General features: G+C 56.9%; 47 protein-coding genes and 7 pseudogenes. 27 read left to right on the top strand and 27 right to left on the bottom strand.

Features of this window, described 5'->3' with window-relative positions; genetic code table 11:
• Nucleotides 1–976, top strand: a 976-nt coding sequence (locus tag AS026_RS16435; RefSeq protein ID WP_062370598.1) for an RHE_PE00001 family protein, incomplete at its 5' end; no start/stop codon positions are given.
• Nucleotides 977–1,078: 102 nt separating this feature from the next.
• A complete protein-coding gene (locus tag AS026_RS16440) occupies nt 1,079–1,672 on the top strand; it encodes a sce7726 family protein (RefSeq protein ID WP_028746971.1) in 594 nt (197 codons plus the stop codon).
• On the opposite strand, the gene AS026_RS16445 is transcribed toward AS026_RS16440, so the two are convergent.
• From AS026_RS16445 to AS026_RS44575, 3 genes are all read right to left on the bottom strand, one after another.
• Nucleotides 1,626–2,708: a beta family protein gene (locus AS026_RS16445; protein WP_028746970.1), complete on the bottom strand. Its 1,083-nt coding sequence runs from the start codon at nt 2,706–2,708 to the stop codon at nt 1,626–1,628. The two genes, AS026_RS16440 and AS026_RS16445, sit on opposite strands and share 47 nt — an antisense overlap.
• Nucleotides 2,705–3,808 carry a helix-turn-helix domain-containing protein gene (locus AS026_RS16450; RefSeq protein ID WP_245307529.1) on the bottom strand — a complete coding sequence of 368 codons (1,104 nt, stop codon included), beginning with the start codon at nt 3,806–3,808 and terminating at the stop codon, nt 2,705–2,707. The genes AS026_RS16445 and AS026_RS16450 overlap by 4 nt, the downstream gene beginning before the upstream one ends.
• Nucleotides 3,809–3,953: 145 nt before the next feature.
• A complete protein-coding gene (locus tag AS026_RS44575) occupies nt 3,954–4,259 on the bottom strand; it encodes a DUF6932 family protein (protein WP_412770327.1) in 306 nt (101 codons plus the stop codon).
• A gap of 406 nt (nt 4,260–4,665) precedes the next feature.
• On the opposite strand from AS026_RS44575, the gene AS026_RS40055 reads away from it, so the two are divergent.
• From AS026_RS40055 to AS026_RS16470, 4 genes are all read left to right on the top strand, one after another.
• The gene (locus AS026_RS40055) at nt 4,666–5,058 is read left to right on the top strand and encodes a hypothetical protein (RefSeq protein ID WP_202902586.1); all 393 of its coding nucleotides are present in this window, start codon (nt 4,666–4,668) and stop codon (nt 5,056–5,058) included.
• A 126-nt stretch (nt 5,059–5,184) separates the two neighbouring features.
• Nucleotides 5,185–6,252, top strand: a complete 1,068-nt coding sequence (locus AS026_RS16460; RefSeq protein ID WP_202902585.1) for an SIR2 family protein — start codon at nt 5,185–5,187, stop codon at nt 6,250–6,252.
• The gene (locus AS026_RS16465) at nt 6,249–8,273 is read left to right on the top strand and encodes an ATP-binding protein (protein WP_028746967.1); all 2,025 of its coding nucleotides are present in this window, start codon (nt 6,249–6,251) and stop codon (nt 8,271–8,273) included. Before AS026_RS16460 ends, AS026_RS16465 begins: the two co-directional genes overlap by 4 nt.
• The gene (locus tag AS026_RS16470; RefSeq protein WP_028746966.1) at nt 8,273–9,166 is read left to right on the top strand and encodes a 3'-5' exonuclease; all 894 of its coding nucleotides are present in this window, start codon (nt 8,273–8,275) and stop codon (nt 9,164–9,166) included. The genes AS026_RS16465 and AS026_RS16470 overlap by 1 nt, the downstream gene beginning before the upstream one ends.
• Nucleotides 9,167–9,243: 77 nt before the next feature.
• Here AS026_RS16470 and AS026_RS16475 read toward each other — a convergent pair whose 3' ends face one another.
• Nucleotides 9,244–10,680 (bottom strand): DUF6035 family protein, encoded by a 1,437-nt coding sequence (locus tag AS026_RS16475; protein WP_028746965.1) that lies wholly within the window; start codon nt 10,678–10,680, stop codon nt 9,244–9,246.
• 91 nt (nt 10,681–10,771) lie between these two features.
• A complete protein-coding gene (locus AS026_RS16480; protein WP_028746964.1) occupies nt 10,772–11,698 on the bottom strand; it encodes a hypothetical protein in 927 nt (308 codons plus the stop codon).
• A gap of 327 nt (nt 11,699–12,025) precedes the next feature.
• Here AS026_RS16480 and AS026_RS16485 point away from each other — a divergent pair, with 327 nt between their 5' ends.
• The 3 genes from AS026_RS16485 to AS026_RS16500 all read left to right on the top strand — a co-directional run bounded on the left by AS026_RS16485 (nt 12,026) and on the right by AS026_RS16500 (nt 15,746).
• On the top strand, nt 12,026–13,027 hold the full coding sequence (locus tag AS026_RS16485) for a hypothetical protein (RefSeq protein WP_028746963.1): 1,002 nt from the start codon (nt 12,026–12,028) through the stop codon (nt 13,025–13,027).
• Nucleotides 12,984–13,565, top strand: coding sequence for a Shedu immune nuclease family protein (locus AS026_RS16490; protein ID WP_028746962.1), 582 nt, complete (start codon nt 12,984–12,986; stop codon nt 13,563–13,565). The genes AS026_RS16485 and AS026_RS16490 overlap by 44 nt, the downstream gene beginning before the upstream one ends.
• A 345-nt stretch (nt 13,566–13,910) precedes the next feature.
• Nucleotides 13,911–15,746, top strand: a complete 1,836-nt coding sequence (locus AS026_RS16500) for a PAS domain S-box protein (protein ID WP_131815327.1) — start codon at nt 13,911–13,913, stop codon at nt 15,744–15,746.
• Here the strand turns inward: AS026_RS16500 and AS026_RS44580 are convergent.
• Nucleotides 15,685–16,245, bottom strand: coding sequence for a GGDEF domain-containing protein (locus AS026_RS44580; RefSeq protein ID WP_081687917.1), 561 nt, complete (start codon nt 16,243–16,245; stop codon nt 15,685–15,687). The two genes, AS026_RS16500 and AS026_RS44580, sit on opposite strands and share 62 nt — an antisense overlap.
• A gap of 256 nt (nt 16,246–16,501) precedes the next feature.
• On the opposite strand from AS026_RS44580, the gene AS026_RS16510 reads away from it, so the two are divergent.
• Complete coding sequence (locus tag AS026_RS16510; RefSeq protein WP_202902584.1) at nt 16,502–17,047, top strand: HAD family hydrolase; 546 nt, start codon at nt 16,502–16,504, stop codon at nt 17,045–17,047.
• A gap of 162 nt (nt 17,048–17,209) precedes the next feature.
• Here the strand turns inward: AS026_RS16510 and AS026_RS16515 are convergent, their stop codons facing one another.
• Entirely contained in the window at nt 17,210–18,019 is an 810-nt protein-coding gene (locus tag AS026_RS16515; protein WP_205634472.1) for a GntR family transcriptional regulator, read from the bottom strand.
• The gene (locus AS026_RS16520) at nt 17,973–18,719 is read right to left on the bottom strand and encodes an ABC transporter permease (protein WP_028746958.1); all 747 of its coding nucleotides are present in this window, start codon (nt 18,717–18,719) and stop codon (nt 17,973–17,975) included. The genes AS026_RS16515 and AS026_RS16520 overlap by 47 nt, the downstream gene beginning before the upstream one ends.
• A gap of 109 nt (nt 18,720–18,828) precedes the next feature.
• Here AS026_RS16520 and AS026_RS16525 point away from each other — a divergent pair.
• The 7 genes and pseudogenes from AS026_RS16525 to AS026_RS16555 all read left to right on the top strand — a co-directional run bounded on the left by AS026_RS16525 (nt 18,829) and on the right by AS026_RS16555 (nt 24,867).
• A pseudogene (locus AS026_RS16525) lies at nt 18,829–19,580 on the top strand (IS6 family transposase).
• 30 nt (nt 19,581–19,610) lie between these two features.
• Nucleotides 19,611–20,084, top strand: a complete 474-nt coding sequence (locus AS026_RS16530) for an ATP-binding cassette domain-containing protein (protein ID WP_412770325.1) — start codon at nt 19,611–19,613, stop codon at nt 20,082–20,084.
• Nucleotides 20,081–20,788 (top strand): ABC transporter ATP-binding protein, encoded by a 708-nt coding sequence (locus AS026_RS16535; protein ID WP_028746956.1) that lies wholly within the window; start codon nt 20,081–20,083, stop codon nt 20,786–20,788. The genes AS026_RS16530 and AS026_RS16535 overlap by 4 nt, the downstream gene beginning before the upstream one ends.
• A gap of 9 nt (nt 20,789–20,797) precedes the next feature.
• Nucleotides 20,798–21,670: a branched-chain amino acid ABC transporter permease gene (locus AS026_RS16540; RefSeq protein WP_028746955.1), complete on the top strand. Its 873-nt coding sequence runs from the start codon at nt 20,798–20,800 to the stop codon at nt 21,668–21,670.
• Nucleotides 21,671–21,677: 7 nt separating this feature from the next.
• Nucleotides 21,678–22,640: a branched-chain amino acid ABC transporter permease gene (locus AS026_RS16545; RefSeq protein WP_028746954.1), complete on the top strand. Its 963-nt coding sequence runs from the start codon at nt 21,678–21,680 to the stop codon at nt 22,638–22,640.
• Between the two features lie 49 nt (nt 22,641–22,689).
• Nucleotides 22,690–23,889 carry an ABC transporter substrate-binding protein gene (locus tag AS026_RS16550; protein ID WP_081687914.1) on the top strand — a complete coding sequence of 400 codons (1,200 nt, stop codon included), beginning with the start codon at nt 22,690–22,692 and terminating at the stop codon, nt 23,887–23,889.
• A 222-nt stretch (nt 23,890–24,111) separates the two neighbouring features.
• Nucleotides 24,112–24,867 (top strand): SDR family NAD(P)-dependent oxidoreductase, encoded by a 756-nt coding sequence (locus AS026_RS16555; RefSeq protein ID WP_028746952.1) that lies wholly within the window; start codon nt 24,112–24,114, stop codon nt 24,865–24,867.
• Nucleotides 24,868–25,060: 193 nt separating this feature from the next.
• Here the strand turns inward: AS026_RS16555 and AS026_RS44220 are convergent, their stop codons facing one another.
• Nucleotides 25,061–25,864 carry an Lrp/AsnC family transcriptional regulator gene (locus AS026_RS44220; protein WP_328285767.1) on the bottom strand — a complete coding sequence of 268 codons (804 nt, stop codon included), beginning with the start codon at nt 25,862–25,864 and terminating at the stop codon, nt 25,061–25,063.
• Between AS026_RS44220 and AS026_RS16565 the strand changes: the two genes are divergently transcribed.
• From AS026_RS16565 to AS026_RS16580, 4 genes are all read left to right on the top strand, one after another.
• Nucleotides 25,839–27,329: a pyridoxal-phosphate dependent enzyme gene (locus AS026_RS16565; protein ID WP_235777070.1), complete on the top strand. Its 1,491-nt coding sequence runs from the start codon at nt 25,839–25,841 to the stop codon at nt 27,327–27,329. The two genes, AS026_RS44220 and AS026_RS16565, sit on opposite strands and share 26 nt — an antisense overlap.
• 291 nt (nt 27,330–27,620) lie before the next feature.
• Entirely contained in the window at nt 27,621–28,835 is a 1,215-nt protein-coding gene (locus AS026_RS16570; protein WP_028746949.1) for a diaminopropionate ammonia-lyase, read from the top strand.
• Nucleotides 28,835–29,998, top strand: a complete 1,164-nt coding sequence (locus tag AS026_RS16575) for a M20 aminoacylase family protein (RefSeq protein WP_028746948.1) — start codon at nt 28,835–28,837, stop codon at nt 29,996–29,998. Before AS026_RS16570 ends, AS026_RS16575 begins: the two co-directional genes overlap by 1 nt.
• A gap of 288 nt (nt 29,999–30,286) precedes the next feature.
• A complete protein-coding gene (locus tag AS026_RS16580) occupies nt 30,287–30,577 on the top strand; it encodes a hypothetical protein (RefSeq protein WP_028746947.1) in 291 nt (96 codons plus the stop codon).
• A 136-nt stretch (nt 30,578–30,713) separates the two neighbouring features.
• On the opposite strand, the pseudogene AS026_RS43440 reads toward AS026_RS16580, so the two are convergent.
• A pseudogene (locus AS026_RS43440) lies at nt 30,714–30,957 on the bottom strand (helix-turn-helix domain-containing protein).
• A gap of 328 nt (nt 30,958–31,285) precedes the next feature.
• On the bottom strand, nt 31,286–31,507 hold the full coding sequence (locus AS026_RS40070; RefSeq protein ID WP_081593644.1) for a helix-turn-helix domain-containing protein: 222 nt from the start codon (nt 31,505–31,507) through the stop codon (nt 31,286–31,288).
• Between the two features lie 96 nt (nt 31,508–31,603).
• Here AS026_RS40070 and AS026_RS16590 point away from each other — a divergent pair, with 96 nt between their 5' ends.
• Nucleotides 31,604–32,515 carry a LysR family transcriptional regulator gene (locus AS026_RS16590; RefSeq protein ID WP_062370602.1) on the top strand — a complete coding sequence of 304 codons (912 nt, stop codon included), beginning with the start codon at nt 31,604–31,606 and terminating at the stop codon, nt 32,513–32,515.
• Between the two features lie 242 nt (nt 32,516–32,757).
• Here the strand turns inward: AS026_RS16590 and AS026_RS16595 are convergent, their stop codons facing one another.
• Complete coding sequence (locus AS026_RS16595; RefSeq protein WP_028746944.1) at nt 32,758–34,212, bottom strand: ATP-binding protein; 1,455 nt, start codon at nt 34,210–34,212, stop codon at nt 32,758–32,760.
• 482 nt (nt 34,213–34,694) lie between these two features.
• On the opposite strand from AS026_RS16595, the pseudogene AS026_RS44585 reads away from it, so the two are divergent.
• Both AS026_RS44585 and AS026_RS16600 read left to right on the top strand, forming a co-directional pair.
• A pseudogene (locus AS026_RS44585) lies at nt 34,695–34,804 on the top strand (LysR family transcriptional regulator); the annotation flags it as partial.
• Between the two features lie 271 nt (nt 34,805–35,075).
• The gene (locus tag AS026_RS16600) at nt 35,076–35,987 is read left to right on the top strand and encodes an ArdC family protein (protein ID WP_007539539.1); all 912 of its coding nucleotides are present in this window, start codon (nt 35,076–35,078) and stop codon (nt 35,985–35,987) included.
• Between the two features lie 52 nt (nt 35,988–36,039).
• On the opposite strand, the pseudogene AS026_RS40075 reads toward AS026_RS16600, so the two are convergent.
• The 4 genes and pseudogenes from AS026_RS40075 to AS026_RS16615 all read right to left on the bottom strand — a co-directional run.
• Nucleotides 36,040–36,290 (bottom strand): annotated as a pseudogene (locus AS026_RS40075) (WGR domain-containing protein).
• A 115-nt stretch (nt 36,291–36,405) separates the two neighbouring features.
• Nucleotides 36,406–36,729, bottom strand: a pseudogene (locus tag AS026_RS44225) (type IV secretory system conjugative DNA transfer family protein); the annotation flags it as partial.
• 23 nt (nt 36,730–36,752) lie between these two features.
• The gene (locus AS026_RS44230; RefSeq protein WP_007539535.1) at nt 36,753–37,052 is read right to left on the bottom strand and encodes a hypothetical protein; all 300 of its coding nucleotides are present in this window, start codon (nt 37,050–37,052) and stop codon (nt 36,753–36,755) included.
• 143 nt (nt 37,053–37,195) lie between these two features.
• Nucleotides 37,196–37,438: pseudogene (locus tag AS026_RS16615) on the bottom strand (mobilization protein); the annotation flags it as partial.
• A gap of 267 nt (nt 37,439–37,705) precedes the next feature.
• Between AS026_RS16615 and AS026_RS44590 the strand changes: the two are divergent.
• The 3 genes from AS026_RS44590 (at nt 37,706) to AS026_RS16630 (ending at nt 39,679) form a co-directional block, all read left to right on the top strand.
• Nucleotides 37,706–38,284, top strand: coding sequence for a MobA/MobL family protein (locus AS026_RS44590; protein WP_007539531.1), 579 nt, complete (start codon nt 37,706–37,708; stop codon nt 38,282–38,284).
• 208 nt (nt 38,285–38,492) lie between these two features.
• On the top strand, nt 38,493–38,777 hold the full coding sequence (locus AS026_RS16625) for a hypothetical protein (RefSeq protein WP_007539529.1): 285 nt from the start codon (nt 38,493–38,495) through the stop codon (nt 38,775–38,777).
• The gene (locus AS026_RS16630) at nt 38,774–39,679 is read left to right on the top strand and encodes a TIR domain-containing protein (protein ID WP_007539527.1); all 906 of its coding nucleotides are present in this window, start codon (nt 38,774–38,776) and stop codon (nt 39,677–39,679) included. Before AS026_RS16625 ends, AS026_RS16630 begins: the two co-directional genes overlap by 4 nt.
• Nucleotides 39,680–39,785: 106 nt before the next feature.
• Here AS026_RS16630 and AS026_RS16635 read toward each other — a convergent pair whose 3' ends face one another.
• The 11 genes and pseudogenes from AS026_RS16635 to AS026_RS16685 form a co-directional block, all read right to left on the bottom strand.
• Nucleotides 39,786–41,033 carry a type II toxin-antitoxin system HipA family toxin gene (locus AS026_RS16635; RefSeq protein WP_007539525.1) on the bottom strand — a complete coding sequence of 416 codons (1,248 nt, stop codon included), beginning with the start codon at nt 41,031–41,033 and terminating at the stop codon, nt 39,786–39,788.
• Nucleotides 41,026–41,361 (bottom strand): helix-turn-helix domain-containing protein, encoded by a 336-nt coding sequence (locus AS026_RS16640; RefSeq protein WP_007539523.1) that lies wholly within the window; start codon nt 41,359–41,361, stop codon nt 41,026–41,028. Before AS026_RS16640 ends, AS026_RS16635 begins: the two co-directional genes overlap by 8 nt.
• 319 nt (nt 41,362–41,680) lie before the next feature.
• Nucleotides 41,681–43,237, bottom strand: coding sequence for an E2 ligase fold family C protein (locus tag AS026_RS16645; RefSeq protein WP_028746943.1), 1,557 nt, complete (start codon nt 43,235–43,237; stop codon nt 41,681–41,683).
• Nucleotides 43,238–43,239: 2 nt separating this feature from the next.
• Nucleotides 43,240–43,680 carry a Mov34/MPN/PAD-1 family protein gene (locus AS026_RS16650; RefSeq protein ID WP_235777069.1) on the bottom strand — a complete coding sequence of 147 codons (441 nt, stop codon included), beginning with the start codon at nt 43,678–43,680 and terminating at the stop codon, nt 43,240–43,242.
• Nucleotides 43,681–43,724: 44 nt separating this feature from the next.
• The gene (locus tag AS026_RS16655) at nt 43,725–44,342 is read right to left on the bottom strand and encodes a putative metal-binding protein (RefSeq protein ID WP_007539518.1); all 618 of its coding nucleotides are present in this window, start codon (nt 44,340–44,342) and stop codon (nt 43,725–43,727) included.
• On the bottom strand, nt 44,335–44,631 hold the full coding sequence (locus tag AS026_RS16660) for a DUF2604 domain-containing protein (protein WP_007539516.1): 297 nt from the start codon (nt 44,629–44,631) through the stop codon (nt 44,335–44,337). Before AS026_RS16660 ends, AS026_RS16655 begins: the two co-directional genes overlap by 8 nt.
• A gap of 797 nt (nt 44,632–45,428) precedes the next feature.
• Complete coding sequence (locus tag AS026_RS16665) at nt 45,429–46,034, bottom strand: hypothetical protein (RefSeq protein WP_007539514.1); 606 nt, start codon at nt 46,032–46,034, stop codon at nt 45,429–45,431.
• Nucleotides 46,035–46,063: 29 nt separating this feature from the next.
• Nucleotides 46,064–46,579, bottom strand: coding sequence for an LBP/BPI/CETP family protein (locus AS026_RS16670; protein ID WP_062369541.1), 516 nt, complete (start codon nt 46,577–46,579; stop codon nt 46,064–46,066).
• An 81-nt stretch (nt 46,580–46,660) separates the two neighbouring features.
• Nucleotides 46,661–47,692, bottom strand: a complete 1,032-nt coding sequence (locus tag AS026_RS16675; protein ID WP_245307409.1) for a heparin lyase I family protein — start codon at nt 47,690–47,692, stop codon at nt 46,661–46,663.
• A gap of 18 nt (nt 47,693–47,710) precedes the next feature.
• Nucleotides 47,711–48,808 carry an endonuclease/exonuclease/phosphatase family protein gene (locus tag AS026_RS16680; protein ID WP_062369543.1) on the bottom strand — a complete coding sequence of 366 codons (1,098 nt, stop codon included), beginning with the start codon at nt 48,806–48,808 and terminating at the stop codon, nt 47,711–47,713.
• 81 nt (nt 48,809–48,889) lie between these two features.
• Nucleotides 48,890–49,129 (bottom strand): annotated as a pseudogene (locus AS026_RS16685) (hypothetical protein); the annotation flags it as partial.

The following is a 49,129-nucleotide window of genomic DNA, read 5'->3' on the forward strand; positions in this document are numbered from 1 at the left end:
CTCGTTGTGGATCGACGGCGAACTCGTCCACCTGGAAGATCTCGTCCTGCACGACGACACGCGCGATATTCGCACACCAACCCATGAGCTGACAATCGCCCGCGACGTGCTGCGCACGCGCCGGCGAATCGCCACCCAACAGTCCGGCTGGGCTTTTTCCACCGACGGTCTTCGGACGCTGCGGCAGACGTCGGAGATCATGCCGGCCGACGTTGACGCGGCGGAGGCGACCGGCGCCAAGCAGCCTGTCGGTGTCGAGCCGATAGGGGACGGGGGCGGTGCTGGCGGTGGCGAAGGCCTTCCCGGTGTCGACTATGCCGCCATCGATGCGGTGCTCGCCCGGTCGGAGGCGGCGATCGAGAACGCAATACGGCCCGGCCGTGCCAGCGCACAAGAGAAAGATCCGATGATCTACGATCTCGACTGGGATGAGGATGCGCGGCTGGAGGAATGGCGCAGCGTCGTGCGGCAGGCGCAAGACTTGCCGGCGGTGCTGCAGGCGATCGTCGCCCTCGATGCCTGGAACGAATTGTCTGTGCTGCAGCATGCGCCTTGGCTCGGCCGACTGCTGGCTGCCTCGATCCTGCGCCAGGCCGGCGTCACCACCGGAGCCCACCTGGCGGCGATCAATCTCGGCCTGAAAACCATTGCCGTCGATCGGCGCAGACATCGTCATAGCGAAACCCGGTTGGTCGCCATTGCCCACGGGCTGATCGCGGCCGCCGAGATCGGCCTGAAGGAGCAGGACCGGCTTTCACTGGCCCGAACACTCATGGAGCGAAAACTCGATGGGCGGCGGACGTCTTCAAAATTGCCGGAGCTGGTCGAGCTGGTAATAGCGAAGCCATTGGTGTCGGCCGGCATGGTGGCGAAGACGCTGGATGTCACGCCGCAGGCGGCGCGGCGGATCGTGTCGGAGCTCGGCCTCAGGGAGATGACGGGGAGGGGGAGGTTTCGGGCATGGGGTGTTATTTGATCGCTGGATCGAACGTGATCGCTGCGATTACCAGATAACTGACGAGAATTACGGCTTGGCCGCGGTCGTGAAATCGGCCAATAACTATGGTTAGGGGATGCAATGATGCTAGCTACGAACGACCAGGAAATCAGAGCCGCGCTTCATAAGAAGAAGCTCCGCTCATACCGGAAGACCGACGATGTCATCATCGTCGACGAGCTTGGTCTGTCGCACGCGAAGGTCAGGATCGACGTGGCAGTAATTTCGGCAGAGGTCCATGGTTTCGAGATCAAAAGCAGTCTTGATACGCTGGATCGACTACCGGCGCAGCTTGAGTATTACTCGAAGGGTCTGAGCAGGCTCACTCTGGTTTGCGCGGCCAGGCATCTCTCAAAGGCGGAGATGATTGTTCCGGCTTGGTGCGGGCTCATCAGTGCCGAAAAAGGGCAGAGAGGTGGCATCTCTTTCGAAACGGTGCGGCGCGCCCGGGCCAACCCGTCCGTCGATCCGATCCAGGTTGCGCACTTGCTCTGGCATTCAGAGGCTGCCGAGCTTCTTGCGGGCTTCGGAGCGTCGCCGCGGGAGCTTAAGCGAAACAGGCTGCAGCTCTACATCGATCTGGCCGCCCAAATGCCGATCGCGGACCTGATTGCAGCAATTCGCAACTTTATGGTCCAGCGCTCGGCGTGGCGAGATCAGTCAGCACATGCATAATATGATGGCTGATGCCGTTTTCCTTCCAGCGCGTCAGATTTGAAGGCTTGGCTTGGTTCTTCGCACACAGATCGATGTACTCGTCGCCGGCCGAAAAATGAGGCCCGCAAAATTGCCCCGATTTGACAATGCTGTCGCAATGCGTATGCATCTGTCCTGGGTCCGCTCGAAATGCCCCACCCTTGCGAACATTCCATGTGTCGCCCGCTGTGTAGACAAGCTTGCCCGCCGGCTTGAGCATCCGCATATCCTGTGCGGTGAACTCTGGGTGAACGATCGTGTAATCTCCGAAATTCGGAACGCGTCCGGTTCCGGCAAGTTTGGTACGCAGCGTCTTGTAGAAGACCCATTCGTGCCGCGGCAGGTGTCCTCCAGGTTTGTTGATCGCCAATATCTGAGGAAAGCCAGTACCGATCATCACCAAAGAGCGATAGCTTGAAAGAGCCGAGACATTCTCCATTGCAACTATCAGTCCATCAGCAAAGTCTGCATAGGGCTGGAAATTGGGTGCGCCGAGATCAATGATGAGGTCTATCTGCTCTCGAGTGAGGCCAATCAACGAGATCAGTGCCATCAATCGCGCATCGAAGTTGGGCTTCATGACGTGCTCAAGGCGGGCTCTAATCCCGGCCCCGAGCTTGTCGACTGCCGCAATGCCGGCCACAATAGAATTCACGGTTGACTGCGCGTCCAATGAGGTGATTGGCACAGCCCTGGACCCGAAACTGCGGATTTCTTCGAAGACGAAGGACATTGGCGTTCGTCCATCTGCCATGCTCGCGGTGGCGATATTCGCGTGCACGTCAATCCAAGCTGGCCTCTTCCCCCATTTTTGCTGGTAACGCTTCGGAAAAGTCTGGACCTGTTCCTGGACCGTCTTTTTCGGTTGGCCCTCCTCGAAATCATATTCCGGTTCTGGAATAAATATGAACGGAACGACGGACTGCTTCGCCGCGTCACTCAGACGGGACAGCGCCTGGTATTCACCTAGGCGCCATCTTAACGACGGTACATACGTAGTAGGCGTTAGCTTCATTCCATCATTCCCTCAAACTGGGTCCGAACAGTGCCCGACCCGACGAGATTGCTGAAAAGGCGATAGTCGTTTCGTTCCTTCCTGATCCGGCCGGCAATGATACTTGCACTGATTCCGAGCTTCTCTGCGTCGATGAGGACCGCTTCTTCCGTCAGCGCAAATCGAGATAGGCACTTCCGCCAAGTATCTTGCGGAATGAGATGGTCTAAGGAGAACTTGTCTGCGTCCTCCTCATACTGGTCACCTTGATGACCATCCTCTTCATCGAAGAAGTCGAACCGAAGAGAATTATAAAGATGCAGAAAGACGTGCCCCAGTTCGTGGAATAGGACGAACCAGAAGTTATCAAGGCGATCGAACCGAAGAGTGAGTGCGACAACGGGATTTCCGAACGGAGCGACCATTGCCGCGCCATCGAGGTATGTCCCAGGAAGATGACTTTGAACAACCATGCCAATGCCGTTTCGACCGAGGAGATCCCTGGCCTTGCGTGGGCCGTTACTATCTTTTGTGAGCGCAACGAGCTGGTCCAGCCAACGGTCATCCAAGCTAAATTCACCGATCAAGCCCGCTTCGAAATCCTGCTGTCCCTTCTGAAGGACGCGCGCTTGCCACGCCAGGAGAGCGTGCTCGTTCGGTGCGTTGCCGCTGTGCATCTTCTTGCGATGGAGAGCTGTCGCGAACTGAGGCCCAGCTACCTGATGAAACCAGGTGCGAGCGGACACTGCCAGGTCATTGCCTTTGATCCAACCGCGTTTGGCCATCTCCCGAAGCGGGAATTTGTTCCATTCAACGGAACCAGCGTCAGACCAGGCATAAATCGCCCCCTCCGAGCGCTCTTCGGCGGCTCCGTAGGACGCCGAGACTCGAACGCCCAAAATGTTTGCGACTTCCATAAGGCGTCCGAGGCTGGCGCTCATGTAGTTGGTAGCTTCGTACCGCTGCACTTGCTGTGCTTTAAGACCCAAACCCTCAGCGAGATCTGTTTGGGACAGACCTCGTGCGATACGGGCCTGAATCAGCACGCGCGGCAGTTCCTCGAAGGCGAACTCCTCCGTGAAACCCGTAGCTCCAGATTTGAGGAAATCGTACTCAGCCATCTCTCGCTGGATATCTGCGATTTGGCTTTGAAGCGCATTGGACTCGATCTCCTTCAGCCAATCGAGCTTGGCACCGCCAGCCTGGATGGCCAGAGCCGCGTTTCGCAAATTGGTGAGCTGTTCTTTCGATACAGCATACTGACGATCACTGAATATCATGAGCTAGCCTCCGAAGGACCATCGCATCCGTCATGATCGAAATCTCAAGAATGCCCTTTTTTCCACCCGTGTGCTTTTCCACTTGGAAGAAATCCAAGAACGTTCTTCCTGACCCGCTTTCTACGATGCTCGACGGAAAGAACTCCCCGCCGAAGCGCGCCTTTTGTCGGGCTCTACCGTCGCTAAAATCCTTAAACACGGGATCGAGAAGCGTGCCGACAACGCCGGCCGGATCCCAGCATGCATCGTAGTCACCCGGGATGGGTTTCGCTGTGACGAAGCTACCGTCCAGCTAGATCTTCGAACATCCAGCCTTCACCAAGACGGCAGCACCCTCGAGGAGCCCACCAAGGAGGGTACGGCGCCGCTCGTTGTACCCATATACACCAGCGATCTCTTCGAGGGTCGCGACGTGGGTGCCGGGTGGCAGCACGTCCCATGGTGAACCAGGTATGGTGATAAAAGCTGGAATCATACTTACAACAATAATGTTGTAAGCGCTTAAGAGCAAGCGCTAAATTATCCAGCCGCCACAACGTGTGACTCTGCGCCAGCGCAACCGTGTGACGTGGAGCATCGTCCAAACCAAGTTTCCGGATGTCCAATCAGTATCGCGCCGCACTGTTCAAATAGTGCCTTCGGGCAAGCCAATTTCCGAATTTTCAATATACTTTAGCAAACGAATCGTTGGGGAAGTTATGAGGGTCTATTGCAGGGGAATTGCTCGCATCAGGCACGCGACAACTGGCGAGATCTATGAAGTCGAAAGTGATGAGCTGGATTGGGATGCCGTGGGCGGTGATGAGCGCCAAATGGGGTCAGAGCTTCACTATGAAGCGGTAGTGGGGCATCCCTTTTTGGGGGAACTGAACTGGTCGGTATGGGAATACCCAATAGGCATTGAAAACCATCGCGAGACGAATGTGGGACGACATCAGGTCGTTGAGGATTTCGATTACGGCCTGGAACATGACGAGCTTGAACGGGACGATTGGGAGGGGAGTTTGAATAATCCGGGGGAGGCCGAAGCGCCGAAACAGACATTTCGGTTTATTCGTGGCGGGGATGCTGATGGCCGCGAATACGATTAGGGTGAGGGAGCCGATATCGTTCGCAAGGCTCTGGCGGAGTCGCTGAACGCGAAAAATGTTGCATTCCTGCTCGGGGCAGGGTGTTCATCGCTGCGCGTAGACAATGCCGAGGTCGGTATTCCGACCATGGCTCCGCTTGCTGCGGAATTCACGAAGGTGCATGAGCATGATGTCGCAGGGCTGCCGACCAACGCCGAGCGCAAGGTGCTTCTGGAGCAACTCGGAATCGATATCAGCGCACAGGAATACGCGCGCAATCTCGAACGCCTGATGGAACTGCTTCACAGCCTACGCTTTTCGCTAGGGCGAAGCTCGCTTGAGGCATCAAAAAAGCAACTGATCGTTGTCGAGTCGATCATCAAGGAGGTTCAAGCATTTCTTTGGGCCAAATGCACCAAAGGGGCTTTTGCCAAAGGCGATCGTGCCGTCCTGAACCTGTATGAGACCTTCTACCGCAAGCTCGTTCTGCGTGACCGCTCGCTGCCCCGGCCCTGGGTGTTCACGACCAATTACGATCTTTTCAATGAGACGGCGATGGACAGGCTTGGCCTGCCATATGCAAACGGGTTTTCCGGCGTAGTGGAGCGGCGTTTCAATCCCGCAACATTCCGGTATGCCTTGGCCGAACAACTCGACCTGACCAGCCGCAAATGGTCGGCGGTCGATGGATTTGTCTATCTCTGCAAGATTCACGGCTCGATTAGTTGGACAGAGGACGATCATGGCCTCTTCCCGATCAGGGAGGCCGCAGCTTCGGAGGAGCCCGGCAAGGTGATGATTTATCCCACGCCGGCCAAACAGAATGCCAGTCTTGGGTCGCCATATGCCGACCTTTTCCGGGAATTCCAGTCACGCGTCGTTCGCGAGCAGAGCGTTCTGCTCACGATGGGATATGCGTTCGGCGACGAACACATCAACAACATCATCTATCAGGCCCTGACGATTCCGACATTCAGGCTGGTGATCTTTGTCGATCCCAATCTTGGGGGTGATATCGCCAAGCTGAGAGCGCTCAACGATCCGCGGATCTGGATCATCGGCGGCGAAGGTGCGGAAGCTGGGCGCAAGGCGCATTATTTCGACACCATTATCGAACAGTTCCTGCCCCAGAGGCCGAGCGAGCGTATTGACGATGCAGTCCGCAAGGTTCTGGAGGCCATGGCGCCTTCTCCGAAGAAGGAGGAGCAAGAATGAGCCGCGACGACCGAAAGCGGGCGATAGGAAAGGTTGTTTCCGTCGCGGCCGACAAATTCGTCGTCGAGATGCATGCCGGCACCGACAACTTCACGGTCGTAGGTTTCGATGATGTCCACTACGTGGCTCGTCTCGGTTCATTTTTGATGATTCCAGTGCAGACGGAATATGTCGTCGCGGAGGTCGTCGGGCTCCGAGAGCGCGATGTCGGCAGTTCGGATAGACGCGATGGCGATATGGACAAGGCGTCATCGGCCAAGTTTCTGGATGTCGTGCCTGTGGGGATGCTTCCTCAAAAGCCGGGAGAGAAATTTCGGTTCGGTGTGTCCATATTCCCGTCGCTCTATTCCGATGCGCTCTATGCCTTGGATGCCGAACTCGACCGCGTGTTTGAAACGGACATTCCAAGCGAGCCTGCGCCTAAAAGGGGAGAGCACCCACCGATCCCGCCGGAGGCAACCAGGTTCCGCGCCTTGGCGATCGGTCGGTCCGTCATTTTCGAGGGTTACGATGTCAAAGTCCGTATCGATGACTTCTTCGGAGGGCATACGGCCGTTCTCGGAAATACCGGCAGCGGGAAGTCTTGCACGGTTGCCTCCGTATTGCAGTCGTTGTTCGATAAGCCCGACGAGCATCACGCGCGTGGCGCGACGTTCGTGGTGTTCGACGTCAATGGAGAGTATGCCCGGGCGCTGACCCCTTTGGCGAATGGTAACGGGGTGGGTGTCTCCCACGTCGTTCTCGATGGAACGGCTGCCCAAGGCCGTTTCCGGTTGCCCCACTGGTTTCTTGAACAGTCGGAATGGGAGCTGCTCCTGCAAGCAAGCGAGCGCACCCAGGTGCCGATTCTGCGTATGGCGCTCGGTCTTTCGACGCTGTTTTCCGGAGGGAATGCACAGGAACTCAACGGCATCAAGAACCATATCCTGGCAACGTGCCTCAGTCAGATCCTACGCGACGATTCCGGAAGCCCCTCGAAGCACGACCGCATGGTAGGCCTGCTTCAGCGCTTCAATACTCCACAAATCAGTAATCCAAGGATCGCGCAGTTCATCAGGATCAACTTTGGCCAGATGGCGAACCCTGAAGGACTGACAAACTATCTCCTTGGAGGGGCACAGGGAGGAGGCTTCATTATCGATGGGCTGAAGATGCCTACCTATGAGTGCCTTCCCTTCGAGTTCTCTGCTCTTGGCGAGGCGCTGGACCTCGCAATCCTATACGAAGAGGCGCACGGCAACCGGCAGATACGCGACTACTGCTCTCAAATGATTACCCGGTTCAAATCGCTGGAAGAACGGGCCGAATATGCTTTCCTGCGCCATGAATTGCAGGGCGGTGGCGTTGATCCCTCCGTGGGCGTTTTTCTGTCGCAGCTTCTGGGGCTAGTGCAGAATGGGGCGAGCTGGCTGAAGCAAAATCAGGTCATCATCATCGACATGAACGCCGTGGAAGATGAGGTGGTCGAACTTGTGGCTTCTGTTCTGGCGCGCATGTCCTTTCGTCTTCTCCGTCAGGCGGATCCGCGCAACCGTTTTCCAGTGCACCTGCTACTTGAAGAGGCGCATCGCTACATTGCTTCCACACCCTCGCGCTACGCGGTCGACGCAAGCCGGGTCTTTGAGCGCATCGCGAAGGAGGGGCGAAAGTACGGCCTTTTCCTCCTGGTTGCATCGCAGCGACCGAGCGAACTATCGAAAACAGTTCTTTCGCAGTGCTCAAATTTCGTGATCCATAGAATCCAGAACCCGGACGATCTCTCCCATATCCGGCAGATGACGCCGTTTATCTCGGACGCCGTCTTAAAGCGTCTTCCTTCTCTACCAAAGCAGCATGCTTTAGTTTTCGGGACCTCGGTCAACCTTCCAACGACGTTCAAGGTCCGTGATGCTGATCCACTTCCCGCTAGCGACGACGCGAAAATTCGCGACCTCTGGTTCCACGAACAGGGACGGGTCGCGCAGATTCGTATTGTAGCGGCGCCTGCACAAAACCCCGGCGCAGGAGGCATATTCGATTGATGATCGATGTCTCGACTCTGGAGGAACTAGCCAGTGGACTTGAAGCCAGTCCAGACTATAGGATTCTTAGGCGTCTTCGGCCGCGGCCGCGGATCGAGGGCTTTGACGATGCGGAGACCCGCATGGGTCTTTTGGTCGATGTCGAGACCACGGGCCTCGATCCTGAACAGGAGGAGATCATCGAGCTGGCGATGGTGCCGTTCCGCTATACGCTGAATGGTGAAGTGGTCGAAGTTTTGGAACCTTTCGACCGTCTCCGTAAACCGGTAAAACCGATATCTCCTGAAATCACTGCTTTGACCGGAATTACCGACGCGATGGTTTCTGGCCAGTCGATCGATCCCGCGGAGATCACAGCGTCTGCTGCGCCGGCGCATGTGGTCATAGCGCACAATGCGGCGTTCGATCGGCGGTTTCTGGAGCGCTTCAACCCTGTGTTTTCAACCAAGCCGTGGGCGTGTTCGATGTCGGAAATTGATTGGGCGTTCGAAGGGTTCGAGGGCACGAAACTCTCTTATCTCGCGATGGCTCTTGGCTTCTTCTACGATCGGCATCGGGCCGCGAATGATTGTTTGGCAGCAATAGAAATTCTCGCGCGAGAGTTACCACGAGCGGGTGTAACGGCATTGGCGAAACTGCTTGAGCATGCGCGTCTGCCGACCTGGCGGATCTGGGCCGAAAATTCGCCGTTCGAATTCAAGGACGTCTTGAAGGCGAGGGGGTATCGCTGGAATGGCGACGAAAATGGAAAGCCACGATCCTGGCATGTCGATATCGCGGATGCTGAAAAGGATGCTGAAGTCTCTTACCTTCTACGCGAGATATATCGACATGATGCCGACGTTCGAACTGTTCGCATCACCGCATACGATCGGTTCTCGACGAGAGTGTGACGGTCCTATGCTGACAATTCGGACGGGGATTCATGGCTTATCCCGCCGTTCGGAACCCGAAAAAACACCAACGTGAACTACAAGGCAATTTTCAGGACAAGGGCCGCCAATTTTTCTTTCAGTCCGGGAATGAGGAAGCCGGCAAGATCAATGCTGTTCGGCTCTGGCGCGAAGTCAGGCTCCCCGGCCCGCAATGACCTGCCGATACCCTCAGCGCGACGCTTCCATTTGCCGGTATGGTCCTGAGTTTCGATAGTCTTCTGGCGTGCGAAGTGCCGGATGGCGTGGCCAAACGCCGCCACGTGTTCGGGATATCCATCTGCGATTCTGTGGGCAACCTGCACAAGGTGTTGGAAGCTCCATCCGACAGGCCGGCCCTCCCTGGCACTTGCGAGCCCATTCATGAGGGCAACGAAGCTGCTGCTATCGTCGGGCAACGCCGGTAGGGCGATCTCACGCGCAAAAAAAGCCTGGCGCAATGACGCCCAGGCACGAACCCCTTCCTCATCCAACTGTGTATGGGGGAGCCGCGTGACCCAGAACGAAAAAAGGTCGTTTCGCACCTTGTCGGTCGCCGCGGCTTCGCGTTTGTGCAATTCCTGCTCGATTGCTGCTCGGATGGCGGCGGCCTGACCTTCATAGTCGAAATGCCAGCAGCGCTGCATGTCGAGTTCACACGCTAACGAACCGAAGGGTACGACAGACGCTTCCCAACGGTCGACCAGTTGATCGCCATCCCTGACAGGTCGTCGGAAATGGCAACGCACGTGGAATTTTCGCTGGAGCTCGGAAATCGAAGCCGTTTCATCGTCAACCACGAGAATATTCGAGTTGTTGGAGAAAAGGAGATCGTCGGTCGTCAAGCGCCGATATTCGGGATCAAAGCCCCCCATTACCCAGGCCAACAAGGCGCCTTCCTCTCTGTAGAAGGAACGGCGCCCCGCAACGACATCGAGAAATGTCGTCGAGAGCTGCACTTCGAAAGCGATGCGCCCGGATGGCCCTGTGGCTTGGACATCTGGCTGCCTACGGCTTCGAGGATCCTGCGAGGATCGCCATTGGCGCTCGGCTAGGATGCCGGAATATGACGGATCGGCCTCCAAACTGCGCACAATCATGCGCTTGATGCGTTTGTGTGGCTCGCTTTCACCGATGCCGTCATATTTGCGGGCAAGGATTTCTTCGCGTGAGAGCGGGCTGCGGGTCTCTGCTGGGCACGACCCATCTTCAGTCATATGTCGAAAGAAAAACCGCTTATGCTGGTTCGAAACCAGATAGGAGAGCACCGAGCATAACGAGCAGCGGAAACGGGGATTCTTTGCCAGGCGTTCACGCACATTTACGCGCTCAGCGATGAGCTCTTCATAGCGTTGCCCCCCGATCCATGCTCTTGCATCGAGAAACTCGCCGGTGTCAAAGTCCAACAATTCGCTAATGGCAGGGTCATCGACGGCCAGAGCGGTGGCGAGCGGATCGAATGTGACGTTGCTCCCAGGCCCTCGGTCAATGGTCAAACAGTTGCCTCCCGATCGTCTGCTCGGCCGGTTGCGAAATGGTCGAGGATGAGTTGGCGCTAAACATGCGATGGATTCAGCTGCCGCTTAATCATGGTGCCTCGACCACCGGCGCAGGAGCTAGGATGTCGCTGGCTTCCCAGCCTTCTCCCTCCGGCGTCGCAACGAACTCCCGATCCCAGATCCCCCAGCGCGCTGGCAGCGGGACTTGCGCTAGCGGATTGTGGACGTAAGTCAGCGGGCGGACGCGACGAGAGAGATTACCGAGACTGACGCGGGACCAGATCACACCCGAAATATCGGCAAAGCGCTGATCGAGGAACGCGGTACGAGGAATCGGGTTGCGTTCGCGCTCAATGAGCGGCGCCGGGTGAAACCCCTCGTCGACAACCTCTCCGGTCCCGCGATCGATGGTTATGAACGCGTCTCCGATCGGGAAAAGGGTGGTCATGATTAGGGGAAGGGGCTGTTCGGAGACATAGACGCCGAAGCGGCTCGCGCTGATCGCGATGATCCGGGTGTCCTGAGGCGCGATCACGCCCTGTTCGATGTAATGGGCGAACTTCTGGGTCTTGGTCCAGAAGGCCCCAGACGTCCGCAACTGTGCTTGACGGATCGGTGCAGCAAAGAGGCCTCCGCCCTGGTTCATGGGGATTGGTCGCCCAATCTGATCTGGCCCGGGGGCACCTTCGTCGGGAGCGATCGCTTCGATCCAGATGCGCTGGCCGTTTTCGATAACGCAGAGATCAGGTTGACCGCCGTCGCGTTGTCGCTCGGATACCGGCAGCAATCGACGGCCTGCCTCAAGCATTGTGCAGCCGAGATACATTTCCCAAAATCGGCCATCTACATCGCGAGCGAACCCCTGGCGAAAATCAGGATCGGCATAGGGCTCGTAGGTTGCCCACATGGTTTCGATCAGCTCATGAAGTTGCCGTTCGATCGGCGACTCCGCTATTTTCAGGTTCTCGAAACCACGATCGAGATTAGAACCTTCAATTTCGAACAGTCGGGGCATCTATAATCTATTCTGTGTGCAGGTTGCTTGGTTGTGCTCCGCATGAGGCCGCAAGCAATAGCGGCAAAGAGCCGGGTCACTTCCGACACCGCAATTTATGCATAAGCCTTATTGTACCGAATTTGCAATGGCGGACATTCCGGGCCTTCAGAGGGAAAGAAACGAGCCGATTATAAGCGCGGTCCTTAACTACGAAGTAAAAGTCCTCTGTGCTAATCCGCTTTCGAACGATCCGCGACAGCTAACCCAACGAAAGGCTGCGATGCAGGTCAGGACAGGCCCATAGGCGACAATCGCTGGCGCGATCGCCTGCGATAGGAGATCATAATGCCCCTCAATCCTTACCGAACCGGTTTTGTTGCAAGCGCGGAAGAGGGTGCTCGGCTTCTTTTTCGAGCGCCTGGAAAGGAATCGTGGCGTCTGGACTACAGCCCTGCCCCCAGAGCAACCGATGTCGCTGAAAAATTGAACCCTGCCTTTTACAATCAGCAGCGCTACACGATCATCGAGTGCCAGAGAGAGCTCGACGTAGCGAGGACCTTTCCTTTGAATGTGGCTGCTTCCAGCCCCGGATTCATGCAGGGAAAATATGACACACTGCGCTCGATTACGCTGGAGGGCTTCAAACTCGCAGATTGCCAAAACGTTGAAGATGTTCTTGAAGCCCTCCAGGCTTTGCCAAGCGGTTTCGTAAAAGACCCTTATTTCGGACTGGGGATCAATTTTGACATCCGCTATATAATCGAAAGCATTGAAAGAATGGACGGCGTGTCCGATCTGCGCGTTCGTAAGGGACGCCGAACGGGATTGCCCAAGGTCGAAATGGGTACCTACGCAATCTCAGCGGCATCGTTTGATGAGATTAGGAAACGCTTACGCCGCATACACGCCAAAGCGCTAGATGTTGCCGCTGACGAGAAGTTTGTTCTAACCAACAACGAACTCCTTCACGCCGTGGACCCTCAGACTTTCCCGGTTGTCAAGCGACGCTACAGGAAGGACGCCCTGTCAGAGGCATTAGGAGACGGTCTGACGAAGACGGCAGGCCTCACTGCGGGAGACCGTAAGACCGCGGCCCGGACAACCTCAGCGGTCGCCAAAACCATGAGCCAACGAGAGCCGACGACCTTGTTGGCTCTAAGCAGGACGATCGAGACCGTTACGCTCGAAGAATTAATTGTGAAGATGAAAGCCATGCTTTCGAAGCGGGTAAGCGAAAGTGGCTGGCAGGTTTTTTTTCAAGGACAATCCCTTTGTCCTGAAGATGGCGTTCGGTTATCCGGTCATGCTTATTGGGGATCAGTTTTCGGTAGGGGGGCGGCAATTTAGCGGGAAGGGCGACAAGATTTCGGATTTTGCCGTGAAGGCGGCCGCGAGCGGCAATTTGGCCCTTGTCGAAATCAAAACCCCACATACAGATCTTTTAGAAGCAAAACCATACAGGGGCGGGTTGTTTGGCCCGGACCGTGAAATCACGGGCGCAGTCAATCAGATACTGGACCAACGATTTCAACTGCAGCGCAGCCTTCCTATTATGAAGGATGCGTCGGGAATCTATGACGTCGAATCCTACGCGATCCAAGGACTGATCATTGCAGGAATGATTCCGACGGGAAGGGACAATCTAAAGTCTTTCGAGCTATTCCGAAACGGTCTCAAGTCCGTCTCCATTGTTACCTATGACGAAATGCTAGCGAAGCTAGAATTCCTCTACGAGGTTTTTCGCGGCGACTCTGAGCAGGAGGTTCAGTCGGGGGCGGCAGCTACAACTGATGCCAATGGTCCCGAAGACGAAATCGATCTGGAGCTGGAGACTGATCTGGAGGCTGATATCGACCCGGAAGCGGACAACGAGAGCAGGTTTTAGGCTATCCACAAAAGCGGTGTCGAACCAAAAAGTCATCTTCGCATTGGAAGCACTTTCCTAATTTTAGGGTCTGACACCGTGCAAACCCGCAGTGGCGGGGATTGCCGTCCGCTCCGGCCATGCACAATTAGACGCGATGTCGAATGACTGGAATTATATATCATCCTCACGCAGATGAGATTTCCAAGTCACTGGTCGTAGGTTCAAACCCGTTCAAGGCGATAATCATTTGGGCCGCCGCCGGCCCAAGCGGATATGCGTTGAACAGACGAGCGAGCACCGGATTCTGTGCTACGTTGCAGCTTATCGACTTCGTGAGCAACGTCCTGCAAGAGGAGCTTGGTTGTGGCTGATGCACGAGAACTGGAGCGCCTCCTCGCGGATGCCAGGGCCGAGATGGTTGGCTTACGAGAGAGCGAGGCCAAGTTTCGTGCGGCGTTCGAAACAATGATCGAAGCCTGCTGCATCTTCGACATGATCTACGACGAGTCTGGCAGGCCCGTAGATTGGAGAATCCTGGAGGCGAATGCCGGATACGAGCAGCAGAGCGGATTGAAGGATGTCGCAGGCAAGTTGGCGAGTGAATTCATGCCCGGGACGAAGCCCTACTGGATTGAAATGTTTGGCCGGGTGGCCGAAACCGGAGTGGCCGAGCAGATCGAAAGGTGGCACCAGCCGACGGGACGATGGGTTCATAGCTCGACGGCCCGCGTCGGCGGTCCTGAAAGCAGGCGCCTGGTCAGCGTCTTTTATGACATTACCGAACGCAAACGCGCCGAAATCGCCCTGCGGGAAAGCGAAAGCAGGTTTCAGCAGTTTGCCAACGCATCCTCATCCGGTCTTTGGATCAGAGACGCGGAAACGTTGGCAATGGAGTACGTCAGCCCAGCTACGGCGGCGATCTATGGCATCGAACGGGAAGCGCTCCTTGGCGATATCAAACGCTGGGCCGCGATGATACTTCCCGAGGATCGGGAGGCAGCCGGGCATCATATGGAGCGTGCCTGTCAGGGAGATTCAGCTATTCACGAGTTCCGTATCCGGCGAAACGACGGTTCTTTCCGCTGGATCAAGGACACGGATTTCCCGCTCTTCGATGAGAAAGGCAAAGTGCAGCGTGTTGGCGGCATCGCAGAAGATGTCACCGAGACAAAGATGGCCGTCGAGCACCAGGGCGTTCTGCTACATGAATTGCAGCATAGAGTGCGCAACATCATGGCGATGATCCGCTCCACGGCCGTCAGGTCTGCTGATGGCGCAACTAATGTGGAAGACTACAAGACTTCCCTTGCTGGTCGCCTTCTTGCCCTGGCTCGCGTCCAGACCCTTCTGACGCGCCAGGCCAATGCGGGTGGATCGCTGCGCGACATTCTCGAAAGCGAGATCGGCACACAAGCCCACTCCGAAAATCAGTACGAATTGACTGGCCCCGAGATAATGCTGTCGCCCAAGGCCGTGGAGGTTCTCACTTTGGCCTTCCACGAGTTATCGACCAATGCTTTGAAATACGGCGCCCTCTCAGTCAGCAGTGGCAAGGTAACTGTTACCTGGAGCCGTTTTCAAAGGCGGGAGAAACCCTGGCTCGCCATCGACTGGATCGAAGAAGGCGGACCACCGCGTCCGCCGCCGACGCGCCGTGGTTTCGGTTCGGAACTCATCGAAGCCAAGATCCCCTACGAGCTGAGGGGGACAGGAAAGACAACGATCGAGCCAGATGGAGCCAGATGTCATATTGAGCTTCGTCTTCGCGAAGCTGAAAGCATTCTCGAAACCGACGCGCCCGTACCCACACGGCTCTATGGAGGGACTATCGACATGACCGGGGCACCTGATCTGAGCGGCAAGACGATCCTTGTGATGGAGGACGACTACTACGTCGCGTCGGATACGGCCGCCGCTTTGCGTGGCGCCGGAGCCGTTGTTCTCGGACCGTCTCCTACAGTTGAAGATGCAATTCATGTGCTAGAAAATGATACCCCGTCCTCGGCGGTGCTCGATCTGAACCTCAGTGGCGGCGGTCCAAAATTTGCCATCGCTCACCGATTGCTCGAACGCGGCATACCGTTCGTCTTTTTCACAGGATACGACCCGGACGTCATCCCTGATGAGTTTGCGCATATCACGCGTCTACAAAAACCGATTGCGCTGCGCGATGTCGTAGAGGCTGTAAGCCGGCTTTAGAACCGGAAGATGGATGACCGCTTAAGTGCTTTCCAGCCAGAACATCGTGCGTGGCAGCGGGTTGATGGTTCACTTCCCGTCGAGGCGACTGCCTGAGGTACTTCGAAAGCACACGCCCCTGGCCCTTCTCCTGACGGGTTGCGCGGAATTGCTCCGCAAGCGAGAACCCTACAACGAAACTCACCAGTTCCTTCAAAGTAGGGACTCGATGATGTACCCGAGCGAAGGCCAAGCCTTGAGCGGCTGTCGTGCGGTTTCTTCCTGCAGACTTGGACGTATAGAGCGCCGCATCGGCCAGGTCGATGATCGCGGACGGGTCGTGCGGCTCGTCGAGCGTTCCAACGCCCACGCTAACGGTCACTTTGCCGAACTCGCTGGCAGCGCGAACTAGACTCCTGCAGCCAAGCTGCCGCCTCAACCGTTCGCCGACGGCGACCGCACCGGGCTCATCGGTATCCGGAAGGATGATCGCGAACTCTTCGCCCCCGTACCGGGCGATTACGTCGCCGGGTCTGGTACGGAGGGCCTTGAGCTATACCTAGCTCCGAATCTGGCGCTTCTCATGCTTGATGATATTGAGGTAATTCGCCGCGCGTTCTTGGGCTCAAAATGAAATATCGCCGCTTTCTCTGTGACCTCGATGACACCTTGCTCGATTTCAAAGCCTCGGAGCGGTTATCGTTTGGGCGCGCATTGTCCAGCTTGGGGATGGACGGGGAAGATGAGCAGTTGTTTGCTGCCTACAGAGGGAAAATATGCTGCTCTGGTCGGAGTTCGAAAAGGGAAGGGTCCAAAAGGAAACCCTGAAAGTCGAGCGGTTTCGACGCGTTTTCGTGCAGCACGATATCGACGCCGATCCTGAAACGGCAAGCGCACGCCATCTGCAGTTTTTACCGGAAACTGTCGTACTGGTGGAGGGCGCGGCCGAACTCTGCGAGATGTTAGCAGGGATAGGGGAGGTTGGGATCATCACTAACGGGATTGAGACGGTTCAAGCGAAGCGCATCGAAAATTCATGCCTTGCCCCGTGGCTCAGCTTCGTGGCGACATCAGAGACATGCGGCTTTGCCAAACCGGACATCCGGTTCTTTGGGTACGCGGCACGCAGATTCCGGACTTTTAACAAAGACGAAGCAATCATAGTGGGTGACCGGCTGGATGCGGACATTCTTGGGGCAAACCAGTTCGGCATCGAGAGCTGCTGGTTTAACCCGCTGCGCGCGAAAAACTATAGCGCGGCGGTGCCGACGATTGAGGTGGCGCGGCTAAGCGAAATTGCGGGGCGGCTTCTTGGCAGGTAGCATCCTACCCAGAGTCCTGGTCGAGAACACCGGAGTGTTCCATCGGGTAGTACAGAGGCGCAGCGGCATAACCTAGATCATGACGACTGCGCCATCATTCAATTAGGTCCACAGCAGTAACCGACGCAATGATGAAGATAGACCGGCATGGTCTGACCCCAGCTACTGGTAAACGTCCATCGTCCTCGTCAGGCGCGCAATGAAATCGACCATATCGTCTCCGAGGAGGTTCAGATGCTCTGTCGCGGCCGTCGCTGCAGCTGAAGGATCCTTGGCTTTAATTGCATCAATGATTTTTCCGTGCTCGCCGATCGTGGCTGCCATTCGACCTGGAAGATAGGTCACGTGCCTGCGATACATCGACACGCGGCGACGCAGCATCCTGGTCTGGTCGGCGATAAACTCGGTATGCGAAGCATCATAGAGAAGTTCATGGAACTCGCCATTGATCTCGTAGAAGCGATCGGGATTGTTGGAGCCCAGTTCCTCTTCGAGACGTCCCTGGATCTCCAGGAGCTGTGCGATTTCATCTGGAGTTGCGCGCCTTGCCGCGTATTTGGCACACATGCCCTCCAGATTAGCCATCGTTTCGAACATCTCCATCAACTTTGGTATGGAAATGGCCGCCACTGACACGCCTTGCCTGGGACGCATCTCAAGCATCCCCGTGGCGATAAGTGCTTTGATGGCTTCGCGCATTGGCGTGCGCGAAACCTGAAACTGCTCGACCAGCGCCCCCTCGTCGATGCGGGCGCCCGGGGGAAGCCGACCGGTGATTATCATCTCCTCAAGTGCTTCGCGCAGTTCGTCTGATCGGCTCACTTTTTGCCGGCTCTCGCTCTCGCTATTGCCTTTTGACGATCGAACACTTTCTTTTGCAACCATCGGCCTGATTTCCGCCTGCTCGATTAGAGTCTCGAGTAGCTTAATCCCACCAAATGAACCTCCTAAGCAAGCCCGCCAGAATGCCATACAGAATAAGACTTGCCACGGAGGACAGTACGACTGCAGACCAGACTGTGATGGAATCGATTTGTGAGGTTGCTCGATAGATCGTTTGGCCGACACCGGAGTAGGCTCCGAGCATCTCCGTCACGATGACGACGACCGTGCTTCGGGCGAAGCCGACTTTTAGTCCCGTCGCGACTGACGGGAGTGAAGCCGGGAGCCGAAGGCGGACCAGAACCGATAGAGACTTTGCCCCGAAACTCCGATAGAGGTCGATGTGAGCGGGCAGCGGACTGTTTAGACCTGCCAGGGTGTTGATGAGCACCGGGAAGCTCACGGTCAGCGCCGCAATCGCAATCTTGGAGCTGAAGCCCACTCCGAACCAGATGAGGGCCAGGGGCACGAACGCGACGGTCGGCACCATGTTGATCATCACTGCCAGCGGCATGATCGCGCGCTGGAGCGGCGGAGCCAGGACAAATGCGATAGCGAGTGCTATCCCGATTGCCGAGCCGATTGCGAAGCCGGCCAGCGTTTCTCCGATCGTGATGACGAGATCGTTGAGCAGTGCAGAAGCCTGCGAACCCATGAACCCTGCTATATTTAGCGGAGATGGGAGAATGAACGGCTGAATACCGAATGTAACGACCACCAATTGCCACGCGACCAGCGCGGCGAGAAGCATGGCCGCGGCGGGAAAAAGGGAAGCAGCTTTCCGCATCATTCGCTCCTCCACCAGATAAATCTTTTCTCACACAGAGCGATTAGGCCGTAAAATGCGCCACCGACCAGGCCAGTGGTGACGATCAACACCCATGTTCGCAGGACGGGTGATGTCACGTTATCGGTGGCTTAATGGTCGGCGGTTAATTGGGCGAGGATGAGCTCGACGAGGATTAGTTACAAGAACCACCGATTTCCGCCGCAGATCATCGCGCATGCGGTCTGGCTGTATTTCCGGTTTCCTTTGAGTCTGCGGCTTGTCGAGGAAATGCTTTTGGAGCGCGGCATTGTCGTATCTTACGAAACGATCCGGCGATGGGGCCGCAAATTCGGTGCGGCTTACGCGAAGCAGTTGCGCAGAAAGAAGCCGTCTCGGAAGGATATCTGGCATTTGGACGAGGCGGTGATTTCCATTGGCGGCCGGAAACATTGGCTTTGGCGCGCCGTCGATCAGGACGGCTACGTTCTCGACGAGATCGTCCAGGGCCGCCGCGATACCAAGGCAGCCAAGCGATTGCTGGTCAGACTGCTGAAGAGGCAAGGCCTGACGCCGAAGCGCATCGTCACCGACAAACTTCGCTCATACGGAGCAGCAAGACGGAATGTGATGCCGGGCGTCGAACACCGATCGCACAAGGGTCTGAACAATCGTGCTGAAAATTCCCATCTGCCGCTGCGAAAACGAGAACGGGTGATGCAGGGCTTTCGTTCGGTTGGCGGCTTACAACGTTTTATCGCGGTCTTTTCAGCGGTCAGAAATCTTTTCGTCCCGTCTCACCAGAAACGTTCCGCCCTCGCCACTCACATTCATCGCATCCGCGCAGTAGCGCAGTGGAAAGCCGTAACCGGCGTAACTGCCTAAGTTCACTGGCAGACGCCTCGTTTGGCTTCGGTGAAACAAAGTGACATCACCGGCGAAACACTTCTCAACAACTGGTTCAGGCCATCGGCCGTCAGGGAGAGCGAAGTCGCGACAAGAAAACTGGCTTGGGAGACGCTCGAGTTTTTGGAACTGACAGAGGTGGCGCATCAAAAGGCGGGACGACTTTCCGGGGGTCAGAAGAAGCTGCTCGAGCTTGGACGCACGATGATGACACGCGCTGAGCTGGTCCTGCTCGACGAGCCAGCCGCGGGCGTTAACCGCACGCTTCTTCGGAAGCTCGAAGAGAAGATAACATATCTCAACCGAGAGAGAGGATACACCTTCATCTTGGTAGAGCATGACATGGAGATGATTAACAAGCTGTGCCACCCGGTTATCTGCATGGTGGACGGCCGAGTCCTAATCGAGGGCACCTTCGATGAGGTGTGTGCGGACGAGCGCGTACTTCAGGCCTATCTCGGGGAAACGAGGCTGCCAGCATGATGGATGTTCTTGCGATCAGCGGGCTCCACGCTGGCTACACGGATGTAAACATACTTCATGACCTCAATCTTTGCGTTCGGGACAAAGAGATAGTCACGATTATAGGCCCAAATGGCGCTGGGAAATCCACTGCTATGAAAGCGGTTTTCGGGCTTCTCCGCATAGGCAGCGGTTCGATTGTAGTTTCGGGTTGCAATGTCACCGGCTGGCCTTCGAGCAAAATAGTCAAATCAGGCGTCTGCTATGTCCCGCAGGTCAATAACGTGTTTGGCGACATGACCGTACACGAAAACTTCGAGATGGGAGGATTCCTGAGATCGGGCGACCTGTCGGAGGCATTCGAAAACGTTTACCAGCTTTTTCCCGATCTGCGCGACAAGCGTAAAAAGCTAGCAGGCAGCCTGTCTGGAGGGCAGCGCCAGATGGTCGCAATGGGCCGGGCCCTTATGCTCTCTCCCAAGCTACTTCTCCTCGATGAACCGACTGCTGGACTGTCTCCGAAGTACATGGAGCAGATCTTCACGATTTGCCGCGATGTGCGCGATTCCGGAGTCGCTATCCTACTGGTGGAACAACACGCGAAGCAGGCCTTGGAGTTTTCCGATCGCGGCTACGTGTTGGCGCAGGGGCGAAACCGCTTCACCGGAACTGGAAGCGATCTCTTGAATGATCCGGACATCGCAAGAATGTTCCTTGGAGCATAGGATTCCCCCATGAACGCTCTTGAAATTATCAATTATCACCTTATCCCCGGCCTGGTCATTGGAACTACCTACGCTCTCGGAGCAATAGGGGTTACCTTGGTCTTTGCTATCATGCGACATGGTCACATTGCGCACGGCGATATGTCCGCACTCGGGGCATTTATCGCGCTTTTAGTGGTGACGTCGCTTGGCATCTCTCCGTACGCCGCCCTCCCACTGGCCATGGTTTTCGGAGGTCTGGTTGCGGTGGGAATCGATCAGGTATTTTACGGTCCGCTCCGCGCACAGCCAAAGCTTATCTCTACCATGGCATCGTTCGGCGTCGCGCTTATAATCAGGTCGCTGATACAGATGTACTGGGGCGTCCAGACGCAGGTCTACAACCACGGCATTTCCCGACCGACGAACTGGCTTGGGATGCGGTTGAAGCCTCAGGAGATCATGACGTTTGTCATAACCATCGGAATCATTGTTGCTCTGCAGCTCTTTCTCAACCGTTCCAAGTGGGGAAAGGCGATGCGGGCCATGTCTGACAATCCAGATCTTGCGGGAGCATGTGGCGTCGACATACGCAAGGTCACTGTCCTGACATGGTTGCTGGTTGGCGCACTTTGCGCAGCGTCCGGCTTCTTTCTCGGGATCAACACCGAGCTTAAGTCCACCATGGGATGGAATATTCTCCTCCCAGTTTTTGCCGCAGCAATTCTCGGCGGCGTCGGAAGAATAGAGGGTGCAGCTGTTGGCGGCTTGATCGTCGGTCTGGCCGAAGAATTCTCGGTGCTGTTTCTACCCGCGGAATACAAAGCTGTCTGCTCGTTCGCAATCCTCCTGATTGTTCTTCTGTTGCGTCCGACCGGAATTTTTAACGGAAAAGTATTGTGAGGACATCATGGATTTCCTGAGCTTCTTGAACTATCCAGTCTACCTCCTGCTTTTTCTCTGTATCTATGGCTGCCTCTCCATCGCACTGAACATACAGTGGGGCTACGCAGGGTTATTCAATGCGGGCATCGCGGGTTTCTTTGCGATAGGCGCTTACACTTCAGCGATCCTCACTTCTCCAGCATCCGCTGATCACGTTGGTGGTTTTGAGATGCCAACCGCAGTGGGCATCGTCGCAGCGATGGCGCTCTCAGCAGCGGTGGCCTGGCCTGTCGGCAAGGTCTGCCTTCGGTTTCGTTCCGATTATCTGGCGATAGTGACGATCGGATTCGCCGAGACGATAAGAATTGCGGCTAAGTCTGAGGAATGGCTGACAAACGCGGCTCGGGGCATCAGCAATATTCCGCGACCGTTCGGGGACTATGGCTACAGTTTGTCACAGTTTCTGTACCTTCTGTTCCTCGCCGTCGTTCTACTCGTTGTCTACCTCCTGGTGGAGCGGCTTGCGATCTCTCCTTGGGGACGGATGATGCGTGCAATACGCGACAACGAGATTGCCGCGAGAGCAATGGGGAAGAATATCGAAAGGAGACGGATGGAGGCGTTCGTCCTCGGATCGGCTCTCATGGCACTCGCCGGCGCGCTCTACGTCCACTACGTGCGAACGATAACGCCAGAAGCGATCGACCCGACAATCATAACCTTCTTGGTTTGGATCATGGTGATCTTGGGAGGTTCGGGAAACAGCCGTGGTGTCCTCCTTGGTGCTTTGATCGTTTGGATCATCTGGTCGTCCTCGGAACTCCTCACAGACCAGCTTCCGGACGCTCTTGCGGTGAAGGCAAAATATGCACGCATGCTCTTGGTCGGGTTGCTTTTCCTACTAGTCCTTCGCTTCCGGCCATCGGGCCTGCTACCCGAGCCAGATTTTGGAACTCAAGGAGAACGACAGTCCAAGCAAAAAAGATAGGTATGGAAGTGAAGAAAAGCTCAGTTGAAACACAACAAGGGGAATGAGAATGAAAGACTATCTCACACTGGCCACTCTAGCGGTTACTATGTCGCTTGGTGCGGCAAATGCAAATGCTGACGATATTAATATCGGTCTCGTGGGTGGCATCACCGGGGGTGCAGCGGCCTTTGCTCCCGAGATGCTCAATGCTCAAAGGTTTGCGTTGAAACAGATCAACGACCAGGGGGGCATCCTGGACGGAAAAAAGATCGTTGGTATCGTTGCTGACGACGGATGCACTCCACAGCAAGGGGTGGACGCCGCGACCAAGCTGGTCAACGTCTCTCATATCCAAGGCATGGTGGGACCGTTCTGTTCGGGCGCTCTTCTAGCTGTTGCGAACTCCGTGACGATTCCAGCTGGTCTAACGGTCATCAGCTCGGGAGCCACCTCGCCAGAACTCACTAAGCTGAAGGATAACGACACGGTTTTCAGAACTGTGCCATCTGATCTTCTGCAGGGAGCGGCCGTAGCTCATGCGTTGCTTGAAAAGGGCATCAAGCAAGCGGCGGTATCGTACGTCAACGTCGATTACGGACGAGGCCTGGCGGATGCATTCAAACGGTCTTACGAAGCTGATGGCGGCAAGATCACCGGTTACGCCGCCCACGAGGAAAACAAGCCTTCGTACAGATCGGACATTGCGGAGCTAGCCAAGGGGGGAGCTGAAACGCTTGTCATCTTTGACTACGGTGACTCGTCAGGGCTCACGGTGCTGCGCGAGGCGATTGAGGATGGTTCTTTCAAATCCTATTACGGAGCTGAAAGCATGCGCTCTGCAACCATTCTCAAAACGATCGGGGCGGAGAACCTCGAAGGTTTCACTGCTATCGTGCCGATTGGCGAAAAGTCCGAATCGCTTGACGTGTTTCGCAAGTCATTCAAGGAGTTCGGAGGTGATCCGACGGCCGTCCTGACCGATGCCTCCTACGACGCGGCGTTCCTTATGGCCCTCGCGATCGAAAAGGCCAAAGGTGACAAGGAAAAAATTCCCGAGAGCCTTCGTGCAGTCGCGAGCGGACCCGGCGAGCCGATTCGACCGGGAGAGTGGAAAAAGGCAAAGGAGCTCATCGATGCGGGTAAGCCGATCGACTACAAGGGCGCTGCAGGGGACTTGAACTTCGACGCAGGTGGCGACGTCAGCGGTCTTTTCGGCACATTCCAGGCCGAAGAAGATGGTTGGAAGCAGGTCGGCGAAATCCGCTAAATTGCTTGGCCCGGGCCGGAACGGCTCGGGCGACCTTCTACAGTAGATCAGTAACGTCTGTTCTCTCAGCGGAAGCAAGTGACCACCCGAGGGTTAAGGTCACGCCCTCGACGCGGCCTATAGCTAGATCATCAACGTTTATTGTCGAGAGGTTGGTGTGAATACTAGCGAGAGCGCAGCTCTATTTGAATGAACAGCTACTCAACAGCGGATTTGGACACGATGAAACTTGATGGGCGACGCTTTATCATAACTGGGGCAGCCTCTGGAATAGGGGAGGCGGTTGCGCGCCTCTTCCACTCGGAGGGAGCCAAGGTTGGCATCTTGGACTTGGATCGGAAGCGCGCGCAGAGTGTGGCCGAGGAAATCGGCACGGGAGCGGCGTTTGCGCAGACCGATGTTAGCGACGTAGCCTCCGTGGAGGCCGCGGTTGCCGAAATATCCAAAGCGCTCGGCGGTATTGATGGCGTCGTAAATTGCGCCGGCATTGATCTTGTTCGAAAGTTCGAGCACACAGATGTTGGTGATTGGCATAAGCTCTATTCGGTAAATGTCTTCGGGCCGGTATCGGTATGCCGATCAGCATTGCCTTACATCAGAAAGTCCGGGAACGGTGGAACCGTAGTGAATGTCGCATCCGCCGCTGGACTGCGCCCTCTCGAAGAGCGCTCGATCTACTGCTCGTCGAAGGCAGCCCTGATTATGTTTACTAAGGTACTGGCGGTTGACCTAGCTTCGGACGGCATTCGTGCCAACGCCTTTTGTCCTGGCATTACCGACACGCCCATGCTTCGTCGCTCGTATGAAGACGCGCCCAATCCTCAGGCTGAACTGGATCGAATTCTTGAACGGTATCTCATAAAGCGTATCGCGACGGCTCGCGACATGGCCAATGCGATCCTTTTCCTAAGCTGCGCCGAGTCGTCACATATGACCGGATCGACGTTGAACGCGGACGGCGGTCGCGTATTCTACTGACCCGCAAGACGACCGGCTCAGTCACAACTTTAAGACAGCTAGCGCTACGCCATCCTCAAATTCGAACACTCGCGGTCACACTCACCATCTGGGCGGGCATGGGCTGCCAGCTGTTCCTCTGAGGAGAGGTTCTCCTTTTTGATATACGCAAGCGGCTTTCATTCGTCAGACAGGCTCGGGCGGCTCGTGGATTTTAGAACGGCACATCCAACGAGGCCTTGACGCTGTTCATGACAACGAATGTCTGAAATCGTTTAACGTTATTGTTTTCGAAGAACAGCCTCTTAGTGAGACGTTCGTATTCCATCATGTTCTCGGTAATAAGCACGAGAATGAAATCCATCTCCCCCGTAACATAGTAGCACTGTTGCACCTCCGGAGCCGCAGTAAAGTTCTGCTTTGCATCCTCAATGAGGTCGATAGATTCACTGTGAACCTGGACATGGGCAATGATTGTAATCGGCCGACCGACCTTCACAGGATCAACCACAGCAACGTTTCGAACTATAATTCCGGCATCCTGCATCCGCTTGATGCGACGTTGCACAGCGGGCGCCGACAAGCCGACGCTCTCGCCAATCGTGCGTTGCGGCGTAGAGTTATCCCGCTGGAGGATACGAAGAATGGCCAAGTCAAAACTATCAAGCTCGACCGGTGAATGAAACTTAGCCAATGATGCCTCGCCATGAAACAAAAGTGCATATCTAGCCGCGGAATACAGCGCCGCTTTCACCGAAAATGCAATATCTCTTCTCTGAAAGAGGTTTGAAAACAGCGACGGCAGAGGAGCTCCGACGCCTTCGGTCGTAAGGGCCAGGTGTGGTGAACAGCGGACCGTTTGGGGAGGCAAACGTAAGGGCACCAAAGGCCTTTGCTGTTCGTGAACAGGATCCCGGACGAAGATGAGCTGCCCACGGCAGGGCATCCAAAGAACTCGTGAGAAAAGGTTCTCGGAGCAAAGGAAATCTATGATGGAAACCAGTTTGTTTGACAGCATTGAGGTAATCGACCGGAAGGCGCGCAGCTCGGCAGTGACGCGCGCCAGATCACGCGGCATTCGCCTGCCGACATTCTCTCAGCTCGCGGGTCAAAGCCCGATGCCGGAGGACATTGCTGCGTCTCTCAAAAACGTGTCTAGCGATGTAGCGCAACCTGAAAACTTATGGCGCGTAAACTGGTTCAACGCTCCGGATAGAAAGAGCAGAGGTGCATTACCCGACTACGTCGTGCTTCCCAAGACGTTTACACGAACAGAGGCGCCCGTCGTTGTCCTGTTGGGCTCTCACTTTCCGATGATCGCTGCCCACAAAGTCCTCCCCGCTTATGCGTGCCTCGTAACAAAACTGGTGTCGGGGCGCTTCGATCCGCTTCATCATCGCGCGATCTGGCCCTCGACTGGAAACTATTGCCGAGGCGGTGTCGCGATATCGCGGATACTCGGCTGTGACGGCATTGCGGTGCTCCCGGAAGGCATGAGCAAGGAGCGATACCAATGGCTGGCGCACTGGGTCGCTGACCCCTCGCATATTATTCGCACGATCGGGACGGAGAGTAACGTCAAGGAGATTTATGACAAGTGCCATGAGCTGGCCATGCGGCCTGAGAACGTGATCCTGAACCAATTCTCCTCGTTCCCTAACTACTTTGCCCACTATCTTTGCACGGGCTCCGCCTGTGCTGCCGTCTTCAGTGATCTGCAGAAGGCTCCCACTACTAGGCTAGCTGCATTTGTGTCGGCGACAGGTTCCGCAGGAACGATAGCCGCGGGAGACTTTCTTAAGGACAACTTCGGCGCGAAGATAGCAGCTGTGGAGGCTCTCGAGTGCCCAACGCTTCTGGAAAACGGATATGGAGAACATAACATTCAGGGAATCGGCGACAAGCATGTGCCACTGATCCATAACGTGATGAATACGGATTTTGTGATCGGCGTCTCGGATCGTAGCTGCGAAAGAATGAACGTTCTAAGCAGGGGGCCAGAAAATCGTAGCTGGCTAGCCAGACAGCTTGGTCTTGAAATTGGAGATTTGAATTTCTTAGACTACATCGGTATTTCCGGCTTCGCGAACATAATCGCTTCGATAAAGCTGGCAAGGCAAATGAACTATGGTCCGGGGGATGTCGTGATGACCGTCGCGACGGACGGCGCTGCTCTCTATTACAGTGAGGCGGAAAGAACCCTATCTGTCAATCACTCCCGTGGTCTCTCAGATGCCGATCGGTCATCATTTCTAGAAGAATGTCTGCGTGAGGAGTTGGCAGACAGCGTATTGCAGACAGAGGCGCGTGATCGCAGGCGGATGTTCAACCTGGGATACTATACCTGGGTCGAACAGCAAGCCATATCTCCCGAGGACTTCGACGCGCGCAAGTCTCAATCATTCTGGAAGCAGGCCGCGGGGCTATGGGCTGAGTGGGACGAACTGATCATTGATTTCAATAGGGAAACTGTCGGGCGATAATGATCGACTCAATGGCTTCCTTCTAAATTCACAACGGTGCTGCAGCCGCTCAGTAGATCGCGCGGCAGTAATCTTAGGATCAAGCGCTTTGTAGTGAGGCATTTGGTGCGAAAGGCCGGACGTGTCCTTCTGCATGCGGAGTACGCGTATGAGATGTGCGTCGCCGTATGTGCGATGGCTTATACTCGTTTCGTAGCGCTTGGGCGAGGCAGCTCAAACCTGTTGCTCAAAGTTTCAGCGCGAAGTCTTTCGATTATACCATCATCGTTCAAACAAAAGGTGAAGCAAAGCATGCTCATAGTGAATAACAACGCAGATCATGGAACGGCCCTGGATCCAGCTGATGCAGAAATGCTGAGTAACGATTCTGCAGAAATCGTCGAGCGCTTTCTAGAGTTCCGCGAGGGGCACAAGGCCACTCCGCTAGTGTTGTTGTCTGATCTGTCACAGAAGCTGAACGTCGAGAGTATCTTCGTAAAGGACGAAGGCCAGCGTCTCGGCCTGGGCAGCTTCAAGGCGCTGGGCGGGTCGTATGCAGTTACCCGGCTAGTGCTTGAGGAGGCCTCCCGGGCTCTGGGGCGAATTGTTGATGTGTCGGAGCTTCACGCACCCGAAGTAAAGGCGGTTGCGCACGAGCTGACCTTCGCGTGCGCCACGGACGGCAATCACGGTCGTTCTGTCGCCCAAGGTGCACAGCTTGTGGGAGCTGCGTGCGCGATTTTCGTGCACACTGGAGTCAGTGCACGGCGCGTTGCGGCGATTGCTAAATTCGGGGCAAAAATAATCAGGGTCGATGGCAACTACGATGATTCAGTAGCAGAGGCAACACGAGTCTCTTTAGAAAAAGGTTGGCAGATTGTATCGGATACTTCTTGGCCGGGTTACGAGCGTATCCCTAGGTTTGTGATGCAAGGTTACACCGCTCTACTCGCTGAGGCGGTGCGCCAGATGCCCGAGAAACCGACCCATGTCTTTGTACAGTCAGGAGTGGGTGGTATTGCTGCAGCGGCTGCAGGATATTTCGCTCTTTTGTATGGTGACGATCGCCCATTCTTCACCGTGGTAGATCCCTCCCGCGCCGCGTGTATTGTGGAGAGTGCGCGCGCAGGCATGGCAGTGAAGATTAGGCACGGAGAGCCGACCGTGATGGCAATGCTAGAATGCTACGAACCTTCGATGGTGGCATGGCGTATCCTATCGAGGAGCGCCGATGCTTTTATGACTGTAGAGGAGGACGAGGCGATCGGAGCCATGCGCCTACTTGCCAATCCCGTGAAAGCTGACCCGGCGATCGTATCCGGCGAAAGCGGTGGCGTCGGGCTGGCCGCTCTGGTCAAAGTGTGCGGTAAGTCAGATTATCGGTCCAAGCTCAAGCTTGGAGCGGGCAGTCGCGTGCTTCTTATTAACACGGAGGGCTCTACAGACCCCGTTCTTTATGAGGAGCTCGTGGGTGCCACTCCAGAACAAGTTGCAGCCCGTTCGATCGAGATTGGGGAGAAGCCGTAATGCCTGATTTTGAGGAACTAGAAAAGGAGATGACGGAATGGCGGCACGACCTCCACCAGCATCCGGAATTTGGGTTTGAAGAAAAGCGCACTTCGAGGTTTGTCGCCGCCAAGCTCCGCGAGTTCGGTCTCGAGGTCGTGGAGGGGCTTGGCGGAACGGGTGTGGTCGGCACTCTCAGGCGAGGGACAGGGAACCGTTCGATCGCGTTGCGGGCCGACATGGACGCGCTTCGAATTACTGAGCAAAGCGATCTTTCATATAGGTCATCAAATCCGGGCGTCATGCATGCTTGCGGCCATGATGGGCACACATCGATGCTGCTCGGAGCGGCCAAGCATCTCGCCGCGGAAGGCGGCTTCAACGGGACGGTTCAATTCGTATTCCAGCCAGCCGAGGAATGGGGCAGGGGTGCGCTGTCGATGCTTGAAGACGGCCTGATCGACCGTTTCCCCTTCGAGGAGATTTACGGCATCCACAATATGCCCGGCGTACCTGTCGGTGTCCTTATGACGAAGCCCGGCGCGATGATGTCTGCCGAAGACAACTTCGAGATCATCCTGACTGGCGTCGGCGGCCACGCCGCCCGGCCGCACTGGGGCAACGAAGTTCTCGTGGCCGCCTGCGCCGTTGTCACCAATCTGCAGACAATCGTGGCGCGAAGGGTGAGCCCGACGGATGTCGCCGTGGTTTCCGTCACCGAACTGATCACGGACGGTACCCGGAACGCGCTTCCAGGTCTGGCTCGGATCCTAGGAGACGCCCGGAGCTTCAAGCCGGAGGTCAGCGAGAACATCGAGAAGCAGATGCGGATCATCGCCGAGGCGACCGCTGCAGCCTACAATGTCTCGGCGGAGATAAAATACTCGCGCGAGTTCGTGCCTCTGATCAACGATGAGGAGCTCGCCAAAGAAGTGTTCGAGGCAGGTCGCACCTTCCTACCCGAAGACAATGTCCAGACCATCACGGAGCCCTTTACGGGGTCTGAGGACTTTGCCCACTACCTTGGCAGGGTTCCCGGTTGCTTCCTCAACCTTGGCAACGGCGAGGACTCAGCTCCGCTTCACAACCCGCGCTACGACTTTAATGACGCTGGCCTCATCTATGGCGTCAAAACCCACGCCGCCATCGTGCGACGTCGTCTCCCGGAGGCAGGCTCCTCCTGAGGAGAAGCTCCCCGACTGCAAAGCCTCAAAGTCAAGAATGGCGCGCCCTATCTTCAGCGAGCGACTATCGCGAGTCTCCGAAAAAGAGAATGACATAAGGCTGCCGGCCCCTGGCACTGGATGCCGACAGCGGCGAGATCATCGCGCATGCCATGACGGGTCAGGATAGTGGCGATGCCTCGCAGGTGGAGCCGCTCCTCGCCAGATCCTCGCCCCCATCGGCTAGCTCACGGCCGATGGCGCCATGACGGTAACCCGACTTCGCCGTCGTCACCAGGCACAGCTCCGATGCTGCCGTTGTCATTCCGCCGCGCGCCAACGCGTTCGACCAGCCGGATCCCGAGCCAGCCAGCCGGCGCGATCGGCATATCGCGGGGATCGACACGGCCGGCGGATGAAGTGGCGAGCCGCGACTGGCTACGGCAAGCGTTCTCTCGTCGAGCCGCGATCCGTCGTTACAAATCGATCATCGGACGTGCGAGCGCGATCCTTCGGGCGCAAGAGGCCGAGGTCGCCACCGGCTACGCCGTCGATTTGTTTGGAGAGGCGATATTTCCCGCGCTCCAGATGGTTGTCTGAAAGCCGTGATTGCTTCCGACTACCTGGATGTCCGTAACTCGGTTCCATAAAACAGCGTTATGTACCAACTCGTTGATTGCGTTCGAGCGCCGGCCTACCTGTTGCGGGTTGCTGGTTCAGATCCTTTCAAGGCGACCTAGCTATCTGCTCCTTCGCGCTCGCCGCTGATTTCGCGGTCGTTCAGACGAATTCCGGGGCCACCTGAGCCAGTATATTCGCCGTTAATGAAAACTATTCCCGCTTCCAACACTGTTCGGATGGCGCTGACCGTTCTTGCCTTCAGTTCGTCGCCTCGCTCAAAACGCACCAGGGGTGTTCGTGGATACGGACGCTGCTTCTGCCAGCTCTTTGACACTCATGCCAAGTGCAGTGCGCGCCATCTTGCATTGGATCGGCAACAAAATCGCTATCCTATGTTGAAATCGCCTTGACGTTGCGATTTATGTTCAATCAGTGCAATCACGTGCAAGAGTGATTCTTTAGAAAATTATACCTAGTTCCGACAGGCGGCGCGAGGCAACTGCGCATGCGTCAAATCGGAACGAGCTCGGACTCGTACTCCATGGAACTGTGCCAGCCCTCGTATTTCAAAACCGTGGCCGAGGAGTTGCACTTCGACGGGCCGCGGCGAGGATGCAGATTGCCCAGCCGCGCTCAGCAATCATGTCAGGACGCTGGAGCGGGAACCTGCTCAAGCCACGCGAAGTATCAGGCGTGCTCGTCATCTGGTGCTATGAGGTCGACATGACTAACACCCAGAGCTTGAGCCAATTCGTAGAGCGTTATCACAGTTGGATTTCGTCGCCCGCGCTCAAGGCCACTCAAATATTGCTGACTGTAGCCAGAGCGCGCCTCGACGTCTTCCTGCGTGAGGCCTTTCTCGCGGCGCAGACGAGCAAAATTACGGCCAACCAGTTTGCGCATATCCATGCCCGGAAGATCGCCGTTTACATCTTTTAAGTTTATCAACTATAGTATGTAACTCGGTAGTGCCTCTCAGCGGCTTACGCGAGGAGAACAGTCTTCATGGAACTCCGCCAACTCTCCTATTTCAAAGCAGTGGCCGAGGAACTGCACTTCGGCCGGGCGGCAGCGCGGGTGCGGATTGCCCAGCCGGCGCTCAGCAATCATGTCATGGCCCTGGAAAGGGAGCTTGGCTGTGCGCTGTTCATCCGCTCGACCAGACGGGTGGAACTGACCAGGGCAGGGGAAACCTTCTACGATCGCTGCGTGCGCATCCTCAGCGAGGTCGATCTGACCACCGAACTGACGCGGGCGGCCGGCGGCAGCCGCATGCGCCAGATCAAGATCGGCACCGTCTATCCGGCCACCATCGGCATGCTGCCGACCTTCCTTGCGAAGATCGCCCGCAAGTTCCCGGACGTGAAGATCCATATCGCCGCCGGCAACACCGGCGAGATCATCCGCAACCTGGAAAGCGGCCAGATCAATCTCGGCTTCATCCGCCCGGTGGAAAACATCGGCGCCTTGCGCTTCTTCTCGATTGCCTCCGAGCGCTACTATCTGGCGGTTGGCCATGGCAATCCGCTGGCCGAGCGCGACGAGATCACCATCGACGACCTCAGCGATCAGAAGCTCATCGCCTTTTCCAGGCAGAACCTGTCGTTTTCCGAGCGCTACTTCCAGGAGAAGTTCGAGGCCTACGACCTGGTAAAGAACATCGCCTACAGCTGCGACGACACCTGGTCCTTGGTGTCGCTCGTCTCGGCCGGGCTTGGCATCGGCTTTGTCCCGGAATGGACGCGCGAGCTTCCGAACCGCGCCTTCGAACTGAAGAAGGTCAGAGGCATCGACTTTCGGATCGGGCTTGGGGTCGCCTGGAACCGGGAAGATCCGACCGCCGCACGCGACGACATCGTCGATATTGCCCGTTCGCTGGCACGGCCGGGGCGGGGCGCTCTGAACAAGGTTGGGTAGCGACGCGACGGAAGGTGGCTCACCACGGATCGACGCGGAGCAAAGCGGGTTGGCAAAACGAGCGCTGCAAAGTCCGCCCCTGCCGCGACAGCTGCTCCTGTTTCGGCTGCCGACGAAATGGCAGAGCTGTTTCGGCTGGAGGAAGAAAACCAGATGCTGTGCAAGTCGCTTGCAGAAACGCTTCGCCAGAGATTTAGGCAACCAATGTGAATTCGAATCCCGTCTTGGCTAGGGCCTCTGCCTCATACGGCCCAGTAGGGAACGTATCTTGCGTTTCTCCTGCCCTGATCCGGGTCCGCCGGCGCGATACGGCCGAGTTTGATCGATTCCGCGATAATGGTGGATACTGCCTGATACTCTTCCGCCGGAAGCGAGAACCGTTCTCTTAGGGTCGCATTACTCATGTAGTCATGGGTTAGCCAGCGCAGAACGCAGTGGAAGAAACACGCTCTCATCTTCTCTGCCTTCGACATCTGACTGAAGCTTTTGGGTGCGAACAGCACGACACGCATTGAGTTCTCGGACGAGATGAAATCCGGAGCGGGAAGATGCTCCGCTTCAATCTCGATCAGCGTCTTGTCGAGCCCGCCACCGCGCTCCTCGCAAAGGCCGAATGAACGCATCGTGGCTGCCAGCTTTTCGTTTCGGGAGCGGCGTTCGTCGAGCATCCGGTCGGTATTGATCAAAGAGTTACCCGGGTTACTGATCTCAACCCGGTTATCATAGATCTCGACCACAGGGCCCACCCCGGTTGCCATGAAATCCTGGTGGATGAGTGCGTTGGCAATCACTTCCCGAATGGCTGTTTCCGGGAAGTGCGGAACCATGCGTCGCACTCCCTCGATGTAGCGTTCGTCTTTGGGCAGGCGTTCCATCAGGAATTTCATCATGCCGGTGAAGCCGACCGCGTAGCCCTTTTTGCCTTCCTGTTCGAAGTCGGACCGAGATTTGTCACGGCCGACATATTTGACGATGCGAACGGCTTTCCCGGCGATGGACGGAAAAGCCGTGACATCGCGGGCCAGCATGATCGCGCCGAGGTTGGTAATGTCGAACCGGCCTTCAAGATTATCCAGAACAAACCCTCGATCCGCCATTTTGCGGATCACCTCTTCTTGGCTCTTCGGCCTTGGCTCGCCGGTCAAATCGAACATAGGATCTGGATCGAGCAAGGCGAAGACGTCTTCCGTGCTCGCGTTGGATGTAGCAACAGCTGTTTCGAAGCGGCGTCTTCCGGTGGCTATCCAGAGTGCCCGCTCGTGCTCGGGAAATTCGGCGAGCTTTTTCTTGTTTTCGCCGATCCGGACGAATTCCGTACCGCTGAACTTTACCGGCCGTTCATAGGACGGTTCGATGGCAATCACGGAATATGCAAGACCGTCGCACGAGAAATCCAGAACCTCGACGAGGACACGCGGCTCGATCATCCGGCTCAGCCAATTGGTGAAATCCTCGTTCCCTTGCTTTAGCTGTTGCAATCGGAGCTCGGTCCCCACGCGTTTTTTCGTGTGGTCCTCCACTCCGAAGACAAGGAAAGCACGATCCCTGCTAGCCAGCATGGCTGAATTCGCGAGGGCGGAAACATATTCACCAATCTCGCGCGGGTCCTTGTTGTTGACCTTGAATTCCAGCCAGGCACTTTCGTTCGGCTCTTGAAGTAACCGATTGAGCAATGCGCATGGATCATGGATTGGCATTTTCGCGTCCTCATTTTATCCCCCTTATATCAGATTCGACCCTGTCGTAATGATCTTTCGAGGAAATCTGCAAGAATTTTTCCAGCAAAAACAATGCGATGATAACAAGATTCGGGCGAAAGTTTTTATCCTGGTTTTGAACCAGTGGGAGAGGAGCAGGGCGACTGATGACGCAGGCGCGTTTTATCCCCCTTTAGTCGGGATCGCCATTGTTTAGGCATTAAGTACCGAAATAAATCAAACAAAAACGATATGATGCAGACTGCTATTAGGTTTGAATAATATCGTCGTTATGTCGGAACCGCGGTGATGATGACGCGATGAGCGCCGTCATGTGTCCGATTGTGACCGAGAGACGCGGGTAACGTGATGGCTTCACAACTCGACATGTTTGCACCGTCCCCGGCAGAGCACGAAGCGCCTGTTGTAAGACTCCTCGGAGACGAAGCGGCGTGATTACAATCTCTTAGCGAAGAGGTGCGGGGATCGACTTTCGGATCGGGCTTGGGGCGCGTGAAACCGGGAAGATCCGACCGCCTCGCGCGACGACATCGTCGATATCGCCCGGTCGCTGGCACGGCCGGGGCGGTGAGGGCGGCCGTGCTCGACTGACCTCGTGATTGCTCGGCCGCCCGCCCGCCGATCCTTGATTGGTCTGCCTGCCGTTGACCATCCCATCTGCCGGCCGCGCTCCGCGTCCTGCCCCGGCTTTTGGTCCTGCCGGGCTCGCGCTGGCCCGCAACGGCGTTGCCGTCCTCCACTGTCGTTCCGGCCCTGTCGGGTGCGGGCCAGCGCTGAAAAGCCCGGCATGCGGACCGCCGTAGCAGGTCGCGATGGTCGCGACCTCAAACGGAGGGTCAAACATGACGAGGCAGCCAACCAAGCAACGATCCGATCTCTACAGCCGCATCACCGACAAGATCGTCGCCGAACTCGAACAGGGTGTCAGACCCTGGATGCAGCCCTGGAACACGGCCTATGCCAGCGACCGGATCACCCGGCCGCTGCGCCACAATGGCGAGCCCTATTCTGGCATCAACGTTCTCATCCTCTGGTCGGAGGCGATCGCCCGTGGCTTTACCTCGGCCACCTGGATGACCTTCCGTCAGGCTCGCGAATTCGGGGCGGCGGTGCGCAAGGGCGAGACCGGCACCACCGTCGTCTTTGCCAGCTCGTTCCTGCGGGCCGAAACCAGCGACACCGGCGAGGCGGTTACGCACGACATCCCGTTTCTGAAAGCCTACACGGTGTTCAACTGCGACCAGATCGACGGGCTAGGCGAGCGCTGCCGGCCCGTTGTGCCGGCTCCAGATCCGATCGTCCGCATTGGCCATGCCGACCGCTTCTTTGCCAATACCGGCGCCCTGATCCGGCACGGCGGCTCGTCGGCCTACTACGCACCGGCCCGCGATCACATCCAGATGCCGGCCTTCGAAGCCTTCCGCGACGCACAATCATACGCTGCAATCATGAGCCATGAATTGACCCACTGGACGGCGGCCGCGCATCGTCTCGATCGTGACCTCAGCCGCTACGCCAAGGACAACAGCGCACGCGCCCGCGAGGAACTGATCGCCGAACTCGGCAGCTGCTTCCTCTGCGCCGATCTCGGCATCGTGCCCGAACTCGAACCACGGCCTGACCATGCGAGCTATCTCGCCGCCTGGCTCAAGCTGCTCTCAAGCGACACGCGGGCGATCTTTACCGCCGCCAGCCACGCGCAGCGCGCTGTCAGCTACCTGCACCATCTGCAGCCCGAAGGGGAGACGGCGTGAGCCGTCTTTTCCCCTCAACGGAGCCGCTCGCAAGGCCGGCACCGGGTCAGTCTCAGGCTCTAAGGTTCGGTCGATAGCCGCGGGAACGCTTCTGAGCAAGCGGTCTCGGAAAAGGACGGCAGCCTCTTTCTCGCTGTTGAAGAGGTGCACTCTCTGTTGGCCGAGTCTTCCGATCCGTCCCCAATTGCGGGTAAGCGACACGTCACCAAACAGGGTCGACTCGATCGACAACTGATAGAAACGAGCCATGTTTCTCTTGAAGTCGGTGCGCTCAATGCGGAGATGGTAGCGTTGTGCGATCATAAGGGAACAATCGCAAAGTCGTGTCCGAGGCGTCCAACGACTTTTCTGAATCAATCGAGCGTAACTGATTCATGTTGGTTATGGCGATCACCGAGTGAACAATGAAGCAAACTCCGACGAACAGAAGTTCATCGGACGCGGGCAGATTGCGAACCCCGTCCGGAGTCAAAAGAGGACGTTCGACATGCTGCTCGGCAAAGGACGAGCCGGACGTTTCCGGGTCCATAGCGCGTGCCGCTGATTTGAAGATTACGGTCACCTGACCGAGGAGGTCGGAGACGAGACGGGCGCTCCCATGATCGTTGACGCCAACCTGGAGCACGCCAGCATTCGACAGAAATGGAGCAGCGCGATGTCCGCGGGTCGCGCACCGTTGATGGACATCTTGACGAATGGTCCAGAGCTGCACGCCATAGCCCGCCATCAATCCAACACCCTTGCCGCTTCGCGTCTGCGCCATCGTTAGAGGTGCGCCGCCTCGTCAGATCTAAGCAGCTGTTGTGTGCGCAGATCACGACCAATGAGCAGGCCACGCCGTGAGCGAACGAGTGGTGCGATTTCACGTTTGTCGGCGAAGCGGGCGGATCCGTGGCTGTCGTCGCTCGCCGATCCGAAGTGCAGGATCAGAGGGGCCGACAACATCCTGATGAGCAGGATGATCGCAAAGGCGGAGAACACCCAATTGCCGATCATCGAGATGAGATCGCCTTTCTCGGATCCGAAGCTCTCGCCGACATACTGAATAACGATGGCGGCGCCCATCACCGTGATCGCATAAGTTGCCTATAGCAGATCGCTTTGCTGTCCGAAGAGGAATGGTGAGAAGTGCGACAGCTGCCAATAGTGGATCGCGGGCTGCCATGCGCATCATATCGTGGCGGCGTACTTGATTTCCCGAGGACGGATCATGACGCTATGTTGTCATCCTTTGGCGACTGCTCTTGGCCGTGTGGCTTTAGAAGATCATCGAACAATTCCCGGTCGCCCTCCCGAATGAGGAACTTCGGTAACTCGCGTTGAAGCCATTCGAGAAAGGGTCGTGACGATGATGCATGGTCGCCATTCTCGAGCCGATGCAGCACCAGTGCTCCAATCAGCACCTTGCGGCGCGTATCGATTGCGCGCTCCTGCTTACTGAGACGCATCTCCGCTTTTGTTTTCGCCCGAGTCTACGGCCAACTGGCCCGCCAGCTCGCAGGTTGCACGGCAACGAAGGTCGCCTAGCGGGTGCTCTCCGGCAACTCGCATATGTGTGGGTAGAAGCACGCGATCGAAAACCTAGAAATAGAACGCGGACGTTGCCGCATAGTCCCACCGGGGCCGAAGAGCCGAAGGCGATGAGGGCACAAGGGCGCACTTACGAGTTGCTGCGCAACTCGGCGTGCGGGAGCCCAGATCCGCGGGAAGGGTAGGAATTGGCGATCTATCACTTCAGCATGAAGCCGATCGCTCGCAGTGGCGGGCGCAGTGCCGTAGCCTCGGCCGCCTACCGGGCGGCTGAACGCCTCACAAACCAGCGGGATGGGCTGACCAATGACTTCACCAACAAGCAGGGTGTCGAGCATACCGAAATCGTGCTGCCGACCGGAATGCCTGCGGAGTGGGCAAAGAAGCGGTCCGACCTGTGGAATTTGGATATCGCTTCTAGCAACCTCTCTTGGTTCTCCTACAGGGACTATAGCGTTCCCCGAAACGAACCCATCATCGCGCCCAATGAAACCGTCCGAAATTCGGTCTTGAAAGCGCGGCTGAAAGAGCAAATCCGCCAGGCAAGCTGCGTGATCGTGCCCGCCGGTATGTACGTGAACGATCGTTTCTGGATACAAACGGAGATCGACTTGGCGCTCAACGCGTTCATGTACCCCAAGCCGATCATTGGCATCAGGAGGCGCAGCCAGCAAAGAACACCGGTCGAGCTCGAGCGCCAAGCAAACGTGATGGTCAACTGGAACAGCAACAGCCTGGCCACCGCGATATACGAGGTCTGCCGATAGGCCAAAAAGGGGCGGTCTGCGCTACTCCCCGATGTTGCCTTCCCCCAAAAAAGGAGGCGACCTCTTCTTGTCGGGCTTGTGGACCTTTAGCGCCAAGGTTCGCGCCTTGCCCCCAGGTTAATTGTATTACTAGCGAGCCCGAAGGCTTTCGGCCGCCACCAGTCGAATCCGCACTCAGATGCAGTGCTTGATGATATGGAACGAAACAATGTTCAAAATCACCGGACTTGACAAACTCAAGAAGAAGACCGGCCAGCTTTCGAGTTTCTCGCAAGCGATTGATGGCGAGATAGCGAACGTCTCGTTCGATCCCACGGATCCTGCGAGCATTGAGGCGGCCATCCAAGAAGCGCATGACGCTATTGATCATAAAGCCATTCCCTACGAGCAAAATGATTGGATCACTTCCCTCGTGAAACAGTTGAAAGAGAGCGTTCGCGATCAAATCCTGGAGCGAGCCGCAGTGGCACGGCTTGAGAGGAGCGCGGAATGACCGTCGCGTCCGCTTTGAACGATGTGAACAATGCCATTCTCGATCTTCAGCAGGCTGACTATAACACCTATGACCGCCCCTTGAGGAAGCTGTCGAAAGCGCTTCAGAGCGATGAACTGAAGGACCTTAACGATGCGCTGAAACGCGCCGTAGACTTTGAAGCCTTCATCAACGGCTCGGAGCAAGGCAGTTCGATGATGGGCAGTGCAAGCTTGTCGTGGCCCGACGGTAAGGCACAAGAACTCGGTCTTACGATCACATTGATCGAGAAGGGCGCGGAAAATCCAGATTGGTTCATGAATTTTGGCCACGAATGGTTTCACGATGGAAACAAGCTGATCGCGGGGATCCGCAAAATGACCAAGTCCGTCCTCATTCCATTCGGGCGTGATTACAAGGCTTACGTTCTGGAGCACCTACCAGCGCCTGTCACTGAAATGCGCCCGGCGGACAAGTCCAAGGTTTTCATCGTGCATGGCCACGACGAAGGACCTCGCGAGACGCTCGCTCGCTTTATCGAGCAGCTCGGCCTAGAAGCCGTCATTCTGCATGAAAAGGCGAGCGGCGGAATGACCATCCCTGAAAAACTCGCGAAGTACGGGAACGTTGGGTTTGCCGTGGTTCTCCTGACGCCAGATGACTTCGGCAGGTCAAAGAAGGACACGCAGGAGAGATTACGCGCCAGGCAAAACGTCATCCTTGAACTCGGCTATTTCGTGGGAAGGCTGGGTCGGGACAAGGTCTGCGGTCTGTTGAAAGGCGACATCGAGATCCCCAGCGACTACGTAGGCACGGTTTATGTTTCGTGGGACGAAGTTGGAGCTTGGAAGCTTTCGCTGGCCAAGGAGCTAGACGCCGCTGGGTATGACATCGATTTCAACAAACTCATCAAAGGCGGTTAGTTTAACGACCGCCACAAAAGCTTTCTTGCCGGCACCGAGGTCAGAAATCTCCTTTATCCGACAAGAGATGGTGCGAGACGTCATCCGCGGATCAACGTTGTGGCCTTCACAACGTCAAAGCCCGCTTGAGATCGTCATGCTCGAACGCGCTGGCCATGCGATTGATCTCGGCCGTCCGGGCGCCAACCGCTTTGGCGATATCGCGCCAGGTCGCCGTCACCGTCGCCACCTCTTTGATGACCGTGCGCGCCTGCGCCAAGGTGAGCGCAAAAAACTCCGAAGCCGCCTCCAACAGATCGAGCGAACAGGTGCCTTCGTCGAGGTCTATGTTGGTTGTCAGCACGCGCGGCTTGACATCGGTCGGGACTGGATTGAGGTCGTAAACCGGTGACAACGACCATCCAGCTTTTCCGAGCCACAGGAAGCCGTGATTGCGGAGGTGGTCATCGACGTTGGAGATCAACACGTTGAAGACGACACGCCGATAGAGGGAGTGTGCGTCCGTCTTTCCCTGTGCTCCATATTGCGCGAGTGCATCGACGATCTCCGGATAACTGCCGCGCTCGCCGTCTCTGGCGCCCATCATCGCCATCGCCGACAGGAACGGGATGCGGGTTTCGCCCTCGCGATCGAAACGCCGTGACAACATGACTGCTTTACCGGCGACTTCGATGAGTTCGTGCTGTGGGGTAGTGATGCCGGCTTGGCCAGCTAATCTCAGCGCCACCTCCTCCCAGGTCTCCATGCTGTAATCGTCAGTTTCCTTCGGGAACTTGGCGATGGCGAGGTGTCCATGATGGTCGATAACCGACGCCTTTGGTCGAGCCCCACCAAGAGAGGAGCCGGGCGCGAAAATGAGCTGGAGGTCTTCGTCAGTCTCCTCATCGCGGAAAATACGCTCCGTGATCTGGAGGAGCCTGCCGAGCTCGATCAGGGCGGGCACGCCGGCGCGGATCGGTGCCTGGAACATCTCCTCGCCGACCCAGCGGAAGCGGAGCGCCCCAAGCCGCGTTTCGTCCGCAACACCGAGCAGGAAATCGCTCTCCGCAAGGGTCCGCACAGCACGGTCCTCGCGGTCGGCAAGGCGACGTTCTGCACGCCGCATGAGGCGGCGGCCCCAGGTGTCAGGTGCGGAGTCGCCGATCGAACCGAAGGTGGCAAGCCCGGCCGGCGGGGCAAAGGCGCCCCGGGTTAGGGCAAGGGCTGGCTCGAGTGAAAAACGATCGGGATCCTCGAGCCATTGACTGCCGTACTCGAAGAGGATCGTCTCCGTGCCTCGGACGCGATTGCTCCTTGCCAGTCCGATCGGGCGCGTGCGGCCGTTCAGATCGATATGTACCTCAAAATCAGCCATTACGTGATGATCCGGCGGGCCGCTTGAGATGCGCACGCTTTGGCAATTCGGCGATGGCCAGTGCTTGCCCGACCCTGTCGTTGCTTATGTCGGCGATTTGGCTCAGCCCGTCGAGCAATCCGAGCGCCTGAAGAACGCCAGCATAGATGCCAATGCTGACGTTGGTGTCGCCGGCTTCGATTTTCTGCAAGGTCGAGCGGGACGTGAAGGCGCGTTCGGCTACGACCGCCATCGGTAGCCGACGGCGCCGACGAGCATCGTGAATATCCGAGCCGAGCTTGCGCAAGGCTCGCCGCACAGCGGCAGGAGGGTTGTGTGGTGTAGGCATTTGAGACCTTCGCACTACATAATGGAAGGATATGTAGCACGAAGATTACAAAAATCCATAGTGAGACGAGATCTTGTTTATCAGACGTCCCCGATTTCCGCGATCATCGCCGCCGCACGCCAGTTCGCCGCGATGCGTAACAGGTTGACTCTGTGGCAAAGCGCGTCGCGATCATTCAGATTCGCTCCCTACGCTTTTCTTATGCATGTCGTTGCCACAAAACCGCTGCACACTTTTGCGCGACATACTTTAGGCTTTGAGAGTGAAGGTCGACGCTGGCCGACACACCGTCCGCGGCAACGGAAATGTCCACCTTTGTCTAGCCACTGGATATGTTGCTTAGCGGTTCAAGGCTGTTGCCGTATTTGCGCCTATAAGCCGAGATGAAATCCCCGTCGCAACAGACACAGCGGCCGCTCGAGTCTTTGGCTTTCGGGTCATGCAAGTGAGATCCGAGGGGGCGCAGTAGATTTATGCGAGTGCTTGTCGTTGGACTCATCGGGAAACCGGCACTGTGTTTGAACAGCTCCGCGGCAAGCATGATCCCGGCGAGCGCTGACTGAAAGGCCATGGGAACCACGGTTCGAACCTGACGACTTCCATTGCTGAGCTGGAATACGAGACCGCCGCAGATCGCCTGTTGATAAAAAGACCGCAGCGGCTGGCCAACAAACGGGGCCAGCGATTCAAAAGGCACAGCCATCGCCGTAGCTACCCGAACAACGAAGTCGGTTGGCACTCCGGCATTAGTCTGTAGGAGCGTCTTCACCTCCTCGTGTGCTTCCGATATTCCGAATTCCTCGGCAATCAGATGGTGCTCGTCCTTGGATTTTCCGGATGGCATGTACATGCAACAAAGGCATGCCTTGCCATCGTCGAAACCATGCCGCGAGATGCCGAGATCATATTCCTGCGTCCAGGCATTCGCGATCCAACGGGGCAGAGCACCTTGGACAGCAAGACGGTCGGCGGCTGTGTCAAGCGCCACACCCACTCGGTCGAAAACCCAGTTGCCCCGGCGCGCAATATATTCTGCCCACTTCAGCGGGTGCGCCTCGACCTTGAGAGCGGTCGATCGGAGGGTGGTGGTTGCAAGCTCCGTCTTGGAGATACCGATCTCCGCTTGGCCGGCCAATACGTAGCGCTGCAGGTTTGAGAGTTCGACCGCTTCATGGTCAATGACGTGCAAGCGACCCGCGAGGCCGGATTGTCTCGCCAGGGCCCAAAGCGAGCCATGGCCAATGGCGCCCAACCCGACGAGGTGCGCTTCACCAAGGTCGACAGAAAGATCAAGCGGGCCATCGCCGGCTTTGGTCTTGTTGTAGCTGTATAACGAGAGTTCGATATTCTCGTCGAGCTCGGCGCCGGTCAGCTGAGCGGCGAAGATGGTTCGAAAGACGTTGGCGGCGCCGAAGCAGCTCGCGGCGCCAGCTCCATAAGGCAGCAAGCTCGAGCCAGAGCCCACCGGGTCGTGACGCGATAGTTTTGCCGTCCAACCGTCCGACCCCATGAAAAAGGTGGTGCATTGCAGCGATGGGCGCGTCGTGCCTGCAACCAAGCAGACCGTGGCGGACTTGCCGGAACGCCGGATGCCAACTTTTGGATTGATCGACTTTGCCAGACGCTCCAGCGCTTTGGCTTGGGAGTTCGCCGAACTGTCCAAGGGAACTATTGCCAGAACCGGATACAGTCTGGCGAGCAACCTCACCGCAAGGTCCAGCGTCGCCTGGCCTTCGGCACACGAAGCGGCCTGCTCGTCGAAGGCGATGGCCACGACCTGCTTTTCAAGAGCCGCTTTGAAGTCGGCCAGATGAAAATCGGCCAGCACCTGAGATGCCGCCGTCGCGGCGCGATCGATGAAATTAGCAAGGGCCATCGTTAACTCGTTATCGAAATCATGCGCGTCAGTACCGCCGACGGCAGCTCGTTCCAGTTCGCCTTCGCGTCGAGTCGATAGGCGGCAACGCGAGCAAGGTCGAAAGGCTCGCGCGCAAAATTCGGCACGACCAGCGACAGACACCCAACCGTGGTAGCGACTGCGTAGGCATCATCGGTCGTCGAGTGATAGGCGCGGCCCGGATGACTGTGGATCTGCGCCAGAAGCGTCAGACCCCGTTTGTAGAGCCAGACATTGAGGCGGTGCAGTTCTTCGGCAGGGACCATCACACAGACGCCATCGCTTGTTCGGATGTGGCGCTGCGCCGGGATTACTGTCTCCGACACGACAAAATGCTGGTCTTGCCGGACGCCGACCCAGAGCGCCATCCCTTCATGGCCCTGCTGTCCAACCGACCGCAGATGCGCCTGTACAGTAGACACACAGTCTCGAGAGAGGGCGACGGTTCTGACGTCCGCTAACCCGGTCATTCTGGAATTGCCTGAGGCGACACCAACATTCCCACGACTATCGGCTGGAGTTGAATCTGCAACTGGTCTATCGGTTTGATTCCGTACTTGATGATTTTGTCCAGGATGAAGGCCAAACAGCCTTCGCCAGAACCCCGATGAAGAAGCCATGGGTCACCTGAGTGCGCTGGATTATCGTGGTATTCCCGGACTCCCGCCATGCACAGGAATGGGGGGTCCTGGAGACTGTTCGCTTGAATAAAGTCCGTCAACTGTACCGCGTTTTGCTGAATGAGATTTGCAATCATTTCCGGCGGGGTTCCGGGCAGTGGCGGACGCCTCAGCATATTCAGTTGAAGATCCTTCCGGGCAACCGGCTGGCGAGTGAACGGATCGACGAAGACCACGGACGGTGGTCTGAGATCGTAGTTGGTAAAGTCGATGTTGGTGGCCGCGCAGATAGCGCGCGGCTTTACCTTAGGGCTTGCGAATATGAAGAAAGCGCTCGGGAAGCTCGCCTCGACCAGGAAGCAGCCTTGTGTCCAATAGGCATCCGCATATGCCCGGAACCGGGCGACCTCCCGATCAAACTTTACTCGGGAGACCTCCGGGTCCACAGTTTGGAGTTCAGGCACCTGCGACACCCGCCTTCAGGCTAAGGAACAGAGTTACAGTGTTGGCTAGGCCGAAATCGCCAATTTTCTTGTCGGCGTCGAGCAAGGTGCCAGCTTCGTCCTTGAACTCCCAGTTCTCGGCAGGCTGAGCCAGATTCTGCGTTTGCTCAAGGGATTTGGTGCGAACGACGTGAAGCGGCTGGTTGGGATTGGCTTCGACCTCAGTGGGCTGGCCGTTCACCACGACCGTGATATCGATCTTCCCGGGGCCGCCGCCGTGATTATTCCCCTGACCCGAATTCTTCGACATTGACATACTCCTGTGGCTTGCCAACCGGCCCCAAGGTACTACTGCCGGCCGCCGGTAAGCGGGCTGGCATTCTTTTGATCGTCCAGTCGGCGCCACGAACCGCGAGTACGTCAAAGGCAGGGGATAAGCTACCGAATCGGTGCTGAATTTCTTTTACGCAGTAGTTGAGCAGCAAGTAAACGGGAAAAACTGCTCATTACAACTCTAATCGATTAGAGAATTGAGAAAGTATTGGCCTTTTCTTCACATGCTGGCGCAGTCACCTGTCGGAGGGGCAGAATGGTGAGTGTGCGGGCGACGGGGTCGATGACGTTCCGCCCATGATTTTCGCGATTTTGCGGTGGCCTGTCGCGGTCGAGCTCAGTCAATGTAGCTCGATCTGCACATCGAGTGCCCGGCGGATCGATGGCGTGCCCACGGGTCACGGCGCTCCAGTTATGCACATCACTTGATATCTACTTGTCTGCATACTAGAACGGTTCTGGCATTCGATATGCAGTGGGAAAGATATGCAGTGGCCTGCATTAGGCGACGACACGATCCGAACCGATGGGCAGTCAGTGACCCAGACTTGCGGGCTCTTTTCGAGACTCTCGGACTCACGAGCGAAAGTCAGCAGGCATCTGCTACGTAGCCGCCGTCGTGCGTGCCAATCTCCGTAGGCGGACTTTCCAGACCACTTTTTCGAGGTCGACCGCCGCAGCTGGTGACCCAGTTCTCTGCCTATGATCAAAGCAATGAACGCTCTTGGGAACTTCCCACACATGGGACGACAGCCAGATCGCGGAATCCGTTCATCAACGAGCTGTCTTGCGCCATGAACGCCATGTTCCGATGAGGAGAGCCGTTATTAGAACTGGCCAAAGAACATGTCCCCACGACTGGAGGATTTGCGGCTCAAAATAATAAGGCGATTCCAAGTTTATTGCCTGCGTGTCGCTCATGCAGTGGGTGATGCGCGTTGGTCCGGGGACGTTCGTCCAGAGGAAGTCGTAGTGGGGCCGTGAGGGGCAAAGCTCCGCCGGCGCCAATGTGAGGAAATATTGCAGCGACAGGGCAGCGGACGCGATAACGATAAGCGCAAAGATGATCAGCAGCGCGATCGCATCACGATCGCCTTTGTCCGAGGTCAGATTTTTGGAGGGCGGTCGCTCGGCACGGGCCGCTTGAAACCACAAAACCGCCGCGACGAAAGAGGCAACAATCGGACCAAAAACAATGAAGTACACGGCATTCAGTTTGAGAGGAATATAGTCGCCGATCAACGGGAGCTTGCCGGTATAGCTCGTGGGCGCGCGTGCGATCCATAGGGCTAGAACAAGACCCGCCAGAGTAATGAGGGCAAGCCGGACGACTGGATCCTTTAGGAACGTTCCGGCATCTCCCGCAGATGTTTCGCTCATTTACCGTTCCCCTCTTGCTGTCGCACGTGCTACTCGCACAATTTCTTGGCCTCGTTGGACAGGCCATCGCCAAGTGATTGAGAAATCTGCTCGCCAAGCGCCTTCACGACGTCGCCGAATGTCCCACCAGCGGAAAGAAGCTTGATGTCTCGGCGGCTCACCACGCAGGTGGTGAGGTTCATTTCCGCGTCGAAACTAAGTCGGGCCGAGACGTTACCTTTCAGGGCCGCAGCGTCCGATGTGCGGCAAGTCAGTGAACCTATGGCTCTTGCTGTCGCAAGATCCCCTTTCACGTCGACGGCGAATTCTTCGATTTCGACTTTCTCGAATTTGTCCACACCGATGCTGAACAGCCCAGTCTTTACCTTTAGCGACTGGCAAGGCTGGGCTTTCTCTATCGCATTCTCGAGGGCGTTTCCGGCCTCCGCAGACGACGATAGGGCCAGCAACACGGAAGTGACGAGAAAAACTCGCCAGAGTCCGGATGGTCCAGGCGATACAGGTTTGTTCGGTGTGGCCATAGCCGTCAGCCCTCGCGGGTTCATGCTAACTCTCCTTCCATCGATCCGTGGATATGCTTTTGTTCTTGGCGCATGGCCCACGGCCCTGCGCCAGTTCGTCGTCGGTCAGGGCGGCGCGAGCGTACCGTCTGGATCGACATCCTCCTTCCGCTCGCTGCGGATGAAGTGATCGAGGCGCGTTACCGTTTCGAACTCGGCGTGGTTGCGATATGAGCCGAATTTGAAATATTCGCGCTCCTTCGCGAGAAAGGGCTTAAAGCCGATAACGCCCTCGGTTTTGGAGATCTTTTTCCCGTCAGCCCAGATTTCAATCAGACCTGTTTTGTCGGAGACCAGACGCAGGTGATAAACCATCGTCGTCCATTTGCCGAACGGATCGGGTAGCGAATTATAGCGGGTGACCGACAACCCTTGCGCACAGCCGGTCAGGCCCGGGAGCGACAACGGGGCTGCTCCATGGGCGAGATCCTCGGCGTCATGGCCGACCGACAGCATCTGGTTTTTCATCAACGAGAAGAGTTGCGCCGGCTTGACGAGCGTATGTGCATTGCCGAATCCGGGTTCGACCGGCGCGGTCTCCTGCGAGGCGATGAAAACGCGGCAAAGGACGTTCTTCGGGTCACGGTTCGGATCGGCGTTATCCTGTTCGATGGAGACGGTGAAAGCTCGGCCGTTGAAACGCTGGGCAAGGATAGGAGCGTCTTGCGGGGAGTTTGTTTGTTTCCATTGTCCGATCACAAATCGTCCTGTGGTCGGCGTGATGCTTGCATCGACGAACATGTCGAAACGGTACCAAATGTCGGTGCCCATCGGCGCCAGAACCTTCTCCGCTTCCCACAGTTCCGAGCGTTCGCTGCCATCGCGATCGTAGGTGCCGTCTTCACGCGCGCATCCTTTGGGATGCCAGGCAAAGGCCAGCACATTATTTTGCGGCAGCGCCCTGACGATCTGTGTTGCCGCTGACCTTGCCTCATCCGGGATTTTGCCGAAGGAGAACCTGTTTTCGTCCCGACCGCATGAAAACCAGTTGTCGGACACGCTCGTGGCATCGAACTCGTCTCGGACGGTCGGCGACGCCGCATTCGCATTCGGAGCGCCCGCAATCAGCATGACGGCCAGCGCATAACTCAGTTGCATTTTCAATGGCCGGTCCTCCTAGTTCATCTTGATGGCTAGACTGCTGGGGCAGTGATCGGAGAGGCGCACCTTGTCGCCCGGCGTCGGGTTGGGCCAGGGAAATTGCTTTTCCGATTCCGGCACGATCATGGCTGCGGCCCGGGTGCCGTAGAGGAAGAACTCGATGGGAAGAATGTTATAGTCGTCGGGGTTGGCGATGCCGGATGGGTTCGGCTGGCGGAATTCGCGCCAACATGTCGACATGTTTTCATAGGGCTGCCGGAAGAGTTGAGCATCCGACCGCGGATCCCTGTCGTGACCGGTCTTGTCGGCGCTATAGCCGCTCAGTGCAATCCAAACTTCATCGGGGATCGCACCCGGCTGCGCGTCGAGGCGGCGATTAAAGTCACCGACAATCATCCACGCTTCACCCGCGGTTTCGCGCGCCTCGATCCATTTGCGAAGCGGATACATCTGCTGTCCCAAGGTATCGCATGCCCGGCTGGCTGGCTGTCCAGTTGCCGGATCAGTGTTCCAGAGTTTGAAACTGATAAAGTCGTCGAAGCAGCCACTCTTGAGATGAACATCAAGCACCCGCACCGTCGAGCCGCCCGGTGATTGGATCGTGACGTCCAGGCCCCACCGGATCCGGCGGATCGTTCCGTTGTCGTCAAAGGTGACATCGAGCGGTTTATAATCTGCCGCAGAAATGATCTTCAGCTGTGAGTTCGGCCGCAAGGCCACTGCCGGGTATTGAACGCGCGTCGCAGTCGTCGGCTTGACAGCGGTCATGCCATTCTTGGTACAAACTGGAGCGATATTCTGGCCCTCGGCTTCCGCAAATTGGCCACTGATGCAATGCTCCCAACCTTCGGCCACTGGAAAAACCGCGTCCAGCGCAGACGGGCTTGTGACCTCTTGTAGAAACAGGACATCTGCGGATACAGCGTCACGCCAGTGTCTGAGGTCGGCGTAATCCTGCTGCGTGCGGATATGATCATCGGGAAAAACGGTCTTGGGGTCGCCGGGGTAGACCAGCGTTTGAATGTTCCAGTTGCCGAGTGTGAAATCCGCCGCCACGGCCTGGATCGGCGCGGCCATTCCGAAAAGCGCTACACATATCAAACGTCCCAGCATTTTTCCCTCCGAGATCTTGGTCATTCACGCGGCATGTCGCCATCCACATCTGCAAGGTGCACGTCGTCGGACGCTTTGCCCTCAGTCTTTCGTGCTCAGCAACGACCGTTCTTCATTGAGCTTGTCTTCGCGCGGGGGCGGCATTTCAGCGTCGGGTCCTTGCTCAATGCGGGCGAGGAACCGAACGGCACTCCTGCTTGGCATGAACAGGTAGGCTCCACCGCGCACCCGCACGAAATCCTTTATCCCCGTCAGGTTCAGCGGGCCGCGCGCCGATGGGATCGTCAGCCGCCCCATGCCGCCCCCACGACCGGTGATCGG

The sequence above is a fragment of the Rhizobium altiplani genome (genome assembly GCF_001542405.1).
GTDB lineage: Bacteria > Pseudomonadota > Alphaproteobacteria > Rhizobiales > Rhizobiaceae > Rhizobium > Rhizobium altiplani.

What these genes read in the sequence shown, in the direction of transcription:
- AS026_RS16625 (WP_007539529.1), top strand. Translation starts at nt 38,493, where the DNA reads ATGTTCAAAATCACCGGACTTGACAAACTCAAGAAGAAGACCGGCCAG.
- AS026_RS16490 (WP_028746962.1), top strand. Translation starts at nt 12,984, where the DNA reads ATGCTTATTGGGGATCAGTTTTCGGTAGGGGGGCGGCAATTTAGCGGG.
- AS026_RS16555 (WP_028746952.1), top strand. Translation starts at nt 24,112, where the DNA reads ATGAAACTTGATGGGCGACGCTTTATCATAACTGGGGCAGCCTCTGGA.
- AS026_RS16635 (WP_007539525.1), bottom strand. Translation starts at nt 41,033, where the DNA reads ATGGCTGATTTTGAGGTACATATCGATCTGAACGGCCGCACGCGCCCG.
- AS026_RS16440 (WP_028746971.1), top strand. Translation starts at nt 1,079, where the DNA reads ATGATGCTAGCTACGAACGACCAGGAAATCAGAGCCGCGCTTCATAAG.
- AS026_RS16580 (WP_028746947.1), top strand. Translation starts at nt 30,287, where the DNA reads ATGCTGCCGTTGTCATTCCGCCGCGCGCCAACGCGTTCGACCAGCCGG.
- AS026_RS16645 (WP_028746943.1), bottom strand. Translation starts at nt 43,237, where the DNA reads ATGGCCCTTGCTAATTTCATCGATCGCGCCGCGACGGCGGCATCTCAG.
- AS026_RS16515 (WP_205634472.1), bottom strand. Translation starts at nt 18,019, where the DNA reads ATGGCATTCTGGCGGGCTTGCTTAGGAGGTTCATTTGGTGGGATTAAG.
- AS026_RS16595 (WP_028746944.1), bottom strand. Translation starts at nt 34,212, where the DNA reads ATGCCAATCCATGATCCATGCGCATTGCTCAATCGGTTACTTCAAGAG.
- AS026_RS16590 (WP_062370602.1), top strand. Translation starts at nt 31,604, where the DNA reads ATGGAACTCCGCCAACTCTCCTATTTCAAAGCAGTGGCCGAGGAACTG.
- AS026_RS16680 (WP_062369543.1), bottom strand. Translation starts at nt 48,808, where the DNA reads ATGCTGGGACGTTTGATATGTGTAGCGCTTTTCGGAATGGCCGCGCCG.
- AS026_RS44220 (WP_328285767.1), bottom strand. Translation starts at nt 25,864, where the DNA reads ATGCTGTCAAACAAACTGGTTTCCATCATAGATTTCCTTTGCTCCGAG.
- AS026_RS16640 (WP_007539523.1), bottom strand. Translation starts at nt 41,361, where the DNA reads ATGCCTACACCACACAACCCTCCTGCCGCTGTGCGGCGAGCCTTGCGC.
- AS026_RS16670 (WP_062369541.1), bottom strand. Translation starts at nt 46,579, where the DNA reads ATGAACCCGCGAGGGCTGACGGCTATGGCCACACCGAACAAACCTGTA.
- AS026_RS44230 (WP_007539535.1), bottom strand. Translation starts at nt 37,052, where the DNA reads ATGGGCGCCGCCATCGTTATTCAGTATGTCGGCGAGAGCTTCGGATCC.
- AS026_RS16535 (WP_028746956.1), top strand. Translation starts at nt 20,081, where the DNA reads ATGATGGATGTTCTTGCGATCAGCGGGCTCCACGCTGGCTACACGGAT.
- AS026_RS16665 (WP_007539514.1), bottom strand. Translation starts at nt 46,034, where the DNA reads ATGAGCGAAACATCTGCGGGAGATGCCGGAACGTTCCTAAAGGATCCA.
- AS026_RS16510 (WP_202902584.1), top strand. Translation starts at nt 16,502, where the DNA reads ATGCTGCTCTGGTCGGAGTTCGAAAAGGGAAGGGTCCAAAAGGAAACC.
- AS026_RS16575 (WP_028746948.1), top strand. Translation starts at nt 28,835, where the DNA reads ATGCCTGATTTTGAGGAACTAGAAAAGGAGATGACGGAATGGCGGCAC.
- AS026_RS16470 (WP_028746966.1), top strand. Translation starts at nt 8,273, where the DNA reads ATGATCGATGTCTCGACTCTGGAGGAACTAGCCAGTGGACTTGAAGCC.
- AS026_RS16660 (WP_007539516.1), bottom strand. Translation starts at nt 44,631, where the DNA reads ATGTCGAAGAATTCGGGTCAGGGGAATAATCACGGCGGCGGCCCCGGG.
- AS026_RS16565 (WP_235777070.1), top strand. Translation starts at nt 25,839, where the DNA reads ATGGAAACCAGTTTGTTTGACAGCATTGAGGTAATCGACCGGAAGGCG.
- AS026_RS16570 (WP_028746949.1), top strand. Translation starts at nt 27,621, where the DNA reads ATGCTCATAGTGAATAACAACGCAGATCATGGAACGGCCCTGGATCCA.
- AS026_RS40070 (WP_081593644.1), bottom strand. Translation starts at nt 31,507, where the DNA reads ATGGATATGCGCAAACTGGTTGGCCGTAATTTTGCTCGTCTGCGCCGC.
- AS026_RS16465 (WP_028746967.1), top strand. Translation starts at nt 6,249, where the DNA reads ATGAGCCGCGACGACCGAAAGCGGGCGATAGGAAAGGTTGTTTCCGTC.
- AS026_RS16545 (WP_028746954.1), top strand. Translation starts at nt 21,678, where the DNA reads ATGGATTTCCTGAGCTTCTTGAACTATCCAGTCTACCTCCTGCTTTTT.
- AS026_RS16675 (WP_245307409.1), bottom strand. Translation starts at nt 47,692, where the DNA reads ATGCAACTGAGTTATGCGCTGGCCGTCATGCTGATTGCGGGCGCTCCG.
- AS026_RS16460 (WP_202902585.1), top strand. Translation starts at nt 5,185, where the DNA reads ATGGCTCCGCTTGCTGCGGAATTCACGAAGGTGCATGAGCATGATGTC.
- AS026_RS16550 (WP_081687914.1), top strand. Translation starts at nt 22,690, where the DNA reads ATGAAAGACTATCTCACACTGGCCACTCTAGCGGTTACTATGTCGCTT.
- AS026_RS16485 (WP_028746963.1), top strand. Translation starts at nt 12,026, where the DNA reads ATGCCCCTCAATCCTTACCGAACCGGTTTTGTTGCAAGCGCGGAAGAG.
- AS026_RS40055 (WP_202902586.1), top strand. Translation starts at nt 4,666, where the DNA reads ATGAGGGTCTATTGCAGGGGAATTGCTCGCATCAGGCACGCGACAACT.
- AS026_RS16630 (WP_007539527.1), top strand. Translation starts at nt 38,774, where the DNA reads ATGACCGTCGCGTCCGCTTTGAACGATGTGAACAATGCCATTCTCGAT.
- AS026_RS16540 (WP_028746955.1), top strand. Translation starts at nt 20,798, where the DNA reads ATGAACGCTCTTGAAATTATCAATTATCACCTTATCCCCGGCCTGGTC.
- AS026_RS16445 (WP_028746970.1), bottom strand. Translation starts at nt 2,708, where the DNA reads ATGAAGCTAACGCCTACTACGTATGTACCGTCGTTAAGATGGCGCCTA.
- AS026_RS16450 (WP_245307529.1), bottom strand. Translation starts at nt 3,808, where the DNA reads ATGGCTGAGTACGATTTCCTCAAATCTGGAGCTACGGGTTTCACGGAG.
- AS026_RS16520 (WP_028746958.1), bottom strand. Translation starts at nt 18,719, where the DNA reads ATGATGCGGAAAGCTGCTTCCCTTTTTCCCGCCGCGGCCATGCTTCTC.
- AS026_RS16480 (WP_028746964.1), bottom strand. Translation starts at nt 11,698, where the DNA reads ATGCCCCGACTGTTCGAAATTGAAGGTTCTAATCTCGATCGTGGTTTC.
- AS026_RS16600 (WP_007539539.1), top strand. Translation starts at nt 35,076, where the DNA reads ATGACGAGGCAGCCAACCAAGCAACGATCCGATCTCTACAGCCGCATC.